This window comes from Actinoplanes couchii (assembly GCF_016862075.1).
GTDB classification, from domain to species: Bacteria; Actinomycetota; Actinomycetes; order Mycobacteriales; family Micromonosporaceae; genus Actinoplanes; species Actinoplanes couchii.
The window spans coordinates 1-55,573 of the sequence record NZ_BOMG01000076.1; the positions used below are offsets into that span (position 1 = coordinate 1).

The window sequence follows — 55,573 nt, forward strand, 5'->3', positions numbered from 1 at the left end:
TCGCGGTTGCCGCGTTGCGGTCCCCCGCGCGGGCGCTGCGCCGTTGCGGATACCTCGAGGGCACCACGAGGTTTTTTCTTCTTTGCGGCCTTCGTCTTGCGGCTCGGCCTGCGCTGGTGATTGGTGAGAATTTCCGGCCGTGCGGTCTGGTTGATACCCGGGCCTGTAAGGCTGGCGACTTCAGGCTTCGCGGCGACGAAGACGGCACGGTGGGCATGGGTGTACTGGGGACGCGTTCCTGAGAGGGGCTCTCGAAAGGCCCTCCCGCGCGGTGCTCCTGGAGTGTGCCTCCAACATCTTCCTGGGACGTCTTCCCGGGACGCCTTCCTGGGGCGCTCTCTTCAGGCCGCTTCCAGGCGTGTTCTCGGAACGTGTATCTGTGGCGTGTCGGCGTGTCGGCGGATCCGTCCGGTAGGTGGTGGCCTGCGGGTGGGCGTGTTCCGGCGCCGTCGGATGGCAGGACACTGGGGACGTAGCCCCCCGGGTTGTCGAAAGTTTGTGATTCTGGATTTACATTGAGGGCTTGCACGGCCACCGATACTTCTCCACCGAGGTAGGAGGAACGTACCGTGATCGATGTTCTCTCTTCTGGGCAGACGCAGACTCTGCGGCTGCTCTGCGACACCCTGGTGCCCTCGATCGAACGGGCCGACGACGCCGACGGATTCTGGCACCGGACCGCCACCGATGTCGGGGCTGACCTCGGCGTATCGGGGATGCTCGCGGGACTGCCCGCCGACCAGCGCCAGGCGATCGGCGGACTGCTCGACGTGCTCGCCGCGCAGGGGTTCACACCACAGGCCCCGCAGGCGGTCCGCGAGCAGATCCTCACCGGACTGTCCCAGGCCTCGCCCGAGGCGGCGGCCGGGATCGGGTCGCTGACCAGCCTGATCCTGTTGATCACCTACGGGATCACCGACCCGAACGGGCGCAACCCGAACTGGACCACCCTCGGCTATCCGGGGCCGGTCGACATGCCCGCTGACGGGCGTACCGTCAATCCTTTGAAGATCGACGGCGACCTGGACCTGGACGCCGACGTCGTGGTGGTCGGATCCGGCGCCGGAGGCGGGTTGATCGCCGGCCGGCTGGCCGCCGCCGGAGCGCGCGTGGTGGTCCTGGAAGCCGGCCGCTACCGTGCCGACAGCGACTTCCACCAGCGGGAACTCGACGCCTACCGGGACTTCTACTGGCGTGGCGGCCCGACCCCGACCGCCGACGCCAACGTGACTCTGATGGCCGGCGCGGGACTCGGCGGCGGCACCGTGATCAACTGGACCAACTGCCTGAGGACCAAGGATCGGGTACGCCGGGAGTGGGCCACCGAGCACGGCCTCACCGATCTGGCCGCCGACACGTTCGACAGGCACCTGGACACGGTGTGGCGGGAACTCTCCGTCACCGACAAGTGTTCCGAGCTGAACCGGGTCCACGAGGCGATGCAACGCGGCGCCACGTCGCTGGGCTGGTCGTTCGCGACGATCTTCCGGAACTGGGACGCGAAACGGCACGACCCGGCGGTCGCGGGATACCTCGGTTTCGGTGACCGGTCCGGGGCGAAACAGTCGACGCTCAAGGTCTACCTGGAACCGGCGATCCGCGAGCACGGCGCCCGTTTCGTCGACGGCTGCCGGGTCGATCGGGTGCTCGTCGAGAACGGCCGGGCCGCCGGCGTGACAGGCACCGTGACCGGCGAGAACGGAACCGTAACGGTGACCGTGCGCGCCCCGGTCGTGGTGGTCGCGGCCGGTGCCCTGGAGTCACCGGGTGTGCTGCTGCGCTCCGGTATCGGCGGCCCGGCGACCGGCGACTACCTGCGCCTGCACCCGTGCACGGTGACCATGGGTGACTACGGGACGGATCTGCAGGCCTGGTGGGGCGCACCCCAGTCCGGTCTGGTCGACGAGTTCGCCGAGGACGGTTTCCTGATCGAGAGCGTGCAGTACGCAACAGGTCTGGGCGCGTCGGCGCTGCCGTTCATCACCCCGGCCGGGCACAAGGAGGCGATGGCCGGTTACCGCAACAACGGCTCGTTCATCGGCCTGATCCGGGACCGGGGCCACGGCCGGGTGACTCTCGACAGCCGGGGCGAGACCGTCCACCACTACGCGCTCACCGACGAGCATGACATCCGCACCATGCAGCGGGCGATCGAGTCGCAGATCCGGTTGCACCACGCGGCCGGCGCCCGGGCGATCCAGCTGTTCGCCCGGGGGATTCCGGCGTGGACCCGGGGCGACGACCTGGAGGCGTACATCGGCCGGGCCCGTCAGGTGCCGCTGGGGGCCGGTGGCGCGACGCTCTTCTCGGCACATCAGATGGGCAGTTGCCGGATGGGCGCCGACCCGGCCACCAGCGTCGCCGACCCGCGCGGCGAACTGCACGACACGCCCGGGGTGTGGATCGGCGACGCCTCGGCCTTCCCGACACCGTCCGGGACCAACCCCATGATCACCATCATGGCGCTGGCGTCCCGGACGGCGGAGAACATCAGTCAGCTGTAGACGGAAAGTTCCACCCGGCGGTTCTCGGCCCGGTGCCCGGCGGTGTCGTTGGGCACCGCCGGCTGGGCTTCGCCGTACCCCTTGGCGGTCAGCCGGTCGGCGGCCACCCCGTACTCGACCAGGGCGTCCTTCACGGCATCGGCCCGTTCCCGGCTCAGCGCCAGGTTCGTCGCCGCCGGCCCCCGCGAGTCGGTGTGCCCGCCGACCCGCAGCCCCATCTCCGGGTTGGCCGCCAGCAGCGCCGCGACCTCCCGCAATCCCGCACGGGACGCCGAGGTCAGGCGGGCCCCATCGGTCTCAAAGGTCAAAGCCTCAAGATCATTCAATTGCTGCTGTACGGCCAACGCCTTCTGCCGCACCGCAAGCCGAGCCCGGGCCGCCTCAGCAGCCGCAGCCAACCGCTCCCGCCGCTCAGCGTCAGCAGCCTGATCCGCCGACCCGCTCTGCCCCGGCACGCTGCCCGCGGGAATCTGCCCCGGCGCGGTGCCGGCGGCGGTCTGCCCTGGCAGGGTGCCCGAGGGGACCTGCTCTGGCGCGGTGCCTGCGGCGGTCTGCCCTGGTGTGGTGCCTGCCGGGGTCTGCCCTGGTTCGGTTCCCGTAGCGGTCTGTCCGGGGGCGGCGACCGAAGTGCCCTGTTCCGGTGCGGTGGCCGGCGTGGCCCGGCCCGGGGTGATGACGCGAGTCTCGACGGTCCGGACGCCGGGCACCGCGGCGACCACGGCCCGGGCCCGGTCGGCGTCGGCCTGTGAACCGGCGGTGACAAGACCGTCCTGCCCGGCGAACGACACACTCGCCTGTGGCTGACCGGCCTGCGCCAGGGCGGTGGTGGCCCGTTGAGCGAGATCGTCCTCGAGCCGGTACCGGTTGGGCCCGAGCTGACCGGCGATGATCGCGGCCAGCCCGAGAACGGCTGCCAGCACGGCGATCCACCGCCGCGACAACGGTGTCGTGATCGGACGCCGGGAAACAGTGGTGGTCATCGCGCCGAAGCCTCGGAACCGCGCCCGGACTTCTTACGATCGCCCTTCTTACCGTCGTTCTTCCTGCTGTCGCTCTTCTTCTGCGCCGACTTCTTGGAACCCGCGACGGTTTCCGGTTCGCTCTTCTTGACGTCGCTTTCCTTGACGTCACTTTCCGGAGCGATTTCGGCCCGGACGATGTCGGCCGTGACCGTGGCGGCCTCGGGCCGGTCAAGAACGGCGACGGTCCTCGTCTCGACAACGGACTCCGGAGCCGAGACGACGCTGAAGGAGTCGGGGCCGGCGCTGAGGGCGTCGGGTCCGGCCATGGTGCGCGGTCCGGCAGCGTGAGCTTCCGGATCGGTGGACCGGGCCGACGACGACGTGTCCGGCCGGCTCGGCTCCGGAGGAGAAGGGATGGCAGACCAGGAGGACGGATCGGCCGGGGCGGGGACCGGCGACGGGGTGGAGGGCGCAGCCCCAGAGGTAGCCGCGGTGGAGGACGTGGTTCCGGAGGTGGGCGCGGTGGAGGGCGTGGTCTCGGAGGTGGGCGCGGTGGAGGGCGCCGCCCCGGAGGTGGGCGCGGTGGGTGACGTACCGGTGGGGCGGCCGGCGGCGCGCGCAGCGGGTTTCGGGGCCGGGCGGGTGGTGGGCTGGTCGGTGTCGCGGCCGGCGATCAGGCGGGCGGTCAGGATGGCGAAGGCCGCCTCGTCGCCGTCGGCCAGCAGGCGGGCCTGGCGGCTCCAGGTGACCATGCTCGGGGCGAAGGACAGGCCGGCCGCCTTGATGGCGTTGCGCTTGGTGTCGTCGTCGCTTTCCGCGAGCTGGGTGAAGGTGCGGATTCCGGCGGCCCGCAGCGCATTGGCCATGGCCGGGCCGACACCTTCGATCCGTTCCAATGGGTCGTCGGCCACCGGTGGTTCCGTGGGCTTCTCGGGCGCCTTTTTCCACAGTCTTCCGACAATCACCCCCAGAATGAACGCGAGGATGATGAACAGCAGTGATTGACTGATGAAATAACCCACGGTGACCTCCGGAAACGCCAGGACGAAACCGCGCTGCAACACTCGCATGCAGAGCCGGCGCGGCAACGGTTCTCCCGCGTCCGGGGCCCGCAACTTCAAGATCAGAATATATATGTTGGACGGAGCTTCTCAAACCTGACGTTCGGTGCCTATTCGGTGACGCATTCCGTCCTCTCCGAATCAAAAAGAGTAAGGCGATTTGTCCCCTCAGGCGCCGATCAGGTAGAGGTTGGCGGCGGCTTCCCGGGCCAGCAGGAATCCGGCGATGCCGACCACCCACGCCACCGTGTCGCTGGTGGTCATCCAGTCGCTGATCCGGGTCAGCGCCGGCACCAGACGGCGCCCGCCGGCCAGCCGCAACAGCATCAGCACCAGCGCCGGGACGATCATGACGAGGCAGTATCCGGCCATCACCAGCACGATCTGCGGCACCGGCAGTTCAGCGGTGGTGACCAGGCCGATCGCCCCGAGGTAGGGCAGCATCGTGGACACCTCGATCAGCGCCGCCACCAGGGCCAGCCCGGCCAGCGCGCCCGTCCCGCCGTCCTCGGCCAGCACCCGCTGCCGCCAGCGGGACAGACGGCCCCCGGCACCAGCCTGTCCCTTACCGGAGTGGGAACCGAGCCGGAAGCTCCAGAAGAACAGGGCCACCCCGATGACCAGCAGCGTCCACTGTGCGGGCCGGGTGTCCAGGACGCGGGTGATCGCCGGGAGCAGCGCCCCGGCGCCGAGTGCCACGGCCACCCCGACCGCGAAGTAGAAGGCGGCCACCGTACCCAGGAAGATCATGATTTTGCCGGGCCGGACCGCGCCGGGGTGGATCATCAGCCAGATCGGGATGAGCAGGGTTCCGAAGCTTGTCGAGTCGATCAGGGCGAGCACGGCCAGTGAGGCGAGTAGGGCGACATCCATACCCGTCACGATGGGCCGCGGCCGGGCGGGCGCGCGTCGGCCGAAGGATGTGCCCGCGACCGGGACGTACATCTTTCGGCGGACGAGCCCGGCCCCGCGCGCGTGATGGGATGACCGGGTGGATCTGCGGGAACGATGGCGGGACAGCGCGCTGGTGCGGGACGCCGCCAACGCCGCCGGCATCCTCGTGGGCGGCGCGGTTCTGAACGCGGTCGGCCTGACCGACGTCTGGTCGGCACTGCCGGTGCTCCCGCCGTTCGACCGTCTGGCCGACGGCTGGCACACCGCCCTGCTGGCCGTGGGCTGCCTGCTCACCCTGGTGAAGCGCCGGTTCCCGACGGCCGCGCTCGGCGCCGGTACCGTGGTGTTCGCGGCGGATCTGCTGCTCGGTGGCAGCATCGCGATGATCCTGGTGATGTTCGACGTGATCTTCGCGGTCGGGCTGTACGGGTCGGCCCGTGCCCGCAACGCCGTCACCACCGTGGTCTTCGTGCTGATCGGCACGGCCGGTGTGGTCGGCGGGCTGGCGGCCGGCGAGATCCGGATGGCCGTCTTCATCGCCTTCCAGCTGACCGCGCTGCTGTTCGTGCCGCTGTGGTGGGCCGCGAACATCCGCAGGCAGCAGCAGCTCGGCCTGCTCGACGCCGAGCGCTCGGCCCGTGAGGCGGTTCTCGCCGAACGTGCCACGATGGCCCGCGACCTGCACGACGTGATCGCCGCCCACCTGGCCACCACCGCCATGCACTCCGGCGCCGCCCTGGCCGCGCCGCCGGACACCCACCGTGACCGGGCCGCCCTGCGGGCGGTCCGGACCAGCAGCCTCGCCGCCCTGGAGGAGATGCGTTCGATGATCCTGCTGCTGCGGGCCGCCGAGGACCCCTCCCTGCCCGGTGGCCTGGACCGGTTGCCCGATCTGGTCGCGGCCGCGACCGCGGCCGGACTTCAGGTGGACGTACGCGTCCGCGAGGTCCCGGGCGCCCCCGCGGTCGTCGAGCACACCGTCTACGGCATCGTGCGCGAGGCGCTGACCAACGCGGGCAAACACGCGCCCGGTTCGCACGTGACCCTGGACGTGCGGGCCACCGGCGACCGGGTGCTGGTGACCGTCACCAATACGCTGACCGCCGCGACCGCCCTGGACCACGAGGTGCTGAGCGCCGGCACCGGCCTCTGGTCGATCCGCGAACGCGCGACCCTGCTGGGCGGGGAACTGACCGCCGGGCCGGGTGCCGGCCTGTGGAAGGTCGAGGCGAGCCTGCCGCTGGTGCCGCGATGATCCGGGTCCTGCTCGCCGACGACCATGCCGCGATCCGGGCCGGGATGCGGCTGATGCTGGAGCAGGCCACCGACGTCGTGGTGGTCGGTGAGGCCGCCGACGGCGCGATCGCGGTCCGCCAGGCCGCGGCGCTGCGCCCGGACGTGGTGCTGATGGACATCCGGATGCCCGGCACCGACGGGATCACCGCCACCCGGGAGATCACCACGGCCGGGTACGCCGACGTGCTGATCCTGACCACGTTCGACCTGGACGAGTACCTGTTCGGGGCGTTACGGGCCGGTGCCGCCGGTTTCCTGCTCAAGTCGGTGGAGCCGGCCGCCCTGGTGGACGCGGTCCGCCGGGTCGCCGCCGGGGACGGTTTCCTGGCCCCCGAGGTGACCCGGCGTCTGCTGACCGCGTTCGTGGCGATCCCGGCCGTCCCGCCGGCGCCACCCGCCCTGACCGGCCTCACCCAGCGGGAACGCGACGTGCTCGCCGCCCTCGGGCGCGGGCTCTCCAACGCCGCGCTGGCCGCCGAGCTGACCATCACCGAGGCGACCGCGAAGACCCACGTCTCCCGGGTCCTGTCGAAACTGGGCTGCTCGTCCCGGGTCCAGGCCGCCATCCTGGCCCGGGAAGCAGGACTGGCCTAGCTTTTCACCACGATGCCGAGGGCTCCGGCCAGCGCGTACGACAGGCCGAGAAGGTCGTCGGGGTGCACGATCGCACCCTCCCAGCTGGTGATGCCGCCGATGCCGGACAGCTCGCAGCGCTGGAACCGGGCCCCGCGCATGGTCGCGTTGTTGAACTGGGCGCCGGTCAGGTCGCAGTCGACGAACGAGGCCCCGCGCAGATCGGTGTTGGTGAAGTCGGCGCCGGTCAGGTTGCAGCCGGTCAGCACGACCGTGTCGAATCGCCCGAACCGCCAGTTGGTCAGGTCGACCTTGCAATCCGTGAACGTCACGCTCCGCAGGAGGCCACCGTTGAAGGCCAGCCCCGTCATCTTGCAGCCGGTGAACGCGAGCCGTTCCATCGTGCCGTTCTCGGCCCGGGTGTTGGACCAGTCGGAGCCGTCGACCAGGCAGTCGGTGAGCCGCACCTTCGGCAGCACCGCCCCGGCCAGCCGGGACGCCCGGAACCGGCACTGCGCGAACTCGGTGTCCTGGGCGAACGCCCCGATCAGGTCGGCGGAGTCGAACAGCCGTTTCTCGTAGAACTCCTCGGAGTCGATCCCGGCCTCGGCCGCCTGCAGGTCGTCCGGCACGATCGGTGCCGTCGGGGTGGTTGTTCGCCGCACCCGGACACCCTACGAGATTGGTTTCGCACGTATGGACGACAAGGTCTGGGAAGCAGCCGCCCGTTGGCGCGAGTTCCTCGACGAGCGGAACGGCAGCGACCCGCTCGAACTCACCTGCCGGATCATGAAGATCAGCGAGGAGGCGGGGGAGGCGGCACAGGCCTGGATCGGCGTGCTCGGCCAGAACCCCCGTAAGGGTGTGACCCACACCACCGACGATGTGGTGAAGGAGTTGGCCGACGTGGCCTTCGCCGCGCTCGTCGCCATCGCCAGCCTGGGCGCCGACCCGCGCGCCGCGGTCGACGACGTGGTCACCAAGGCCGAGGGTTATCTCACGAGGTGATCCACCCGGTCCCGGGATCTGGTTGGCTTTCTAGACTCAGTGGTTTCTCGAGGCTTCGGAAGGACGCACCGCCGTGACTTTGACCCAGAACGCCCCCGACCAGCATTCGGTGCAGCCCGCCGCCGACCAGGCGGTGCTCATCGTGCACGGACGGGACCGGACCGGGATCGTCGCGGCCATCAGCGCGGTGCTCGGGCGGCACGGGGCCAACATCGTCTCGCTGGACCAGTACTCGGACAACCCGCACGGCGGCGCCTTCTTCCAGCGCACCGTCTTCGGCCGGGCCGGCCTGCGGGCGGCGCTCCCGGCGATCGAGGCCGACCTGCGGACCGAGCTGTCCGGCGACTTCGAGCTGGAGTGGCAGATCCGGGACCTGTCGGTCCCGAAGCGGGTGGCGATCTTCGCCTCCAAGGCCGACCACTGCCTGCTCGACCTGCTGTGGCGGCACCGGCGCGGCGAGCTGCCGATCAACATCTCGATGGTGATCTCCAACCACGCGACCACCGCGGACGAGGTGCGCTCGTTCGGCATCCCGTTCTTCCACGTGCCGTCACAGGGTAAGGACAAGTCCGCCGCCGAGGCCCAGCACCTGCAGCTGCTCACCGGCAACGTCGACTTCGTCGTGCTGGCCCGCTACATGCAGATCCTGTCCGGTGAGTTCATCGAGCGGGTCGGTGTGCCGATCATCAACATCCACCACAGTTTCCTGCCCGCGTTCATCGGCGCCGACCCGTACGCCAAAGCCGCGCAGCGAGGGGTGAAGCTCGTCGGGGCGACCGCCCACTACGTGACCGAGGACCTGGACGAGGGCCCGATCATCGAGCAGGACGTGGTCCGGGTGAACCACGCCCACTCCGTCGTCGAGCTGCGCCGTCAGGGCGCCGACGTGGAGCGGGCGGTGCTGTCCCGGGCGGTGCTGTGGCACGCCGAGGACCGGGTCATCCGGCACGGCAACCACACCATCGTCTTCCAGTAGGGGGTCACAGCCGCCGCCGGTTCCAGAGCCGCCAGGACGGGCGGCCCGGCGATCGGGTGCCGGCCGCGCTGCGCAGCAGGGCGTGCGAGTCGCGCACCGTGACGGCCGGGGTCAGCGCGGCCTCGGTCAGCGCCGTGCCGACCTGGCCGGCGTCCTCACCGACCAGCACCACCGCGCCGACCTGCGCCGGATCGGTGCCGGTGTCGGCGAGCAGCTGCTTGGCCGCGTCGGCGAGGCACGTCAGGTGCACGGCCGTCGCCGCGGCCAGATCGGCCCGGTTCAACTCGACCGCCCCGTGCGGCTCGGGCAGCAGCATCGACGCCCGGGGCTGCACCGCGAGGAACGCCCGGGCCTGTTCGACCTCCCGGCTGACCTGCCAGTTGTCCGGGTCGGCATCGGTGCCGGCCCGGGTCGCGGCGACCCGGAGCAGGGCCTCGTCGACGGCCGGCACCCCCGGTGCCCGGACCGCGGTGGTGCCCAGATGGCGGTAGCCGTCCCGGGCGTCGACCAGGGTCAGTTCCGGCCAGGCGGTGCCGGAGACGCACACCATGGTCAGGTCGGCACCGGTCAGCGCGGCGGCCGCGGCGGCGGTGCTGACCACCCGGGGGCGGGGCAGCCGGGCCAGGGCGGCGGCGTTCTCCAGCCGGTGCCGGGCCGGTGGCTCCCAGGCGTGCGCGGTGATCACGGTCAGCGCACCCACCCGGCCGTCGGCTGTCGCGGCGACGTGGGCCAGGATCGCGGCGACCGCCTCGACCGGCCCGCCGTGGCGGAGCAGGGTCATCGGGTCGGGGCGGTACGACTCCGGATGTCGCAGGCCGTCGGTCAGGGCGTCACGCCCGGCGGTCCAGGTGCCGGAGTCGTCGAAGACCCCGCTGGGTAGTCGTGCCCGTCCGTCGAAGAGCACGGGCCGCAGCACATCCCCGGACTCGTACACCGCGGTGATCCACCATGCGGCGATGTCGACGACCAGATGAAGATCCGTCGTTGGCATGCCCGGCAGTGTCTCAAAAGGACGAATCCAATGGCACGTCTTGTCCGGAATTTTCCACGCATAGTGATAGATCAGCAACCGTATGCTAAGTGTTGCCTACAGTCGCGTCGCGGTCCGCACGAGACTAGCCAACGCCCGGGACCGGCTGTGCGGGGGCCAGGCGACCACCGTGGTGACCCGCGGGGCGTCCGGCACCGGCACCGCGGCCAGCCCGGTGACCAGGGACCGGACCGACTCCGGCAGGATCACCGCGGTCCGGCCCAGCGCCACCAGTTGCAGCAGCTGGGCGTGGTCGTGGATCTCCGGGCCCGGCCCGTCCGGATAGCTGCCGTCGCCGAGCGGCCAGCGGGCCGGCGGCAGCCCCGGGATGCTCAGCGCCTCGGCGACCGTCATCGACTCCCGGACACTGAGCGGATGCCCGGCCGGCAGTATCACCGCCTGCCGTTCGGTGGCGATCTCCTCGGTGTCGAAACCGGCCACCGAGTCGAACGGCAGGTGCAGCAGCGCCACGTCGGCCCGCCCGTCACGCAGGGCCGGCTCCTGCTCGCGGATCCCGCACAGCATCACCTCGACCGGCACCGCGTCCGGCTCGGCGGCGTAGGCGTCCAGCAGTTTCGCCAGCACCTCACCGGCCGCGCCCGCCTTCGACACCAGGACCAGGCCCGGTGCCCCGGGACTCGACGCCCGCCGGGTACGCCGTTCGGCGGCCGCCATCGCGTCCAGCGCCGCCCGGCCCTCGTCCAGCAGCACGGCGCCGGCCTCGGTCAGCGCCACCGCCCGGCTGGTGCGCTCCAGCAGGGTCACGCCGAGCCGGTGCTCCAGCTGCCGGATCGCCCGGGACAGCGGCGGCTGGGCGATCCCCAGGCGCAGGGCGGCCCGGCCGAAGTGCAGTTCCTCGGCGACCGCCACGAAGTAGCGCAACTCCCGCGTCTCCACACCGGCAACGGTAACGCCGCTTCGATACCCGTACGGTATGGGTCCGTACCCAAGTGGTGTTGGTCTTCGCTCTTGACCCGGCCAGGATCGACGGCATGACCGACAACAACACCATTGCGCTGGTCACCGGCGCTAACAAGGGCATCGGACACGCCATCGCCACCGCACTCGGCGGGCTCGGCTGGACGGTCGGGATCGGCGCCCGCGACGACACCCGCCGGGCGGCCGCGGTGCGGGACCTGCGGGCGGCCGGTGTCGACGCGTTCGAGGTCCCGCTCGACGTCACCGACGACGCCAGTGTCACCGCCGCGGCCGCCCTGATCGGCGAGCGGGCCGGCCGCCTCGACGTGCTGATCAACAACGCCGCGATCACCGGTGGCTGGGCGCAGGCGCCCACCGAGACCGACCTGGACGTCGTCCGGACCGTGATGGAGACCAACGTGCTCGGCGTCATCCGGGTCACCGACACGATGCTGCCGCTGCTGCGCCGTTCGGCCTCCCCGCGGATCGTCAACATGTCCAGTTCGGTGGGTTCGCTGACCCGGCAGAACGAGCCGGGTGACACGACCGGGCCGCTGTCGATGGCCTACGCCCCGTCCAAGACCTTCCTGAACGCGGTCACCGTGCAGTACGCGAAGGCCCTGCGGGACACCGGCATCCTGATCAACATGGCCTGCCCGGGGTTCGTCAAGACCGACCTGAACGGGCACCGCGGCCACCGCACCCCGGCCGAGGGCGCCGTCGCCGCGGTGCGCCTGGCGACCCTGCCGGACGGCGGCCCGACCGGCGCGTTCTTCGACGAGGATGGTCCTATCGCCTGGTGAGCCGCCGCAGGATCTCGTCCAGGACCGGGCGGGAGGTGGCGAAGTTGAGCCGGGCGAATCCGTCGCCGCCCGGTCCGAACGACGGCCCCGGGCTCAGTTTCACGCCGGCGCCGTCCGGGGCGTCGATCCGCAGCCAGGCCAGGTAGGTCGCCTCCGGCACGTGCTGGCCGGGGAAGGCGGCGGCCACCAGGTCACGGTTGCGGGCCAGCAGGGCGCGGACCTCGGCCAGCCACGGCTCGCCGTGTTCCCAGGCGGCCAGGGTGCCCAGCACACCCGTGGTGCCGGGCTGACCTAGCAGCCGTTCGGGCAGGGCGTCGAGCGCCGCCCGGACCCGGGGGACCGCCACGTCGGCGACCGCGCACCGCAGCCCGGCCAGGTTGAACGCCTTGCTCGCCGACGCCAGGGTGATCGTCCGGTCCGGCGCGAACGGGGCGAACGCCAGGTGCCGGTGCGGTTCGTAGGTCAGTTCCGAGTGGATCTCGTCGGCGATCACCAGCAGGTCGTGGGTGTCGGCGACCGCGGCCAGCGCGGACAGCTCGTCCCGGCTGAACACCCGCCCGGTCGGGTTCTGCGGGTTCACCAGGATCAGCGCCCGGCACCCGGCGAGCGCCCGCCGGTCGATGTCGAACGTCCAGCGGGAACCGCCGTCGACCATCGGGATCGGGACCAGGCGGCGGCCCATCCGCTCGACCGCGGCCAGGAACGGTGGATATCCGGGGGTGTGCACGGCGATCGCGTCACCCGGCTCGGTCGCCACCCACAGGATCGCCTCCAGCGCGTGGATCATGTCGGTGAAGAGCCGGATCGCGCCCGGATCCGGCCGGTGCCCCCATTTCCCGGCGGTCCGCCGGACGTACGCGCCGATCAACGGGTTCTCCTGTGGGTCGTCCTCCCACGGCGGATAGCAGAGGTCGGCGCCGGCGATCGCGTCCCGCACCGGCGTGGGCACCGGGAAGTCCATGTCGGCGATCCATGCCGGGATCGCGCCGCCGGCCCGCGCCCACTTGATCCCGGGCGACCTGATCAATTCGGAGACTTCGATGTCATCGAGCATGGGGCCACGCTAACGGCACGCCTGCTGGAACGGCGACCGCGGCAGATGGACCCGCCATTCGGTCTCGGTCAGGCCGCCCTGCCGCAGACACGCCTCGGCCAGCGGATCCCGCAGCGTCATCTGGATCGCGCTGACGTCCCAGACCGTGGTGCCGAGCGGATCGCCGACGGTCAGCAGCGGCGCGTCCGGGCTGAACCCGCCGGAGATCGCCCGGCCCGGCAGCACCGCGGCCCGCAGCGGCGCCGCGTCGGGGGAGAGGTGCCAGAGCACGGTGCCGGAGTCGCCGGTGACCGCGACCAGGCTGCGATCCGCGGCGATACTCACGGTGACCGGGCCGCCGTCACCGCGCGGGAGGGTGTGGACGGTGCCGCCGGACCAGACGACCACCTCCCGCTGCCCGGCGACGATCGTGCCGCCCCGCGCTTCCAGGCTCTGGAAACCGCCCCGGGTGGGGAGCGTGCCGGCCCGGTGCGGCGCGGCCGGGTCGATCATGGACCAGACGGTCAGCGACGACTCCGATCCGCCGTTGTCCCCGGCCACCACCAGATCGCCGGTGACCTCGTCGAACGTCGCCGCCGCCACCCACGACGCCGGGAGCTCGGCCACCGGTTCCGCCGCGGCGCCGGCGGCCAGCCGGTAGACCCGGATCCGGGACTGGTCGGAGAAGACGGTGGCCAGCCCGTGCACCGGATCGGCGGCGATCACCCGCTCCAGCAGTTTGCGGGGCGCCGGCCCGGACAGGTCGTAGACGGCGCCGGTCGCGTACAGCAGGTCACCGGCGAGCCGGGCCTGGACCATGCCGCTGACCGACAGTGCCGGCCGGGCCTCGTCCAGCCGGGCCAGGTCCCAGAACTCGATCCGCCTGGTGCCCGGCGAGGTCACCGCCAGCACCCCACCGTGCACGCCGACCGTGCGCTCCGGGTCCGGTACGCCGTCGATCCGGGCCTTGAGCAGCGGCGCGAACGGTTCCACCCGCCACAGCGCCGCCGACCGGGCCGCGCCCTGCCAGCCCGCGGTGAGCAGTCGTTCCCCGTCCGGCGTGAAGTCGATCGAGGAGATCCAGCCGGTGTCCCGGCGCAGCGTGCGCACCGCGAGCGGGGCGGCCGGGTCGGCGAGGCTCCACAGTCCCACGGTCCGCTGGTCGCCGCCGACCGCGAGGATCTCACCGTCCGGATCGAACGCCATCGCGGTGACCGCCCCACCGTCGCCGGCGAACCGGGACAGCAGCCGCGGTTTCGCCGGATCCCGCAGATCGTAGAGCCGCACCCCGTCGGTGACGGTGGCCGCGGCGAGCAGCGTGCCGTCCGGACTGAACGCCAGGTTCAGCACCGCGTCCGCATCGGTGATCACCGAGAGCCGCGCCGGCTGCCCGGACGCCGACCACACGGTCAGCAGCTCACCCTCGGCCACCCCGGCGAGCAGCCGCCCGTCCGGGCTGAGCCGGGCCCCGCCCCGGGTCGCCGTCCCGGCCGCCGCGGACCACACCGACCGCGGTCGTTTTCGGTCACCGACGTCCCACAACTCGATCCGGTCGGACACCGTCAGCAGCCGCTGCCCGCCGGCGCCGAACTGCACCCCGTCCCACGCCTGCCCGGTCAGCTCGGCCAGCGGGTACGCCCCGTAGGTGTCCCACAGCTGCAACCGGGCGCCGGCCGTCGCGATCGTCCGGCCGTCCGGGCTGAACGACAGGTCGGCCGTCTCACCGTCCACGGCCAGCGCGCCCACCCGCTCGAACCGGCCGCCCCCGGCCGACCACAGTGCCACGTCACCGGCCCCGGCCGTCGCCACCATCGCGCCGTCCGGGCGGAACTCGGCCGCGTACACCGCCTCGTCCGGGCTCAGCTCCCCGTCGTACCCGGTGGCCAGGGCCGCGTCGATCGCCGCCCGGCTGCGCGCCGACGGGCTGATCCGCTCGGCGCTCACCGCCAGCCGCAGCGCCAGCCCCGGATCGCCGCTCAGGACCTGCGCCGACCGGTCCAGCAGATCCCGCTGCGCCAGCGCCCGGTCCTGCCGGGCCACCGTGTCACCGGCCCGGTCCAGATAGGCGAACGCCGCCCCGGCCAGCAGGACCGGCACCAGCGCCGCGGCGATCCACTTCCGTCTCGGCCGGCGGACGGCTCGCGCGGCCAGGGCCGCCCTACGCAGTTCGGGGGCCGGGCGACCGGCCGACAACAGCGCGTCCAGCAACTCGGGCGCGGCCGGACGGCGGGCCGGATCCTTCTGCAGCGCGGCCGCGGCCAGTGCCCGCAACGGCTCCGGGACACCGTCCAGATCGGGCTCACGGGTCAGGATCCGGCCGATCGTCGCGAGCGGGGAGTCGCCGCCGAACGGGGTCCGCCCGGTCGCCGCGAACCCGACCAGGACACCCCACGCGAACACGTCGGCGGGCGGTCCGACCCGGCCCCGGGCGGCGGTGTCCAGACACTCCGGCGCCAGGTAGCCGACGGTGCCGATCACCTGATCAGGACCGGTCAGCCCGGCTGTCAGATCGACACCCCGGGCGATCCCGAAGTCGATCACCTTGGGCAGGCCGACGGCCAGCAGCACGTTCGCCGGTTTGAGGTCCCGGTGCACCACCCCCGCCCCGTGGATGGCGACCAGGGCGGTGGCCACGCCGACCGCCACCGCGTACAACTCGGAAGGGGGTAGAGGTCCTCGCTCGTGCACGACCTCGGCGAGACTCGGGCCGTCGACGAACTCGACGATCAGATAGGGCGGATCGTGCTCCAGATCGTCGTGCAGCACCGCGGCCGTGCAGAACGGCGGTACCTGCCGCGCCCTTCGCACCTCACTGCGGAACCGGGCCAGGAACGTCGGGTCGGCCGCCTGCTCCGGCCGCACCACCTTGATCGCGACCCGCCGCCCGTCCGGATCCTCGGCCAGGTAGACCGTGCCCATGCCGCCGCTTCCGAGCCGCCCGACCACGACATGCTCACCGAGCCGCTCCGGATCGCCGGCCAGCAACGGGGTGACGGGCACCCTCCCAGTCTCGTCAGGACGCGCCGGCTTTTCCTTTACACACACCATTTTTTCGTACGGGTGGGTAAAGTCCCGTGGCAGTCACGCGAGGCCCGGCGGCATCCCGGACCGCCCGGGTTCACTCGGGCTGACCCACACACTCCACGTGCAGGTCGGGGCCGGGGCGTGCCGGGTGTACCGGGATCGTTCCGAGGTCGTGGTCGTAGGCCTCGCGGGCGATCCGCACGTGCAGCCACGTCTCGACGTGCAGGACCGACGGCAGGGCACGCAACCGGTCGACCAGGGCGTTGTAGCGGCGCAGTGATCCGAAACCGACAGTGGCGATCATGTCGAAACGGCCCAGGCACCGTGCCAGGAACTCCAGCCCCGGGTCGCCCCGCAGTTCGTTCTGCGCCTCCCGGCACTCGTAGCGGGCGTTCACCCCGATGCCGAACAGGAACTCGCTGGTCATGTCGGCCCGTTGGTGGACCGCGCCGATCTTGAGGACGCCGGAGTCGAGCAGCCGCACGGTCCGGGTCCGGCAGGCGCTGATCGACAGCCCGGCCGCGGCGGCGATCTCGGCGTAGGTGGCCCGGCCGTCCCGCTGCAACGCGGTCATGATCGCCAGGTCGATACCGTCCAGGGCCGGCCGGTCGTCGGCCAGGGCCCGCCCGCCGAAGAAGCTCTCGATGATCTGCTCGTACAGGTGCACCTCCACGTCGAGGACCTCGGGGATCGCCCGCAACGCCATCAGCTGGGACTGCAGCGCGCCGGCGCCGGGCAGCCGGGTCTCGGCGCCGATCTGGTGGGTTCCGGTGGTCTCGGCGATGAACCGGAGCGAATCCATTCCGGTCAGCGCCTCGATCACCGGGGCGGTGCTGCCGGAGACCCGCAGCGACAGGTGGGCGGTGACCGGCAGACCGGCCGCGTACGGATGGATGCCCGCGACGATCCGCAGCCGCCCGTCGGCGATCAGGGTGTTCACCCGGCCGGCGACGATCTCCCGGTTGGTGCCCAGGTCCCGGGCCATCGCGGAGAACGACGCCCGTCCGTCCCGGCGCAGGGTGGCGATGATGCCCTCGGTCAGCGCGTCCATCTTTCCGAAGTTCCTCCAAACGTCTTCCGGCGTACGCGAATTTGCGGCCCTATCATGGCTTCCGGACTCCTTATCGACAATCTACTCTCGTGCGACGGCGATTTTGCGGAGCGAGGCGGCTCCGGCAGCATATCCGCGCCTTGACCCGTCTGTCGGCGGTGGCGACGATACAGGCATGACGAACGAGCTGCTGAACAGTAGGTACGGCACGCAGGACCAGCCGGCGAACCTGATCTGGAACGACCACACCAGGCAGCTCCTGGGGCACCGGTCGGTGCGCGCCTATCTGCCCGATCCCCTGCCCGACGGCGCGCTGGAGACGATGGTCGCGGCGGCCCAGTCGGCGTCCAGCTCGTCGAACCTGCACCACTGGAGTGTCATCGCGGTGACCGACCCGGCCGTGAAACGGGAGCTGACCCGGCTGTCGAGCAGCGACTACTTCGGTTCCAGCATGCCGTTCGTGCAGGAGGCCCCGGCGATCCTGCTGTGGGTGGCCGACAACTCCCGCAACCACGCCGTCGCCACCGCGCTGGGGGTGGAGCCGGTGTCCCTCGACTACCTCGACGCGCTGGTGATGGCGACGGCCGACACCGCCATCGCCGCACAGAACGCCGTCGTGGCCGCCGAGGCGATGGGCCTCGGGGTCTGCTACCTCGGCGCGATGCGCAACCGGGCGCGGGAGCTGGCCGACCTCGTGCGGCTGCCGCCCTACAGCTTCGTGGTCTTCGGCCTCGCCGTCGGCCGGCCGGATCCGGCCCGGAGCGCGGACATCCGCCCCCGCCCGGCGCAGAGCGTCGTGCTGCACCACGACCGCTACGACGCCACGCGCGGCGACGGATGGCTCGGGGAGTACGAGACGGCGACCAGGCGGTTCCGGGCCGAGTCGGGGATGCGCGAGCGCTCCTGGGCCGAGTCGGTGGTCGTCGGAACCGGCCGCCCATATCTGGACGGCCGGGAGAATCTGCGGCGTATGGTGGAGAAACAGGGCTATCGGCTCGGCTGACGCGTTGCCGACGTGGCGGCATTCATCGCCGGGCCAGATCGGTGCCCGATCGATGGGTCAGCACCGCCACCGCGGCCAGCATCAGCAGCAGCACCGCGGCGAACCAGGTCATCACCGTGATCACGCCGGTGACGAGGGCGGCCACCCCGATCGCCAGGGCCGAAACGGCGAGCGCCACGTAAGCGATCAGGAAGATCCCGGCCAGAGCCGCGCCACGCTCGGCGGGGGCGGCCAGTGCGGCGACCGTGCCGACGGAGGCCTTGAAGAGCACCCCGGCGCCGATGCCGGCCAGCAGACCGCCGGCCAGGAAGAGCGGAAGGCTGGTCAGGTGCATGCCGACGACCAGGGTCAGCACGCCGACGGCCTGGAGGGCCAGCCCGAGGACGGTCCGGGTGCGGGCCGGCAGCCGGGTGGTCAGGGTCTGCGCCGCGGCCGACCCACCGAAGACCGCGAAGACGATCACACCGGCCAGCAGACGGGACGGGTGGTGCAGGGTGCCGGCGACAAAACCGGGCGCGACCGACGTGAAGAAGCCGAACACCGAGAACGCGGCGAACGCCCCGGTCGCCGCGGCCAGGTAAGCCGGCCCGGACCCGGTGGTGACCCGCTGCGGGCGGTAACGGTAGTCACGGTCCGGGCGGACCGTCTCCGGCGCGGCGGCCACCGCACCGATGGCGACGAGCAGAAGGACGAGGAAGATGAGGTACGGCGTACGCAAGGGGGCCGGGAAGAACTCCGCCAGGAAACCCGCGACCAGCGTGCCGAGGCCGAGTCCACCGATGTTGGCGGCCGTGGACACCACCTCGAACCGGGTGCCGGATGCGCCCGGACGGCCGGCGGTGTGCAGCTCGTGCAGGTGCGCGGTGGCGGTGGCGGTGATCATGCCGACGCCGAGGCCGGTGATCACCCGGGCGGCGATCAGCACCGGCAGCGACGTGCCGGTCAGGAACAGCACCGCGGCGACCGCTTCCAGCGCGAGCGCCGGGATCATCACGCGGCGGCGACCGAGCCGGTCCGAGACGTGCCCGGCCAGGACCAGACTGATCACCACCCCGACGGCGTACGCGGCGAAGACGATCGTGACGGTGAACGTGGGGAGGCCGTAGAGCGGATAGAGCGGCGCGGGGACGGTCGAGAACGCCATCGCGATCAGGAAAGCCCCGGCCACGGACCAGAAACCGGTGTGGGCCCGCACTGCCGGGCGCTCCATGACAAGTGACATGAGCCGACTCTGCGCCTCCCTGAGTATCAAATCCAACGAAAGTTCCAGCTGGAAAGGATCGCCATCGTTGATACTTCGATGTATGGAACTGCGCCAGCTCGAATACTTCGTCGCCGTCGCCGAGGAACTGCACTTCAGCCGGGCGGCCACCCGCCTGCACGTGGTCCAGTCCGCGGTCTCCGCCGCGATCCGCACCCTGGAACGCGACCTCGGTGCCGCGCTGCTCGACCGCAACGCCAAGCGGGTGCGGCTCACCGACGCCGGCGAGGCCCTGCTGCCACGCGCCCGGATCGCCCTGGACGCGGCCCGCGACGCCCGGGACGCGGTCGCCGAGGTCAGCGGGGGACTGCGCGGCACACTGCGGATCGGGACGCTCACCTCGATCCGGATCATCGACCTGCCGGCGCTGCTCGGCGAGTTCCACCGCCGTCACCCCGGGGTGGTCCTGCAGACCGTGGTCTCCCCGGCCGGTTCCGGCGGGCTCGTCGACATGCTCGTCGAACACCGGCTCGACCTGGCGTTCGTCTCGGTTCCGGGGCCCCGGCCGGCCGGGCTGCGGCTCACCGAGCTGGCCTCGTCGGTGATGGACCTGACGGTCCCGATCGGGCATCCACTGGCCGGGTTGCCGTCGATTCCGATCGGGGAACTGGGCGGGCTGGACTTCATCGACCTGCCGGTCGGCTACGACAACCGGGACGTGGCGGACCGCGCGTTCTCCGAGGCGAGTGTGCGGCGGCACGTGACCATCGAGTTGACCGACATCGGGACGAGCGTGGATTACGTACGCAACGGTCTCGGGGTGGCGCTTCTGCCCCGGTTCCTGCTCGCTGACGATGCGGGGCTCTCCTCGATTCCGGTCACCGGCGCCGACCTGCGGTGGCCGCTGTCGCTCGCGGTGCCCGACGACCGGGCGCCGAGCGCCGCCGCCCGCGCGCTGATCACCCTGACCGGCGATTTCCTGGCCCGGTCCGCTGTTCCCGCTGCTCTCGCCCCTGCCGATCCGACGCTCAGGGCCTAGAGTGGGCGCTCATGAAGTCCTTACGGGTGGCGGTTCTGGCCGGGACGGTAGCGGTCAGCCTGGGCGGCGGGGGTCTGATCCTGGCCCGGGTGAACGGAAATGATCAGGCGCCGAGGTTCGTGATGCGGCCGGTGTCCTCAGCGAGCAACACCTTGTCGGCCTCCGTTTTCTCGTCGGCATCCGCGGCCTCCTCAGCTGCTTCGGCGTCCTCGGCGGCCTCCGCGGCTGCTTCGGCTTCCGCGAAAGCCGCCGCAGACCGCGCCGCTCAGGTGAAAGCACTGAACGCGGCATTGAAAAAACTCGCGGGAAAGACGCCCGATTTCTCGGTCGCGGTCTTCGATCGCAAGACCGGCCAGCGGTACGCCTACCGCGGCGCCGTCAAATTCGACACCGCCAGCATCGTCAAGACCCAGATCCTGGCCTGCATGCTGCTGAAAGCCCAGGACGCCGGCCGGACCCCGACCAGCGCCGAGATGAAGCTGGCCCGCCCGATGATCCGGCTCAGCGACAACAACGCCACCACGACGCTGTACCAGAAGATCGGTGGCAAGACCGCCGTCACCAAGTGCAACAAGCGGCTCGGCCTGACCCAGACCGTGGTCAACACCAGGTGGGGTCTCACACGGACCACCGCGTCCGACCAGATCCGGCTCCTGGAAGAACTCGTCGACACCAAGGGCCCGCTCAAGGCGTCGTCCCGCAAGACCGCCTTCACCCTGATGAACACGGTCTCCAAGGCCCAGGACTGGGGTGTGCCGGCGGTCGTCAGGAAGGGCGAGATCTTCACGGTCAAGAACGGCTGGGACACCCGCAGCGCCGACGGCGGCCTGTGGGCGGTCAACTCCATCGGCCGGGTCACCACCAAGAGCGGCACGGTCGACGTGTCGGTGGCGGTGCTGTCCCACAACAACAAGTCGATGAAAGCCGGCGTCACCCTGGTGGAGAAGGTCGCCAAGCTGACCCGTCAGCACCTCAGGTACTGACTCAGCCGTTGCGGTGGTGCCGTTTCACGAACGTGTAACCCGGCTCCAGCGTGAAACCGTCTATCTGTTCCTTCTCCATCGCCTGCTGATGGAGGGTCTGCTGCTTCTTCGAGGCGCTCTTGCCCGCGGGCAGGCGGCGGACAAAACCGTTCACCCAGTGATCACGGCGGTCGGCCCCGTCGCCGTCGCCGTGCTCACCGGCCTCGCCCGGTAGCGGGGCCTCCTCCAGCAGCGGCGCGTAGAACAGCAGCTCGACCGGCTCCTGGTCGTCGACCGCGGGATAGTTCAGCTCGCCGTCCGGGCCGGTGCTGCCGGTCACCCGGGTCACATAGCCCTCGCGCAGCAGCTGCTCCACCGCGTTGTGCAGCAGGAACGTGCCTTTCTTGCCGCGGCCCAGCCCGCAGTTCGCCGGAAGCTCGGCCTCGGGGAACACCGCGCTGCCGTCGTCGAACACCCGGCCCAGCCGGCGGACCGCCTTGAGTACCTGCCCGCGGTTGGACAGGCCCGGATCGAACTCGCGAGTGATCACCCGGGGGTCGTAGTCGTGGTAGTAGTCGACCCCGTCGACCCGGATCGGCTCGTCGAGAACCGTGGTGCGCACGTGCACGTAGTCCTCGGCCGACTTCCACGTCACGGTGACCAGCACCCCCGGCCGCACATCCGCGGCCCAGGGCACGTCGACCAGGTGCCAGCCCGGATCCTGCACGGCCGCCGACTCGAACGACTCGTGCGCCGGCGTGACCCCGAAAGCCTTGTGATCGAGCACGACCGTGACCGACTCACGCTGCCGCAGCGTCTCGACGAGATCCTCGGGCAGCGGGCACACAGCGCTCTCGAGGTCCGCCCGGACCAGCGCGAACCGACGACTTCTCACGCCCGGAAGATTACCTCGCCGCCCCGGCCCGATCCGGGCAGGCGCTGATTCATCGGGACGGGAGATGACTACAGGATGTCGGCCCAATCGGCTAGTTTCTGCAGGATCGGGGCCCGGCCGGCGAAGCGTTCGGCCTGATCGCGGCTGTCGTAGGTGTAACCGTTGTTGTTCACCGCCTGCGCCACCGACGCGACCATCCGCGGGGCCAGCCAGAAGAACCGGGCCGCGCCGGTCACCCGGATCGCCCGGCGCACCACGTCGCCGGGCACGACTCCGCGCAGACCTCGAACGTACGACTCGGTGACCGTCTCCAGGACCTCATCCAGCAGATCCAGCTCGATCAGCCCGTCCAGGAAACCGTCCAGAGCCAGGTTCGCGGCGTCCCCGCCGATCGCGCCGGGGCCCACGAACGTCCAGTACAGCAGCACCGGGCCGCGCTCGGCGCCGATCAGGTTCATCGCCCACACGTCGTGATGGCACATCGTCTGCGGCAGCGCCCGCGCCGCCGCCAGCACCGCCAGACGCCGGTCCCACAGCCGGCGCAGACCCAAGATCAGTTGCGGCGACCAGGCCTCCCGCACGATCGGATGCTCCCAGTCCAGCACCTCGGGAACCGGCTGCGCCAGGGTCGCGTCGGCCAGGAAGTCCCGGGGCAGCCACGGCACATCCGGCGGCGGCCGATCGGTCCACGCGGCCTGCGCGACACCGAGACGAGCGGCGACATCACCCAGATCAGCGACGGTCCAGGCCGAACCGGGCGTACCCGCGACGTCCTCCAGCCACATCGCCACCGAGCCGTCCGCCCGCTCCCGCACCGACAGGCATGCCGGCGCCGACAGGCCGCCTTCGGCGAAGAGCGACTGCGGAAGGCCTGCCTCGTACGCGCACGGCTCACGCCGCCAGTAGTTGAAATGCCCCGGATCCGGGCTGGCCGCCATGTGTGCGACAGCCCCGTCCCGCCGCGGCGTCGCCACCTTCAGCACCGCCGGGCCGTCCGCGCGGCGAACCCGCCACACCCCGCCGGTCGTCTCGTTCGCCGAGCCGTGCTCCAGCTCCTCGGCATCCCACCCGGCTTCGACAAGATCGATCGGCAGCGTCACCGATCGAACTTACCGAGTCGTCGCAGGAGGGCGGAATACCAGGCGACACCTTTCTCGTACGCGGCAATCGTGATGTTCTCGTCGTTGGCGTGAATGGACTCGCGCTGCTTCTTCGTCATCTCGAACGGCGTGAACCGGTAGACCCGATCACAGATGCGGGTGAAATAGCGGGCGTCGGTGGCGGCCATCATCACGTACGGTGACGTCACCGCCTCCGGGAACCGCTCCTCGGTGACCGCGGTCAACAGGGCGAAAGCGTCGTCGAGCGGGGCGGACGGGGACGGCTCGCCCGCGCTGAGCACCCGGATTTGCACCTGGGGATCCTTGATCACCCGCCGGACGTGCCGGATCACCCCGTCGACGGTGTCACCGACCAGGATGCGGATGTTGACGCCCGCGGTGGCGGTCCCGGCGATCACGTTCAGTGCCGGAGAACCGCTGAGGGTGGTGACCGCGAACGTCGTGCGCACCATCGCCGCCGCCTCCGGGCCGGCCGCCAGCAGCAGCCGGGTGAGCAGGGCGCGGTTGCGGACTCCGGCGGTCAACGCGTACCGGATGGGTGGTCTGGCGTGGGGTGCCGCCCGTTTGAGCAGCTCAACCGTCGCGTCCGGTGCGGCGGCCCGCATCGGCGCACGGTCGAGGCGGGTGATGGCCCGGGCCAGTCGCACCGTCGGCCCGAACTTCGCGGGGGTGGAAGCGTGACCGCCGTTGCCGTCGACACGCAGTTCGAGCGAGGTGACGCCCTTCTCGGTGACGCCGATGACGGCCATCGGTTTCGGCACGCCGGGGAACGCGTCGTAGGCGACCGCGCCGCCCTCATCGAGCACGAACCAGGGCCGGACACCCCGCCGGTGCAGTTCCTCGACGGCGAGCCGCGCCGCGTCACCGGAGACTTCCTCATCACACCCGAACGACAGCCACACGTCCCGAGCCGGAACGAACCCGTCCGCAAGCAGATCCTCGACAGCCTGACAGATGGCGGCGAGGCTGCCCTTGCAGTCGAGCGTGCCCCGCCCCCAGACGACACCGTCCGCAACGACGCCCTCGAACGGCGGATGCACCCACTCACCCACAGCCGGAACAACATCGATATGAGCCATCAACACAACCGGCCCCGCCAGTTCCCGGCCCACCTCACCCGCCGTCCCCGGCGCCCGTCCCGCACTCGCCGCCACTCCTGTGACCAGACCCGCGTCGCCCGCCGTGCCCGAGGCTCGTCCCGTTCCCGCCGCGACTTCCGTGGCCACGCCTGCCTCGGCCGCCTTCTCAGAGGCCCGGCCCGCTCCTGCCGTCTTTTCCAGGGCCTGGCCCGCTTTCTCCGAAGCCCGATCTGGTGTCTCGGAGGCCTTGCCTGGCCAGTGGAACAGCAGGCCGTGGCTGCCGACCTGGATCATGGAAAGCTTGTGCAGCAACGGAAAATGCCGCCTCAACGCCTCGTGAAAGGCGTCGAAGGCGGCATGATCCCAAGAGTCCGCGTCCCGCGTGGAAACCGTCGGAATGCGAACCAACTCGCGGAACGCTTCGATCACTCGTCGGCCGGCAGCGTGTCCATGAAAGAACTGACCGAGAACACCGCGTTACCGGCACCGGGCGGTCCGTAACCGGGCGGCGTCGACAGTCCGTTGGACTCCATCGTCGCGCGATACGCCTCGAGCAACCGGATGTGGTACTCCAGCGGAGCGCCGTTCGGATTGGTCTTGCCCAGCGGCGTGGTCGGCTCCGGGCACCAGGTGGTGAAGCGCGGCAGAATGCCCCGGGACATGAAGTAGTCCAGGCCCTCGGTGGTCGAATCGATCGCCTCGTCGACGGTCCGGAACCCGAACGGCTCGGCCATCTCGATGCCGGCCACGAAGTTCGGGATCACATTCCGCGGCCCGAACACCTCAGCCGATTCGAGAATACGACGGTGCCATTCGGCGCGGCCGACATAACGCTCCTTGCCGGGGCAGTGGAGCTCGAACAGCCGCTTGTCCCACACCTCGAAGTTCGGGTGGTAGATCCGAATCCCGTAGTCGTAGAACCGCTGCACGTCCTCACGCGGAAGTGCCTGCGCGACGACCTTGCCGATCCACCGGCCGGGGAACCGCTCCTCGATCGCCTGCGCGTACCGCCCGTAGAAGTCGGCCTCGGCCAGCCCGTCGACCTTGCTGGTGATGCTGCCACCGGTCAGCGTGTAGGCGTGCGACGTCTTCGCCGTGTCGTACTTGTCGATGATCGCGAGCGCTTCGAGCACCTCGTCGACCGGCTTGACACCCGTGTAGGGCCGCCCGGCCGCCTTGTGCTGACGCCAGTTGTGGTTGATGTCGCAGTACTGGCACTCCTCTTTGGCGCCGAAATACTGACAGACCCGGAAAACGGTGAGATAGACGAGATAGCCCCACTGAATGGTGGGCGCGACCTCCATCACCGACTTGCCGTTGTCGAGTGTGTGCCGGTAGTAATCCGGCATCGGCGGCAGCCCCACATCCGCGATCGGCCGACCGTCGAGGTGAAGCATCAGCTTCCCGTCCTCGGTCGGTTTCACCACGTAAGGTGACGACGGGTTGATCCGCACGGACACCACGGTCCGCCGCAGATCGTAAGGCCCGCCGGTGAGCACGATCTCTTCCGGCGGACGCCGGAGAGCCGCTTCACCCAGCTCCGGAAGCGTGCGGTGGTCGAACGAGAAGATGAAGTAAGACTTCGGCTTCACGTCACCGTTCTCGTTGTCGGTGAGCGCCGAGTCATCGAACGCCAGCCCGCCCCGCAGCAGGTCTTCCTTGATCACCGCCTCACGCGGGATGTGCGGGAACCGTCCCATCAGATCTTCGATGAGATCCGTGCGCCTTTGCATGCGTCCTCCCACACGGAACGTAGCACGCCAGAGTCTTGCGCCCCGGACCGAGGCTCCCGTGTCGAGCATCACCAAACCCCAGGTCAACCCCAAAGTTTGGTACGCCCCCACCCCCACAACCGCAGGCCACCCCACCCGAATCCACCCCGGAACCACCCCAGCCCGCCTCAGCCCTGGGCCCTGCGGCCTGTCAGCCGTAATCCCCGGCCCCGCCGCCCGTCGTTCCCGGCCCCGCCGCCCGTCGTTCCCGGCCCCGCCGCCGGTCGTTCCCGGCCCTGCCGCCCGTTGTTCCCGGCCCTGCTGCTCGTAGTCCCCGGCGCCTACCGCGACCCGCTGTTGTTCCCGGCTTTCCTGGCCGCCCGCCGTTGTCCCCAGCACTCACCGCGACCGTTGCCGTCTCCGGTACCAGGAGCGCCCGCCGGACGCAAACGTCGAGCCGGTCGGGCCCGGCCCAGTCCGAATGTGACTCGACCGTGAACAGGTGAGGCCCGGTGACGGTCCAGGCCGGGATCCGCTCGGCCGCGAACGCCCGCCGCACCGCGGAACCGATACCCGGCGGCACCTCGCCGAGAAGCCGGTAGGTCAGCCGAAACGCCATCGACGGCGCGTCAACCGGCAGCCGGATCACCACAAAGCTCCCGGTGCCGTCAGTCTCCTCCGTGGCCCCGGACAATGCGTTGCCGGTCCACGAGATCTCCTCGGCGATCACCGGAAAACCGCCGGCCTCGAACGCCCAGGCCTTCCCCACCCGGATCGTCCCGTTCCGCCGCAGTCCGGTCCGAGGCCACTCCCGGTCACCCGGGTCGACGGCCCGCCAGCCCGCGACCACGACCCGCCGTCCCGTCTCCCGGGCCGCCACCTGCCAGCCCACCGCCGTGACGAAGAGCGGAACCAGAAAGAGAAGAACAAGTCCGCCGAAAAAGGAGTTTCCTCCAAAACTCACCAGGTCGAAAGCCGAGACGCTGAGCCCGGTAATCAAATTGAAAATCTCCAGCACGAAAACGGCAGCAAATAGAAACCCGAAAACGACGAGAACGCCACCCAGGACGCTGCTCCACAACCGGAGCATCAGCAACCCTACGAATCAGGAGGTCGATCGCGGTCACGATAGCCATCGATGTCAACCGCGCCCGACGGCAGGAAGCGAACCCCGGAGCCCGGACCGGAACACGACTACGGACCCTCGGGGCCAATGGGAAGCGCCCTCTGAAACCCCGCCAGAAGCAGACCCCGAACACGTGGGAAGCAGACCCCGAACACATGGGAAGCGGACCCAGATGGCTCACAGGATCTTCGGGCACCCTTGGCGGATGAAAGCCCTTGCCGGCCTCGGTGTCGCTTGCGTGATCGGTTCGCTCGCCCTGTACCTGGCGCTGCACGTGGTGCCGCCCTCAGCCGATCTGGACTGGTCACGCCGCACCATCAGCCAGTACGCGCTGATGCCCAACGGCTGGATGTTCGACGCGGCAACCCTGCTGCTGGCCGCCGGTTCCGCAGCGATCCTGGCCGCCCTGTTCCAGGCTGGTGTCCTGTCCCGGGCCGCCCTGGTGACACTCGGCCTCTGGGTCGTAGGCCTACTGGGTGTCGTCTGGTTCGAAAAGCACAACTGGCAGGCCGGCCCGTCCATCAGCGGCGACGTCCACCGTGTAGCCAGCGTCGTGGCATTCCTGAGCCTGCCGATCGGCGCCTTGCTGGCAGCCCGCCGCCCGGCCGGCCCCGCTCGTGGGCTCGACGGGCCCGCTCAACGGCTCGGCGGGCCGGCTCGCGGGCTCGACGGGTCGGCTCGCGGGCTCGACGGAGCGGCCCGCTGGGTGATGATCGGCGGAATCGTGTCCCTGCTCTGCTTCATGCCCATCCTGTGGGCTGTGGCGTCCGAACCGTGGACCGGGGAACGTTGGTGGCGCGCAATCCCTCTAGGAACCGTAGAACGCCTTCTGGGCTTGGCCGAGGTGATCACCGTCCTGTTGCTGGCGCGCTGGGCCCTGCTGACCAAGGGCCCCGGCCGCAAACTGACCCCAGCCGCAAACTGACATCTGGCCGGAGCAGGTGACATCTCCTGACGGTGTCTGGGCGGGCCTGCTCCCGGGCCGCTCGGTCCGGGGTGAGGTGGTCAGGCGGGCCGTCGGCCTGACCACAGGCAGGTGCGCCGTCGCAGGAGGCCGTCGCCGATGGACATGCCGAGCATCCGCTGCTCGAACTCGGCTCGGTGCGCCCCGGGCAGCGCCTCGACGAAGCCCCGGTAACCCGAGGTCATCGACCACCGCCACAGAGCCTGAGTGTGCGGAACGGTGATCTCGACGGTGGCGTGGTCCTCGCGAAGGTCCACAAATCCGGCCGCTTCCAGAAGACCGGCCGCATCGATCGGCCGACCGATCCCGCCACCTGGTGGCAGAAGGGGCGCGAATTCCAGGAACAACATGTCGACCCGGTCGGTGAGCGGCGACGACCACACCACCGGCGCCTCGTCGTGGTGCCGGGCACTGCCACCGGTCAGAACGCACCGCCCACCCGGCCTCAGAACCCGGAACGCCTCGGTGACACCGGCTCCGGGATCGTCCAGCAGATGGATCACAAATGATGCCATCACCAGGTCGAACTCGCCTGACTTGAAGCCCATGGCTCCGGCGTCCATCACGCAGACGGCAGCACCCGGATGGTCATGGACGAGCCGCCTGGCCATCTCCGGCGCGGCATCGACCGCCGTGACCGCACAGCCCCGGTGTAGCGCGGCCGAGGTCAGGGCACCCCGGCCCGCACCCAGGTCGAGGAAGCGGCAGCCCGCCGGGGGATCGACGGCGGCCACGATCGCTTTGCCGAACTCGTGGAAGATCGGCATGACCTGGTCGTAGTCCCCGGCCATCCGATCGAAGAGCCGCCATGCCTGCCGCACGGAGTCATTCGATCCCACTACGGTCATCGTGGGCAATCGTTCAGGCAGGCCACGCACTCTTCATCTCCCACGGCCCCATCGTTCGGCACCGAGAGTGTCGATATCCGCCGCGCTCTGTCAGCCGGCTGGATTAGAGGCTTTACCGAGCCTCTCTACCGCGGCCACCACCTCGGGGAACGCGGCGATCGATGCGGTGACCCAGCGCTCGTCGAACTCGTCGAGGCGCCGGACCCCGCTCTGCAGGCACGCGATGAACGCCAGGCCCGCCCCGCCCGCCGCGCTCGCGTCACCGGGGGAGTCCCCGACGTAGACGCACTGATCGGGTGACAGTCCGGTGTGCGTCAGTAGTTCGTCGAATGCCCGTGGATCGGGTTTGCCGTGACGGGTGTTGCCCCGGTGGTAGATCCCGCTGATCCGGCTGGTGAGCACATGGTCGGGCGCGAGCATGTGCCGGATCTCCGGTTCGGTGCGGGACGTCAGCAGCATCACGGTGCGCCCGGACAGCACCAGCTCGTCCAGCGCGGCAAGGTTCTCCGGCGGAATCACATCGATCCGCCCTTCGGTGATGTGTCGCCCCATGAATTCGTGGAACAGCGGCCCGAACTGCTCCAGATCGATCCCTGGTGATCGTTTCGGCATGGCCTCCAGCAGAGGCTCGCCCCAGTTCGCGAGGTGCAGGCTTCGCGGCATCGGTGGCCGGCCCATCGCGGCCAGCACTTCGTTCTCCAGCTCGAATGATGTCGCCTCGGTGAGGCACAGCGTGTCATCCACGTCGACAACGACAGCCTTGATCATGTTTGCGAGGTTATCCGGCTGCGGACCCTGAATCCCTGTGGAGTTGTGCCTCCATCCTGCCCGTGCCGGCGGCCCGGCACAGTCGTGCTGGCCGCACACTTTTCTTCGTGCTGGCCGTACCTTCGCGAGCGTGCTGGCCCCACTGCGCCGGACCGCCCGGTCCGGGAGGCTGAACTGGCCCGGATCAACCGGGTGCCGACGACCGGCCAACGGCGTCGTGCCGAGACAGATCAGAGTTCGGGGAGGGCGAGTGTTGACCTCAAGTGAGCTCGAAGTCCTACGGTCCGGGGCCATGGGCGTTGACGAGATGACCGACGAGGAACTGGCGGGGCAGCCGGCCGCCTACTGGACCGGGGTGGCCTACGAAGCGTTGATCGGTTTCACCCGGGCTAAACAGGCCGAGCAGGGCTTCACTCAGCCGCAGTTCTGGTTGTTGCGGAACCTTTCTGCGAACGACCTCTTGCTCGGCGGGCGCGGGCGGACGCTTCCCGAGTTGGCCGAAGCGATGAGCAGTTATCTGCGGGCCGAGGACGATCTGGAGCAGACCGCTGAGGACCTACTGGCCAAGGGGTGGATAACCCACGAAGCGGAAGGTCGCCTGAAGATCACCGCGGCGGGTGAGGAAGCCCGGCTCGACATGAAGGCTGCCGCTCCGGGGATCCGGGCTCGGATTCACGACGGGATCGACGACGCGGACTACGTGACGACTTTGAAGGTGCTGCTACGGATGGTCGCCAACACCGAGCGTTGACATTATGCAGGCAGATGCCTGCATAATGCTGGTCGTGGACGGTGACATGGACAAGGTGTTCAAGGCGCTCGCCGATCCGACCCGACGACGGTTGCTCGACGACCTGCGGGCGGAGAACGGGCAGACGTTGAACGAGCTTTGCGCCCGGCTGGCCATGACCAGACAGTCCGTCACCCAGCATCTCGGCGTGCTGGAGGAGGCGAATCTGGTCAGCACGGTGCGGCGTGGCCGGGAAAAATTGCACTACCTCAACCCGATCCCGATCCATGACGTACGGCAGCGATGGATCGAGTCCTTCGAAGAACCCCGGTTGGGGGTTCTCGACATGATCCGCAGCGAAGCGGAGCGGCCGAGGCAGCAAGGTGTGGAGCAGACCCAGGGCCCAGCGACAGCGCGGGGCCGAAGACCGGTGGAGGAGCTAGCGGTGAGACCTGATTACGTATACGTGACCTATGTTCATGCCACTCCGGATCGGGTCTGGGAGGCGCTGACCTCAGCCGACCTGACCGGAAAGTTCTGGGGCCACCGGAATGTCTCCGACTGGCGGCCCGGATCGCCCTGGGAGCATGAGCGCGCCGACGGCTCCGGGATTTCGGACGGTAGCGGGGTCGTCCTGGAGGCCGAACCACCTACCCGCCTGGTCATGACCTTCGGGGAGCCGGATGCCGCGGCCGGCCCGGAGGCCTCGGTGGTGACGTTTCTGATCGAGCGGTACCACGACATCGTCCGGCTCACCGTCACCCACGCCAACCTGCCGAGCGACGAGGACCTGGCAGCGATCTCGCTCGGTTGGCCGGCGGTCATGGCCAACCTGAAGTCGCTGCTGGAGACCGGACAGGTGCTGCCACAAGCGCCCTGGGAGATGCATGCCGACCTTCGCGGGTGACGGGACGACCGGAGATGGGGAGCTGGGTCGGAGCAGGGCTGCCCGGATGTCGGCCCAGGTCGGAGCAGAGCTACCCGAAAGCCGGCCCGGGTCGAAGCAGGATCGCCCGAAAGCCGGTCCAGGCCAAAGCCGCCCCAGGTCGAAGCAGGTGCCGGCCCCGGGCGGGGTGAGGATCAGGCTCGCTGGCGGGAGATCTCGTAGAGGGTGATCGACGCGGCCACCGTGGCGTTGAAGGAACTCGCCGACCCGACCATGGGGATGCGGATGGTGGCGTCGCAGGCCTCGGACCAGAAGGTGCTCATGCCGTTGGTTTCGTTACCGACCACGACCGCGGTCGGTCCGGTGAAGTCGTGGGACCAGATGTCGGTCACGGCGTCCTCGCTGGTGCCGACCAGGGTCATCGCTCGGGCCGAGCGCACCCAGCTCAGCACGGCTGACGGGGTTTCGGCCCGGACCGTGGGGACGGCGAACAGGGAGCCGCGGCTCGCCCGGATGGTCTTCGGGTCGTACAGGTCGGCGGCCCGGCCGGCGAGCACCACACCGTCCACCCCCAGCGCGTCGGCCGAGCGCAGTAGCGAACCGACGTTGCCGGGGCTGATCGGGCGGTCGAGGACCACGACCACTCCGTTGGTGCGTAGCGGGATCCGGGACAGGTCGTCCGGGGGAATCGCTACGACGGCGGTCAGTTCGGCGGTGTCGTCGTCCTTGTCGGAGAGCTCGCGCAGGAGTTCGGGGGAGACCCGGATCACCTCGTCGGCCACCCGGCCTTCGACGAGGTCGCGGGCCCACTGCGACTTCAGGTTCCCGGCGTGCAGCAGGGCTCGGATCCGCCAGCGGTGGGCGATGGCCTCGTTGATCGGGCGCACGCCCTGGACCAGGAACTCGCCCAGTCGGTGCCTGGTGTTCCGGTTGGTCAGCAGGGCCTCCCACTGCTGGAAGCGGGCATTGCGCCGTTCCACCCGGGTTTCGTTTCTGATTTTGGACATGGGGTGAGGCCTCTTTCACGAACCCGGCTGGCGTGCGCAGCAGCGTAACAACCCGGCCCGGCCCAACCGGGTGACGACCCGGTAGGACGCCCGAACGAGGGCGTCGCACGGCACCAAGCCGGCACGGTGCCTGAAGGAGGACCACCTCTCGGAGGCAGGTCAGCGCGGTGCCTGATGGAGGTACGCCTCTTGGAGGCAGGTCAGCGTAGGGCCTGGAGAAGGAGCGCCTCCTGGAGGCGAGTTTTGCGTGGTGTTCGGAGGAGGACGCCTCGTGATGGTGAGCCGGCAGGGGACTGGAAGAGGCACCTGGTAGCGCGGGCGGTGGGCGGGGATGAGAGATCGATGGAGAGGCGTGGGTGCGGAAGGATGGGACGGTGCTGCTTGATGATGTGAGACTGCATGCCTCGTCTGTTGTCGCGAACAACGCCATGAATCGGGAGCGACAGCTCACCGGGGTCAACAGTTATGCCAAGGAGTTCGGGTTCGATCCGCTGAGCCGGATTCCGGAGAGCGGTGGCGCGTGGCTGGATCTCTGCTGCGGCAGCGGCCGGGCGCTGGCTCAAGCGGCGCAGCGGGTGAGCGATTCCCGGCGCGAGGGCGAGACACAACGAGACGGTGACGTCCAGCATCAGAGCCTGGCGACGGGCGGGAGCCCCAGCCAGCCGGCGAGTCCCGCGGGGCGGGAGGGTGGGGCTCGGCGGTTTGTGGGGGACGTTGTCCTGGTCGGGGTGGATCTGGTGGATGTGCCGGTCGCGGTGGAGGGGGTGACGTTTGTTGCGGTCGCGGTGGAGCACTGGGAACCGGGGCGTTCGTTCGACCTGATCACCTGTGTGCATGGGCTGCATTACGTGGGGGACAAGTTGGGCGTACTCGCGCGGGTCCTGAAATGGCTGACGCCGACCGGGACCTTTGTCGCCGACCTGGATCTCGCATCGGTGAAAGTGGACGGTGATGTGCGGGGTGCGCTGCGAGCGGCCGGCGTCAAGTACGACGCCCGTCGTCGGCGGATCAGCTGTGTCGGGCCGCGGGATCTCGACCTGTCCTACCGCTACCTGGGGGCCGACGACAAGGCGGGGCCGAACTACACCGGACAGCCCGCTGTGAATTCCTACTACGAAAAGGGGTTGACGCTACCGATAATCTGATCCTCCGTGCCAGAGGGCAGTTCGGCGGCCTGAGGAAGCGAGGGGGGCATTGCCCTTCTCGACCACAGGAGTCCTAGATGCACCGGGCACCCGCCCTCAACTTCCTGCTCGTCACCGTCTTCATCGACATGCTCGGCCTGGGTCTGATCGTTCCGATCCTGCCCGCCCTGCTGACGTCGGTGACCGATGATCCGGCGACCGCTGTTCTCTGGTCCGGGATCCTCGGATCTACCTACGGCGTATTGCAGTTCGCGCTGTCACCGCTGCTCGGACGGCTCTCCGATCGGTACGGCCGGCGGCCTGTGCTGCTGGTCTCCCTCATCTGTCTGGGGGTCGACTGGCTGGCACATGCGTCATCCGGTGGCATGTGGGTGCTGTTGGCCTTCCACGCCCTGGCCGGGGCATGTGCCGGTACGGACACCGTGGTCAACGCCTATGTTGCCGATGTCGTGGAGCCGGAGGGGCGGGCCCGGGCGTACGGCCGGATCGGTGCTGCCTTCGGTCTTGGTTTTGTGGCCGGGCCGGTGCTCGGCGGGCTGCTCGGCGCGGTCGACGTCCGGCTGCCGTTCCTGGTGACGGCTGTGCTCTGTTTTGCCAACGCCGCCTACGGCTGGTTGGTGCTGCCGGAGTCCCGCCCCGGCGACCGGGTCACTCCGCTGTCGTTGCGGATGGCGAACCCGGTCACGGCGATCACCGTGGTGCTACGCCGCCCGGTGCTCGGCCGGCTCACCTGGGCCAAGCTGTGCGCCGACGTGGGGCGGATGATCCACCAGTCGATGTGGGCGTTCTTCCTGACCGTCCACCTCCTCTGGAGCACCGCACACGTCGGTGTCGTGATGGCGGCCGGCGCGCTGAGCGGTGCGATGCTGCAGGCGTGGGTGACCGGCCCGATCGTGCGGCTGCTCGGTGACAAGCGGGCGACGGTCGCCGGTGGAGTGATCGGCGCCGTGTCGTACCTGGGGATGGCGGCCGCGTCCAGCCCGTGGATGGTCTACACGGCGATGGCGGTGGGGACGCTCGGCGTCTTCGGCGGCGCGGCGGCGCAATCGTGGATCACCAGCGCCACCGGCCCCGACGAGCAGGGCACGGTGCAGGGCGCGCTGACCGGCGTCGGTGCGATGGCCGAGGCGGTCGTCCCGGTCACGGCGGGCGTCGCCTTCGGCGGATTGCTGTCGTACGGCGAACCGGGCCTGCTGTTCGCCGTCGCCGCCGTGCTGACGGCGTCGTCGGCGCTGTTGCACGCCACCACCCCGGCGACAAGACTGCCGGAGCCACGGCTCCAACAGCGGTGACAGCCAGCCGGCGCTGACGAAAACTCGCTGACACCCGGCTGGCGCTGACGGAAGTACGTCGGCACCCGGCTGGCGCTGATGAAAGCGCGGCGACAGCCGGTTGTCGTGACGAAGGCACAGTGACATCCGGCTGGTGCTGACGAAAGCACGTCGGCACCTCGCTGGTGCTGACGAAAGTGTGGGGACGGCCGGCTGGTGGTGACGAAAGTACGGTTGGGCCTGGCTCCGCTGGTGACTCAGTGGAGCCAGGACGCCAGTAGTGGCAGTACCGCGCGCAGGTCGTCGCCTTCGGTGGTCACGTGTGCGGCCTCCGCGGCCGCCGGTGACGCGTTGAAGGCGACGGCCAGCCCCACCTCGGCGAAGAGTGGCAGATCCGACCGGCTGTCCCCGACGGCCGCACAGTTCCGCAGCTCGACGCCGTGGCCGGCGGCCACCGAGCGGGCCCAGTCCCGTTTCCCGTACTCGTCGAAGTGCCCGGCGACCGCCCCCGTGTAACGCCCGCCGGCGACGTCGAGCCGGGGCCCGGAAGCCTGCCCGAACCCGAACCGCTCACACAGGTATCCACCGACGACGTCCCAGGCCAGGGTCGCCAGGACCGGCTCCAGGTCATGGTCCCGGCACCAGGTGACGGTGTCGGCGATCCCGTCCACCAGCGGCATGGAGTCCAGAAACCCGAGCACGTCGCCCGGAGCCCACCCCGCCCACCCGCGCGCGTCGACGACCGAGACGTCCCGGTTGCTCATGGTCCCGGCGGCGTAGGCGGCTTCGGCGTCCCGCAGCACCGCGGCATGCCCGAGCCGATCCGCGAGATGCTGCCCGCTGGACGTGCGCGGAACCAGGGTTCCGTCCACATCGAAGAAGACCACCGCCATCAGCCGACGCCCCGCATCAGGGGGCGCCAGGCGGCGAGTTCCGGGTCCACGGGTGGGGCCGGCACGTCGAGGGCCGCGTTGCGCAGCAGGGCCAGGGTCATCCGGGAGTTGCGGATCTCCGATGGGGTGCGGCCCCGCCAGTCCCGGGGCAGTTCCGCGGCCTCGGCCCGGGTCAGGGGCAGCGCCGCCAGGCAGACCGGCGCCACCGTGCCGGCCGGAACGGTGCCGGGCCGGTCCAGGACGAACCGCGACCACCGCCACGCCCACTCGTCGGCCGGCCACACCGCACGCGCCCGGTCCAGCAGCCACAGTCCGAACGCCGTCCACGTCTCGCGCTGCGCCGGATGGTCCCGGTGCAGGTTGGACAGCAGCCCCGGATAGCTCGGCCAGTCGGTGACCGGCCGCCGGTCCAGCCAGCGGTCCCACGCCGAGCGCGGGCCGGTGGCGACCGCGCGGATGTCCCGGGGCAGGTTCCGGGGGAGCGGGGCGCCGGTCCGGGGCAGCGGCGGGGTGGCCGGGACGGTTATCTTCATGACGCGGCCGGTCGTGCTGTCCACGCAGACCTCGCTGTCCGAGGCGACCACCCGGTGATATTCGTGATCGGGGGCGGTGAAGGCGCCGGGCGCCAGACCGTACTGCTCGAGGTGTGGCAGCAGCCGTTTCCACTTCGGCGGCTTCTTCATCCGGTGTGCCTGCACCATGAAGAATTCGCAGCGGCGGTCGACGAAGTGCGCTTCGAACAGGCCCCAGTCCCGGACCATGGCGTGCGGGCCGAGGCCGTTCTGGGCGAACGTCGAGTTCCAGGCCAGCAGGTCCGGGTCGTGGTTGGGGGAGACCCCGTGCACGCGCCCGGTGGCCAGGGCTTCCAGGCACACGTCGATCGCCTCCGGCCGGGTCCACCGGTGCGGGATCATCATGCGGTAGATCATGCACGGAGGTAGCGAATGAGATCCACACTCGTGATCGGCGGCACCGGGATGATCGGCGGCGCCGTGGCCCGGCACCTGCTGCGCGACGGCTGGCGGGTGACGGTGACCGGCCGTACCCCGCGACCGGTTCCGGACGGCGCGCGACTGGTCCTGGCCGACCACGGCACCCTGCCCGGCGGCGAGTTCGACCTGGTCGTCGATGCGGCCTGTTACACCGCCGTACACGCGCGGCAGGTGTTGCCGTTGATGTCTGCCGCCGGATCAGCGGTGATGATCTCCAGCAAGGCGGTCTACGCCGACGCCGACGGCAATCACGTCAACTCGCCGCGGCCACCACGTTTCACCGGGCCGATCACCGAGGACCAGCCGACGATGGCGCCGGGGGACATGCCCTACGACTCACCCTTGGGGTACGGATCCAACAAGGTCGCCGCCGAGCGGGTGCTGCTGGACAGTGACGCCCCGGTGACGGTGCTCCGCCCGTCGAAGGTGCACGGCATCGGCGCGAAACCGCCCCGGGAGTGGTGGTTCCTGAAACGGGCCCTGGACCGCCGCCCGTTCGTGCTGCTGGCCGGAAACGGTCGCGGCGTCGACCACCCGTCGGCCGCCGCCAACATCGCCGCCCTGGTCGCGTGTGTCGCCGACAACCCGGGCCGGCGGATCCTGAACGCCGCCGACCCGGACGCGCCCGACGGCCGGACCATCTCCCGGGTGATAGCCGGGCTGGCCGGTCACACGTGGGACGAGATCGAGGCGGACGATGACGACCCGGACGGCTGGCACCCGTGGCACCGGATCCCGCCGATCGTCCTGGACACCTCCGCCGGGGAGAGGCTCGGGTACCGCCCGGCCGGCGACTACGCCACCACCGTCCGGGAGGAGATCTCCTGGCTGCTCGACCGGGCTGCCGCCGACCCGGACTGGTACCCGGAGGGCACCGGCCCGGACTGGTTCGACTACCGGGCCGAGAACGCCCGGGTCCGCTACTGAGGTTCTGCCGGTAGTCCTGCCTGGTCCGGTTCCGGCCGGACCGGTTGCATCGACGGCATGAGCTTCGTGACCACCGCCGACGGCACCCGCATCCACTACAAGGACTGGGGTGCCGGCCGTCCCGTCGTCCTCAGCCACGGCTGGCCGCTGAACGCCGACAGCTGGGAGGCCCAGCAGCTGTTCCTGGCGTCACACGGCTACCGGGCGATCGCCCACGACCGCCGCGGCCACGGCCGGTCCACCCAGACGTGGAACGGCAACGAGATGGACACCTACGCCGACGACCTGGCCGCCCTGATCGACCACCTGGACCTGCGGGAGGTGACGCTCGTCGGCTTCTCCACCGGCGGCGGCGAGATCACCCGCTACCTGGGCCGGCACGGCAGCGCCCGGGTGGCCCAGGCGGTCCTGGTGTCGGCGGTCCCGCCGCTGATGCTGCAGGGCCCCGACAACCCGGGCGGCGTGCCGCTGGAGGTCTTCGACGGGATCCGGGCCGGTTCGCTGGCCGACCGTTCCCAGCTGTACCGGGATCTCGCCGACGGCCCGTTCTTCGGCAACAACCGCCCCGGCACCGAGATCTCCGAGGGCATCCGCCAGGCGTTCTGGCTGCAGTCGATGGCCGCCGGGCACCGCAACGCCTACGAGTCGATCGCCGCCTTCTCGGCCACCGACTTCCGCGACGACCTGGCCCGGTTCGACGTGCCCACCCTGGTGATCCACGGCGACGACGACCAGGTGGTGCCGTTCGAGGTGGGCGGCAGGGCCTCGGCCGAGCTGGTCAAGGACGCCCGCCTGCTGGTCTACCCGAACGCCCCGCACGGCATCACCGACACCCACAAGGACCAGCTGGGCGCCGACCTACTGGCGTTCCTCCAGGAGTACGACGCCTGAGTCCGGCCGGTCGAGGGCTGGCGGATGCCCGCCCTCGGCCAGCGGTTTCGTGCTGAAGCTGGCGGGATTCGGACGCCGCGTCCGGGTCAGGCCACTCTGCGGCCGGCCAGGAAGTTCTGGGCCTGTTCGGTCAGGCGGGGCAGGCCCAGCGCCCCGGCCCAGCGGGCGATCTCGGTCGCCAGACGGTCGGCGCCGGCCAGGTCGCCGCGGTCCCGGGTCAGCACCGCCAGCAGCATCTGCTGGGCCAGGGTGCCGCAGACCAGGCCGGCCCGGGCGCCCACCTCGGTGGCCCGCTCCCAGCGCTGTTGTGCCGAGTCCAGGTCGCCGCGGTCGCGGTCGTGGTCGCCGAGATGCCGGAGGGCCTCCCGCTCCAGCAACGGATCGCCCGATTCGCCGGCGGCCAGCGCGATTGCGTAATGCTCCGGCGCCACGTCACGTTCCGCGAAATGGTTGTCGGCGATCAAGCCCAGATACATGTGGGCCCAGCCCCGCCGTACCGGCGAATCGGCAGTCGACGCCAGACGATCGCAACGGGCGCGCATCTCGGTGAGCACCTGCGGGTCCTTGCCGGCCGGGCCGAAAAGGTAACCGCCGGGACCGCGCAAAGCCGTCATGTAGTCGTGTTTGAGCTGCAGGAACGCCAGATCCCAGGTCGGCCCGCAGATCTTCTCGGCGATCTCCCGACGGGCCGGGCCGAGGTCGGAACCGGTGTGCCAGTCGCATTCCGCCGCCACTTCGGCCGCGGTCCGGGCGGTCGCCTCGTCGAGCGGAACGGAATCCAGCAGACGGAGAGCCAGATCCCAGCGGGCGGCATGGGAGAGGGCCAGCGCCGAATCGATGTACGTCATGGCGCCGACGCTAGTTATCCGAAAAACTATCCACCAGAAAACTAGTTGGGGGATGGCGATGCGCGACAAGGCGGACGATCACGTCGATGTGTGGGTGGGCGAGCTGGACTGGCTGGACCCGGTCCAGGAGGCGATCATCGTGCGGTTGTCGGTGCTCGGCCGGTACCTGACCCAGGCCCGCAGGAACGCGCTGGCCGCCGGTGATCTGGCGTACTGGCAGTTCAAGGTCCTGCTGATGCTGCGCCGGGGCGGCCCGCCGTACCAGGCGAGCCCGTCCGAACTCGCCGACCGGCTGGGACTGACCCGGGGCGCCCTGTCCGCACGGCTGCAACCGATCGAGACCGCCGGCCTGATCGAACGGACCGGCGCCGACCCCACCGATCGCCGCCGGGTCCGGGTGACCCTGACCGAATCCGGTCACCGCGCGTTCGAGCAGCACATCGGCGCCGAGTACCGGGCCGAGACCGCTCTGCTGGCCGCCCTCGACCCGGACGAGCGCCGCACCCTGGCCGACCTGCTGCGCCGGCTGGTGCTGGCCGCTCAGGAATGATCGACGGCCTGCATGTAGGCGCAGGTCAGAGCGGCCTGGGCGGGTTTGGTGTCGGCGAGGGCACGCAGATCCGGGTCGGCGTCGGCAGGCAGCACACACGACCGGGCCGCGTCGATCCGCTGCATCGCCGCGGTGATGTCCTTCTCCCGTTGCGGACAACGGTGCGTGATGTCGATGTACACCTTGTTCAGCGTGTCGTCGTCGGTGTTGGCCGCCACCCAGTCCACGAACTGGTCGTCGTCCCACCCGCAGGCCAGCGCCGCGATCTCCTCGAGCTTCGCGAAGTTCAGATCGGTCAGCTTGTGCCCGGCCTCCTGCTCGACGGCCTTGCGATAGCCGACCGCGTCATAGGTCTCCGGAACAGCGACCGCAGCCGGCACATCAGCCCGTTCCGTCCCGTCCGCCCCACCCGGGAACAGCGCCCACCCGACCACCACCCCACCGGCGGCCAGCAGCCCCAGAGCCCCCGCGGCCAGCAGCTCCCGCGGATCAGCCCGCCGCACATGCCGCCCCCGCCGCCGCGCGTGCACCCCCTCCGCATGCCGCCCTCGATACCGCCCCGCCATGCCCGTTTCTCCCGCCCTGTGACACACGTCCCTTCATCAGTTCGGCCACCCCGACAATCTCTAAAGCAACAACCCTTTTTCTCGTACGCCCGTCAAAAGTCCCGCCCCCACCCCGCAAGGTGGGCGGCCCGCCCGGACCGCCCAGCGCCCGCCGGGCCGCATGCGTCCGTCCCGGACACCCGGCCCCGTGACGCCCTCCCATCCTGACAACCCACCGGTCGCAGCCCGGTCGCAGCAACGGGGACGGGCAGACGGAAATCCGAAGGGCTGTCGAGACGTGAGGGGTTCGCATTCCTGGCCGGCGGTGGCGCGCGGCGGGTCTGCGGGTCAGTCGCCCTTGACGTTCACCAGCTGGCGCAAGGTGTGGCGGATCGTGACCAAGGAGTCGGCGTCCTGCATCACCACGTCGATGGGCTTGTAGGCCTGGGGGATCCCGTCCAGGAAAGCGCCCGTGTCCCGGTACTCGATGCCCTTCATCGCGGTTCGCAGCTGGTCGCGGGTGAAGGTCTTGCGAGGTCGCCACATCACGGAGCTCGGCGATACGGGGCTCGGCGGTGGCCGTCAGCCTGCCGTGGTAGGCGCCGGCGGAGGTGGGGACGGCCGCCGCCGGGATCAGCGGGCCGCGGGTCGGGATGACCGAGCCGACCGTGGCGCCCTTGCCGAGGTGCGCGTCCGGCCCCAGCGCGATGTGCGGATGGATGAACGGGTCGTCCAGCGGCTCCGGTGCCGGAGCCGCTGGACCGGGATGTCACGACGCGGTGCGGCTCCACTGCTGGTCGTTTCCGGTGCCGCAGGTGTACTGGGTGATGTCGGCGCCGTCGGCGGTGTTGGCCGAGACGACGTCCAGGCACTTGCCGCTGTGCCGGGCCTTCAGCTGGTAGTAGCTGCCGGTCGCGACCCACTGCCACTGCTGGTTGGTGCCGGTGCCGCAGGTGTACTGGACGACGTTGGCGCTGTCCGCGGTGGACGCCGACGCCACGTCCAGGCACTTGCCGCTGTGCTGGGCGACGATCTGGAAATAGCCGCTGCCGGCGTCGCGGAACTCCCACTTCTGGTTGCCGCCGCCGTTCCAGGTGTACTGCTTGACCTCGGCGCTGTTGGCCTGCGAGCTGCTGACCACGTCGGCCACCTTGCCGCTGTTGCGGTTGATCAGCCGGTAATAGGTGGCCGGGTTGCCGGTGACGGTGCCGGCCGCCGCGTCGACGGTGATCGTCGGGTACCAGGACAGCGACATCGACGTGGACGACGGGAAGCTGATCGGCAGCCACACGTACCGGGAGTCGTTGACCGGCCCGGACCAGGCGCCGGCCCAGCGGTCACCCATGTAGAGGTAACTGGTGCCGGACGTGCCCTGCACCGGCAGGACGTAGGCGGGCTGGGAACCGTACGACGTGCCGTCGCCGACGTTGGTCCAGCCGGACCAGGGGCCGCTGATGCTGGTGGCGGTGGCGTACTTCGACTGGTTCGGGTTCCATCCGGACGTGCCGGAGGTGAGCAGGAAGTAGACCCCGTTGCGCTGGAACATCGCCGGCGCCTCCCGGGTGGCGTTGTCCCAGAAGTTCCCGACGACCGTCGACACGTTGAGGAAGTCGCTGGTCAACCGGTAGATCATCAGGTCCTTGTTCTCGTCCGCGGCGGAGATCATGTACCCGGTGCCGTTGTCGTTGTAGAGAGTGATGTCCCGGGACATGTAGGTGCCGAACGGCCGGAAGCTGCCGTGGTACGTGTAACTGCCGTCCACCGTGTCCGACGACGCCACGGCCGCGCGCGCTTCGCCGTAGTCCGAGGCGTTCTCCTTGTGCATCCACATCACATACTTCCCGGTGGACGCGTTGTAGATCACCTTGGGCCGCTCGATCTTGGCGCTGCCCAGTTCGGACGCCGACGACGAGGTCAGCACGTTGTTGCGGAACTCCCAGTTGCGCAGGTCCGCCGAGCGGTAGACGGAGACGGCCCGGAACGTGTCGTCGGCGTTGCGGTTCTCGCCGAACCAGTACCAGTACGACCCGACTTTCAGCACGCCGCCGCCGTGGGCGTGCAACCCGGCGCCGGACGTGTCGGTGAACTGCACCCCGTTGCTGATGGTGAGCGGCGCCGCCTGTGCGGGTGCGGGCAGCACCAGCAGCAGGAGGAACACCGCGACGGCGGAAAGAAGTCTCATCCTCAAGCCCCGATCGATGCGTAAGAATGTGTATTAACGTCTTCGTAAACGGTCGGAAACGGTGAGGCCATGGTGCGATCGCGGTCGGTCGGAAACGCAACCAATCGAACAGCGATGTTCCAGGTCCAGCGGCACGAACGCCTGCTCTCCGAACTGCGCCGCAGCGGCGCGGTCCGGGTCAGCGACCTCGCCCGCGACCTGGGTGTCAGCGAGCTGACCATCCGCCGTGACATCGCCGCCCTGGCCGCCCGCAACCTCTGCCACCGGGTGCACGGCGGCGCCACCCTGCCCGCACCGGCCCGCCCGGCCCCGGCCGCCCGCCGCACCGGCTTCACCATCGGCATGGTGGTGCCGTCGCTGGACTTCTACTGGCCGCCGATCGTCGCCGGCGCCCGCGCCGCCGGGGCCGCCCTCGGCGTGAACGTGCAGCTCCGCGGCTCCAGTTACGACCCGGAGGAGGACCGGCGGCAGATCGCCCGGCTGGTCGACGCCGGCCAGGTGCAGGGCCTGCTGCTGGCGCCCAGCCTGGACGGCGACGACGCGGACCGGATGATCGACTGGATCACCCGGCTGCCGGTGCCGACGATCCTGGTGGAACGCCAGCCGCGCCGCTGGACCAGCACCCCGCGGCAGATCGAGTGGGTCCGCAGCGACCACGAGCTGGGCATGGAGATCGCCGTGCACCACCTGTACGAGCAGGGCCACCGGCGGATCGGGCTGCGGCTGTCGGACGGCAGCCCCACCTCGGCGTACCTGCTGCGGGGCTGGCGCCGGGCCTGCGCCGACCTGGGCATCGACGCCGACTCCGGGGACGCGCCGACCGCCCTGATCGTGCACAGCGACCCGGAGGCGATCGCCCTGGCCCAGAACTGCGCCGACCGCGGCATCCGGATCCCCGACGACCTGGCCATCGTGTCGTACGACGACGAGGTCGCCCACCTGGCGTCGCTGACCGCGATCCGCCCACCGAAGAACCACGTCGGCCGGCTGGCCGTGGAGATGATGGTGTCCCGGCTGCTCGACGGCGATCGCCGCCCCACCCAGGGCGTGCTGGTGGCCCCGGAACTGGTGGTCCGGCAGTCGTCGCTGTCGAGTCAGCGGGGCTGCCGGGTCCGCCCCTGACCGCGGGGTCAGCCGGGGAAGAACAGGCCGTTGCGGTCGGCCGCTGTCAGCCAGCCGTTCTCCACCATGGTGTCGAGCACCTGCTCCCAGCCGGCGCGCTCGGACGGGCGGTCGGGGTGCAGCGCGACCGCGAGCACCGCCGCCTCGGCGACCGTCAGCTGCCCGGCCGGCTTCTGGAACCTTGCCTGCGCGGCGGCTTCCAGGCCTGCCGTGCCGTCGCCGAAGTCGGCCCGGCCGAGGTAGCGGGCCAGGATCTCCGCCTTCGAGTACTCGGACTCGGCCTTGCGCGCCATCACCCGGGTCCGCAGGCCGGACGGCTCGCCGGAGAGGATCTCCACGTACCGGCGGGTGATCAACGAGTCGCTGCTCTCGTAGAAGTCCGGGTCGACCGCGGCGACGAACACGGTCGCCACCGGGTCCGGCACCGCCGGATATGCCACGGTGTCCTCGGCCAGGGGCACGCTGTCGAAGTAGGTGGTGGCGCCGACGACACCTCCGGCGGCGAGCAGGAGAGCCGCGGAGACACCGACCAGGAGCCGGCGGCGGCGGGCCGGGGGCGCGACAGGGGCGTTGATCATCGGAACACCCTAGCGGGGTGCGGCGACCGAGAAGCGCACCCTAGCGGGGTGCGGCGACCGAGGCCCGGATGCGCAGGGACGGGCTGATCACCATGCGGTGGGTGGGGCGGCCCGGGTCGGCCAGGCGGTCGGCGGCCAGACGGACCGCGGCCCGGCCGATGGAGCGCCGGGGTGGGCGGACCGCGGTCAGGGCCGGACTGAACAGTCCGGCCACCTCGTCGTCGTAGGCGATCACCGACAGGTCGCCGGGGATCGACAGCCGGCGTTCCTCGCAGCGCTGGACCAGCGCTATCGCCTCGGCGTCCGCGTGCACCAGCAGCGCCGTCGTTCCGGTGGCCAGGGCACGGTCCAGGGCGGCGTCCAGCGCCGCCTCCGACTCGGGGGAGCGGGCGTCGGGCACCCGCACGTCCACCGTGCCGGTCACGTCCAGGCCCAGTTCCAGGGCGGTCTCCCGCCAGCCCCGGTGGATGTGCGGGCTGGTCGGGCTGAGTGCCGCCAGGACAACGCCGACCCTGCGGTGCCCGAGACCGGCCATGTGCCGGACGGCCATCCCGGCGCCCTGGGCGTGATCGGACACCACCGATTCGAGGTGGGCGTGGTGCTGCCCGGCGGTGGCGGTGCGTTCCAGCAGGACGACCGGGATGCCGATGCCGGCCAGCCACTCGATGGTGTCCTGGGCGGTCGGCGTGTCCAGCCGGGGCGCCACGATCAGCGCGCCCACCCCCTGGTCGACGAGCCGGTTCAACTGCGGACGATCATCTTCGGTCTGGTACGACGACCCGCGCAGCACGATCCGCAGGTCGAGTTCCCGGGCGGCCTCCTCGGCGCCCCGGGCCACGTGCGGGTAGTAGTAGTCGAGGGACGGGACGAGCATGCCGATGCTGCCGGTGAACTGATCGTCCTGCTCAGAGGGAGACGACGACTCGGAAGGAGACGAGGACGGGAGCGCCACCCCGCCGTGCACCCGCCGGACCAGGCCCTCGGACGCGAGCTGGGCGATGTCCCGCCGGATCGTCACGGTGGAGGCGCCGAGCGCGTCGGTGAGGTCGGAGACCCGCAGCACGCCGTCGCGCTGCAACTGCTCCAGCAGACGGGCCCGGCGGGCCACCTGCAACGGCCCGCGCTTGTCGGATGTGCTCACCGGTTCTCCTCAACAGACAGTTCAAAAGTGCCGACCGGCCCGAGCGACGTGACGTCGATGTCGATCCGGGTCAGCTTCGCGCCCCACACCGCGGACAGCATCGGGTCGTCGAGATCCTTCACCACCAGCGAGTACGGCAGCGTGGCCGGCAGGAGATCCGGGTCGGGATCCCCGGCGACGATGAAGTGGATCACGGTTCGGGCGGAGCCGGCCGTCGGCAGGAGTTCCCAGCTGTCACGGATGGTGACGGTACCCGTGGAGCGGTCCAGCCGTGCCGTCCGGATCCAGGAGCGGATGTCGTCGCGCGGATAGGCCCCGGCGATGTCCATGCTGACGGCGCCGTCGTCACGGGAAAGGACCCGGGCCGCGTACGACCGCCCGGCCGCCTGCTGGGTGCCCCGGATCGTCGGTGTGTTGTGCCAGGCGGACTGCATGGTCCAGATGTCGTAGCGGCCCGGGCCGAACGTCTGCGCGGTGTACGTGGGCCGCCCCGGGTCGACGAGCAGTGGCACCCCGTCCCGGGCGACGATGACACTGCCGACGTCGTTGTGGTTGTGGTTCTCCCCGTTGTGACCGCCTTTGACGACGAGGGTCAGCCCGTCGGCGGAGCCGGGAGCACGGCGGGCGAGCAGCACCTGCGTGGACGGGAACCACACCTCGCGGGGGAGTGGGGAGGAGACGGGCACCGCCGCGATCCAGTCGGCATCGGTCAGCGCGTGCAACAGATGGCCGAGCCGCTGCGATTCGTGTGCCACCGGGAAGCCGGGCCGGCGCTGGGCGGCCGCGTGTGCTGCGGCGTCCTCGCAGCCGGCCGCCCGGGCCAGCCGGTGCAGGACGTGCCACGGCTGGTCGGGTGACGGTCGCGCCGGGCCGTCCGCGTGGTTCAGGTACCACGGCCCGCCCAGGTGCACCTGATGCGGGAAGTTGATCAGCGAGGGGTCCAGCGGCCTGCCGAGCGACTCCATCGCCTCCAGGTAGCGCAGCGCCCCGTGCCACCAGTAGTGGTAACCCTCGTCGATCGCGCCGTCCGCCGGAAGGGCCGCCGCGTAGAGCGCGAGTCCCTCCTCGACCAGGGCCACCAGCGGCGCGGGATCGTCGGCGAGCAACCGGGCGGCGATCAGGATGTTGCCGTGGATCCACGGGTTCCAGTTGTGCACGTTGCCGTCGAGGCCCAGCCAGTGCCAGTCCCGCCGGGTGATGAACGGGTCGAAGACGCGGCGCTTCACCTCGTACCGGATCCGGGCTCGTAGGCCTGGGTATCGCTCGTCCAGGACCGCGCCGAGCACGTGATCGGTCCAGGCGAGTTCGGCGGCCACCTCACCGGCGCCCAGGTCGAGGCAGGGATCGGTCACCGTCGGCAGCACCGAGCCGTGCCGCCGGTACGTGTCGTCGTGCGCGGGCCAGCACCAGGTGCTCTGCTCGCAGAAGAGGATCACCCCGTCGGCGACCTCGTCGATCCACACCGGATCGACGGTGGCGGCGGCCAGGGCCACGGCCCGGTCCAGTCGCTCGTGCCGGCCCCAGATCGCCTGCTCGTAGGTGTCCCGGTCGCCGTCGCGGAAGACCCGGGCGAAGTCGTGCGCGAGCGGTGTGGGCCAGGGGGTGCCGAGGGTGGCGCGGGCGCGCTCCTCCAGTGCACGGAGGGTCGGCTGGTCGACGGTCTCCCAGGTGCCGGCGGGGCCCACGCGCATGTCTCTCCCTGTGATCGATCGCGATCGTATCAGATCACTTTAACCAGTTCGTGACATCGGAAGTCCTGGTTGGAGCGTCCGGCGGGAGAGAGTAAGTCCAGGTCAAGGCCGGGTGAGACGACTTTTGTCGCGTGGTGGGTGAACAACTCATTGACATGGTCGATTGTGAGCGTTTTACTTCCCGGAAACCGATCACGGTACCCGTCCGATCGCATTCGGAGCGTGATGTGCCCGCGTTGAACCCTGCCCTCGTGACCAGATCCGACTGGACCGGCTACGCCGACCGGCTGCTCGCCGCGGCCTTCCGGCACTCGTCCCCGAACCGCGCGCAGATCCTGCTGCCCGGCGCCGAGGGCGGGTACGGGCGTGCGGTCGACGGCCTGGAAGGTTTCGCCCGGACGTTCCTGACGGCCGGCTTCCGCCTGGCCGGCGAGCGCGGTCAAGGGCAGGACGAGCTGCTCGAACGCTGTGCGGCCGGGCTCGCGGCCGGCACCGATCCGGGTTCGGCCGACCGGTGGGTACGCCTGGAGGAGCATGCCCAGGCCAAAGTGGAGGCCGCCTCGATCGCGCTGATCCTGGACATGACCCGCCCGTGGCTGTGGGATCGGCTGGACAGCGGGGTGCGGGAGCGGATCGTCGACTACCTGTCCCCGGCGGTCGGCGACGACACGTACCCGCGGATCAACTGGGTCTGGTTCCGTCTGGTCGTGCAGACGTTCCTGAAGTCGGTCGGCGGCCCGTACTCGGACGCCGAGATGGCCGCCGACCTGGCCACCCACGACACGTTCCGCCGCGCCGACGGCTGGCTGGCCGACGGCGCGTCCCGGGCCTACGACCACTACACCGGCTGGGCGTTGCACCTGTATCCGGTGCTGTGGTCCCGGATGTCCGGAGCGCCGGCACTCGGGTCGCAGGACGTAAACGATCTCGACCGTTTCCTGGACGACGCCCTGGCCCTGGTCGGCGCGAACGGATCACCCCTGATCCAGGGGCGCAGCCTGATCTACCGGTTCGCCGCCGCCGCGCCGTTCTGGGCGGGCGTGCTGGCCGGCGTACCGTCGCACTCGCTCGGGCAGTTGAAACACGCCGCGGGCCGCATCGTCGGGCATTTCCAGCAGGAAGACCTGCTCACGCTCGGTTGGCACCACGAGTGGCCACGGCTGGCCCAGTCCTACTCCGGCCCCGGATCCCCGTACTGGGCAAGCAAGGGTCTGCTCGGCATCTCCCTCCCGGCGGACCATCCGGTGTGGGCGGCCGACCCCGAGCCGCTGCCGGTGGAGAAGGGCGACGTGCTGCGGGCTGTCCGGGCGCCCGGCTGGATCATCTCCGGCACACGGGCCGACGGCGTGGTCCGGGTGATCAACCACGGCACCGACCACGGGTTCGAGGGTGTGCCCGGCGGAGACTCGCCGCTGTACGCCCGGATCGGCTACTCGACGGCCACCGCCCCGATCCTGGACGACAGCGGCTGGACCGACCCGCTCGACCAGTCGGTGGTGCTCGTCGACACGCAAGGGCGGCGCTCGCACCGGACCGGGATGCGGTCGTTGGGCGTACACGCCAATGGGGTTGGTGGGTCTGTCGCCGAGGCGCACTGGCTGGAACCGGATCCGCCGGGCCGCAACCACGGCGAAGGCCTGCCCGGAAAGCTGCGCCGAGCCGGCCGGATCACCGTGTTCTCACTGGTCCGCGGCCCGTGGGAGGTCCGCCTGGCGCGCGTCGCGGACCCCGCGCCGGAAGCCGTCGCGCTCCGGATGGGCGGCTGGGCGGCGGAGGACGAGGGCCAGGTCGTGCCGCTTCTCGGTGACGGGAAGACCGGCAGCACCGATTTCGTCGATGCGTCGCCGCTGGCTGACCGGGTGCGGGTGCCCTGGGCCGAATTCCCGGTCACCGGGGACTGGGTCGCCGCGCTGATCGGGCCCGCTGCGCCACAGATCTGCCGCATCGAGCTGCACCAAGAGCATGTCCGGGTGGTCTGGCCGGACGCTGTCGCAACACTCATCCCCCTGGAAATAGAGGAGTAAGAATGAAACGCTCCCTTGCCGCTGTCACGGCGCTCATGTTGGCACTGACCGGTTGCAGCAGCGGTGGCGACGCCGACGAGTCCGGCCCGATCTCGCTGAGCCTGGCCGGGTGGAGCCTGGCGACCACGCCGGAGTTCCAGAAGCTCGCCGACGGGTTCAAGGCCGCGCACCCGGACATCGCCGTCGAACTCAAGGAGTACGACGCGAAGAACTACGACACCCAGATGATCGCGGACCTGGCCGCCGGCAAGGCCCCGGACATCTACGTGCAGAAGAACCTGAAGAACTTCTACACGTACCAGGACGGCAAGCAGCTGCTCGACGTGTCCGACGTGGCCGCCAAGCTGGGCTCCGAGGTGGGCGGGCTGAGCGGGTACCAGGTCGACGGCAAGACCTGGGCGATCCCGTACCGCGCCGACTCGTGGGTGCTCTACTACAACAAGGCGCTGTTCGACAAGGCCGGGGTGAAGCACCCGGACGGGTCGTGGACCTGGGCCGAGTACGCCGCCACCGCCAAGGAGCTGACCACCAAGCTGAAGGCGGCCGGCGACAAGGCGCTCGGCACGTACCAGCACAACTGGCAGTCCACCGTGCAGGGCCCGGCCCTCGCGCAGACCGCGGGCGCCAGCCTGGACAGCGGGAACTTCGCCTTCCTCAAGCCCTACTACGAGACCGCGCTCGACCTGCAGACCGCCGGCGCGCAGGTCGGCCTCGGTGACGTGACCACCAACAGCCTCACCTACCAGGCCCAGTTCGGCAAGCAGTCGGCCGGCATGATGATCATGGGTAGCTGGTACATCGCCACCCTGCTCAGCCAGCAGGAGAAGGGCGACGCCGACACCTTCGAGTGGGGCATCGCGCCGATGCCGCAGCTCACCAAGGACACCACCGGCACCTCGGCCGTGCCGGTCACCTTCGGCGACCCGACCGGTCTCGGCGTCAACCCGAAGATCAGCGAGCGGAAGATCCAGGCGGCCAAGGACTTCCTGGCGTACGCCGCCGGCCCGGACGCCGCCAAGGCTCTCGCCGGGATCGGATCCACCCCGGCCGACACCGCCGCCGCCGCGGACACCATCTTCGCGCTCAAGGGTGTGCCCACCGACGAGCTGTCCAAGTTCACCTTCACCAAGCACGACACCAAGCCGGAGAATCCGGTCTCCAAGCACACCGCCCCGCTGCAGAACATCCTCAACGACCTGCACACCGCGGTCCTGTCCGGCAGCAAGCCGATCGACGCGGCCATCACCGAGGCCCAGGACCGGGCCAAGAACGAGGTCCTGAAGTAAGTGACACCCCGCGGGCCCCGGTCAGGGGCCCGCGGACCTACCTCTGGAGCTCGTACATGACCACAACTGTCGCCGAGACCCGCCGCCGGCGCGGCCGGGTCGTCGCGCGCAACACCGCGCTGGGCTGGGCGTTCCTGCTGCCCAACTTCGCCGGGTTCACCCTTCTCACGCTGGTGCCGGTCGGTCTGCTGTTCTACTACGCCTTCACCGAGTGGAACGTCTTCGGCGGGGCGACCTGGACCGGGCTGGAGAACTTCCAGCAGCTGGTCCGGGACAACAGCTTCTGGACCGCGCTGGGGAACACCGTCTACTACGCGGCCTTCCACATCCCGCTCACCCTGGCCGTGTCGCTCGGGCTGGCGCTGCTGCTCAACCGCAAGCTGCGCGGGGTGGCGTTCTTCCGGACGGTGGCGTTCTTCCCGTACATCACCTCGATCGTGGCCATCGCGCAGATCTGGAACATGCTGCTCAGCCCCGGATTCGGGCCGGTCAACGAGGTGCTGCGGTTCATCGGGGTGGCGAACCCGCCCGGCTGGACCACCTCGGCCGACTGGTCGATGCCGGCCGTCATCGTGGTCAGCACCTGGCGGGACATGGGCTACTACATGCTGCTCTTCCTGGCCGGGCTGCAGACCATCCCGAAGCAGCTGCACGAGGCCGCGATGGTCGACGGGGCCGGCGCCTGGGACCGGTTCCGGGCGGTCACCCTGCCCGGGCTGCGGCCCACCACCTTCTTCGTCACCGTGCTGCTCACCATCAACAGTTTCAAGGTCTTCGACATCATCCTGGTGATGACCGACGGCGGACCGGGCCAGTCCACGCTGGTGCTGTCGCAGTACATCTTCCAGAAGGGCTTCGAGGAGAACCAGTTCGGCTACGCGTCGGCGGTCTCCATCGTGCTGTTCGCCCTCTGCTTCGTGGTGACGATCATCCAGTTCATGGTGAACAGGCGGGCGACCCGATGAGCATTCGACGCGTCCCGCGGATCGTCGCCTACGTGTGCCTCGCCGTGGCCGGGGTCCTGGTGCTGCTGCCGTTCTACTGGATGGTGATGTCGTCGCTGAAGACCAACAACGACGTCTTCACCATCCCGGTCCAGTGGATCACCACCGATCCGGTGTGGAACAACTACGCCGACATCTGGACCGAGTCCGACATGACGACGTGGCTCGGCAACACCGTCTTCCTGTCGGCTCTCGTCACGTTCCTGCAACTGCTGACGGGCAGCTTCGCGGCGTACGGGTTCAGCAAGATCACGTTCCCGGGCCGGGACGTGCTGTTCCTGGCCTACATCGGCACCCTCGCCGTGCCGTGGGCGTCGTACATGGTCCCGCAGTTCGTGCTGATGACGAAGTTCGAACTCACCGACACCATCTGGTCGATCGTGGCGTTGCAGGCGTTCGGCGCTCTCGGCGTGTTCATGATGAAACAGTTCTACGAGAGCATCCCGGACGAGTTGCTCGACGCGGCCCGCATCGACGGGATGAGCGAGTTCGGCATCTACCGCCGGATCATGCTGCCGCTGTCGGTGCCGGCCCTGGCCAGCCTCGCCCTGATCACCCTGGTCAACACCTGGAACGACTACCTCGGGCCGTTGCTCTACCTGCGCAGCCCCGACCTGTGGACGATCCAGCTGGGGCTCAAGTCGTTCATCGACCAGTACAACGCCGAGTACGCGCTGATCATGACCGGTTCGGTGCTGTCCATCCTGCCGGTCGTGGTGATCTTCCTGTTCGGCCAGCGCTACTTCGTCGAGGGCGTCGCGACCACCGGGCTCAAGGGATGAAGTACCAGCGGGTCTTCCAGGGCGTCTACGCGGCCCTGATGACGAACGTGCTGCTCGCGATCGCCTGCGCGCCGCTGGTGCTGATCGTGCTGACCACCGACCCGTCCCGGACCTGGCCGCTGCTGGTCCTGTTCGCGCCGCTGGCCGGCCCGGCGCTGGTCGCGTCGTTCACCGTGCTGCGAACTCTGGAGGCCGGTGGCTTCTGGAGAGCGTGGCGCGCCTCGGCCCGGCCGGCGCTGACCACCGGCGCCGTCGCCACCGTCGCACTGCTGGTCCTCGGCGTCGACGCGGCGTGGGCCTGGGGACAGCCGATCGGCGCGGCGCTGCTGCCGGTGATCGTGGTGGCGATGACATTGATCGCGGTCACCACGATTCTGGTATTGGTGGCACTCGCCGAGAAACCCGGGATCCGGCTGCGCGACGCCGTTCGAGCCGCCGTCTTCCTGGGTGTCCGGCGCTGGTACCTGAGCCTGTTCTCGCTGTTCGTGCTGGCCCTCTTCGAGGCCCTGCTGGCGGCGAAACCGGCCCTGGCGATCGGGATCGCGGCCAGCCCCCTGATCTACATCGTCGGGGCGAACAGCAGGTTCACGCTCAACCCGCTTATCGAAAGGAACCCATGACGGCGATCGCCGACCAGACCGGAACCGCGGTGAGCGCGGCGTTGCGCACCATCGACGCCAACATCGCCGCATTCGGTGAGCGCTATCCGGCCGACACCACCACCGACGACTGCTATCCGCCCCGGCCCGCGAACACCGGATGGACCACCAGTTTCTGGCCGGGCATCCTCTGGGCCGCGCACGATCTCAGCGGCGAGGAGCAATACCGGAAAGCGGCCCTTGCGCACGTACGATCATTCGTGGACCGCGTCGACGACGGCATCGACCTGGACACCCACGACCTCGGGTTCCTCTACACGCTCTCGTGTGTGACCGCCTGGCGCCGCACCCGGGACCAGGAGGCGAAACGGGCCGCGCTGGCCGCCGCCGACCACCTGCTCCGGCGGGTGCTGCCGTCCGCCGGGATCATCCAGGCGTGGGGCGATCTGAACGATCCGCGGCAGCAGGGCCGCACCATCGTGGACAGCCTGATGAACACGCCGCTGCTGTTCTGGGCCAGCCGGACCAGCGGGGATCCGAAATACGCGGCGGCGGCCCGGCGGCACCTCGCCCAGGTGCGCGATCACCTGCTGCGCGACGACGACACCACGTACCACACGTTCTACTGGGATCCGGTCACCGGCGAACCGCTGCGCGGTGAGACCGAGCAGGGCAGTGGCGACGAGTCGTGCTGGGCCCGCGGGCAGGCGTGGGGGATCTACGGGTTCACGCTCAACCACCAGTACACCGGGGATCCGACCCTGCTCACCGCCGCGATCCGGTGCGCCGACTACTTCCTCGCGCACCTTCCGGCGGACGGGGTGGCGCACTGGGATCTGGTCTTCTCGACCGTTGCGGACACCGTCGAGGAACGCGACAGTTCGGCGGCGGCGATCGCTGTCGACGGTCTGCTGGAACTCGCGCCGCTGGTGCCGCCCGCGCTGGGCGAACGTTATCGGGACGCCGCCCTGCGAATCCTGGCGTCATTGATCGACGGCTATTCGACGGCGTCGCGGCCCGATTCCAACGCCCTGCTGCTGCACGGCGTGTACGACAAACCCAAGAACGTCGGGGTGGACGAGGGGAATCTGTGGGGGGACTACTTCTACATGGAAGCCCTCGCCCGCGTCACCCGGCCCGGCTGGAAACACCCCTGGTAAGGAGCGTCATCCATGGTGGACTACAAGTTTCACACCAACATCCCGGCTTCTCCCGGATTGAACTCGCTGCCGTTCAATCCCTGTTCGCTGCTCGATTTCCAGCTTCTGACGCTCGCCGCGGGCCAGTCGTGGTCGGGTAATTCCGAGGACCGTGAGATTCTGGCCGTCATTCTGGGCGGAACCGCTGATTTCACCATCGGTGGGGTCAGTTTTGATGCTGTCGGTGGACGGGCTGACGTCTTTTCGGGGAAGCCTCACTCCGTTTACATCCCGATCAACTCGGAAATCTCCATCACCGCTGTTTCGGATGTGGAGATCGCGCTGCCCAGTGCGCCGAGCGATCTGGAAGTCGATCCCTATGTGATCGCCCCGGATCAGGTTGCCGGCGGGCGGTGGGGGGCGGCCAACTTCGGGCGTAACTTCCACCAGATTCTGACCGAGATCGCCCAGCCGGACCTGCCTGCTCGACGGTTGATCGTGGGGGAGACGTTCACCCCGTCCGGCAACTGGTCGACCTATCCTCCGCACCGGCACAAGACGGACGCTCTGCCGGCTGAGGCGGCGCACGAGGAGATGTACTACTTCCGGGTCGCGCCGAAGGGCGGCTTCGGGATCTGTCGCCTTTACACGGACGAGGGCTACGAGGAGAACTTCACCGTTCGTGACCACGGGATGCACATGATGCCCGAGGGTTACCACACCGTGGTCAGCGCGCCCGGTTACACCACGTACTACCTGTGGTTCCTGGCCGGCACCCAGCGTACCCAGGGTGCCCACGAGGACACCGACCTCAAGTGGGTCGGCCAGACCGTGCCCACGCTGCGCAACCTGGGACTCTGATGGTCGACTTCCGCCTGGACGGCAAGGTCGCGCTGGTCACCGGGGGTAATCGTGGTCTCGGCCGGGCGGCCGCCGAGGCGCTGGCCGAGGCGGGCGCCTCCGTCGTGGCGGTCGGCAGTAGGGAACTCGACCTGGCCACGGCGGACCTGAACGGTTACGTGGACGGGTTGGACCGGCTGGACGTCCTGGTCAACAACGCCGGGATCATCCGCCGGGCCGACGCCGTCGATGTGACCGATTCTGATTGGGACGACGTGCTGAGTGTCAACCTGGACGCGGCGTTCCGGCTGAGCCGGGCGGCCGGCCGGCGGATGCTGGCCCAGGGCTCCGGGAAGATCATCAACATCGCGTCGATGCTGTCGTTCCAGGGCGGGGTGCGGGTGCCCGCCTACACGGCGAGCAAACACGCGATCCTGGGGCTGACCAAGGCGCTGGCCAACGAGTGGGCCGGCCGGGGGGTCAACGTCAACGCGATCGCCCCCGGTTACATGGCGACCGACAACACGACCGCGCTGCGCGAGGACCCGGCCCGCAACGCGGCCATCCTGGACCGCATCCCGGCGGGCCGCTGGGGCGACCCGGACGACCTGAAGGGGGCGGTCGTCTTCCTGGCCTCGGACGCGTCCCG

General features: G+C 70.0%; 54 protein-coding genes (1 of these 54 cut by a window edge). 27 read left to right on the top strand and 27 right to left on the bottom strand.

Annotated elements, in window-relative coordinates; all coding sequences use genetic code 11:
• A partial coding sequence (locus Aco03nite_RS30335) for a hypothetical protein (protein WP_203800856.1) occupies positions 1 to 242 on the top strand: 242 nt, incomplete at its 5' end.
• Positions 243 to 569: 327 nt separating this feature from the next.
• Positions 570 to 2,504: a GMC family oxidoreductase N-terminal domain-containing protein gene (locus Aco03nite_RS30340; protein ID WP_203800858.1), complete on the top strand. Its 1,935-nt coding sequence runs from the start codon at positions 570 to 572 to the stop codon at positions 2,502 to 2,504.
• Here Aco03nite_RS30340 and Aco03nite_RS30345 read toward each other — a convergent pair.
• The 3 genes from Aco03nite_RS30345 to Aco03nite_RS30355 form a co-directional block, all read right to left on the bottom strand.
• Positions 2,495 to 3,484 carry an OmpA family protein gene (locus tag Aco03nite_RS30345; protein WP_203800860.1) on the bottom strand — a complete coding sequence of 330 codons (990 nt, stop codon included), beginning with the start codon at positions 3,482 to 3,484 and terminating at the stop codon, positions 2,495 to 2,497. The genes Aco03nite_RS30340 and Aco03nite_RS30345 overlap by 10 nt on opposite strands.
• Positions 3,481 to 4,587, bottom strand: coding sequence for a helix-hairpin-helix domain-containing protein (locus tag Aco03nite_RS30350; protein ID WP_203800862.1), 1,107 nt, complete (start codon positions 4,585 to 4,587; stop codon positions 3,481 to 3,483). The genes Aco03nite_RS30345 and Aco03nite_RS30350 overlap by 4 nt, the downstream gene beginning before the upstream one ends.
• A gap of 108 nt (positions 4,588 to 4,695) precedes the next feature.
• Positions 4,696 to 5,400, bottom strand: coding sequence for a GAP family protein (locus Aco03nite_RS30355; RefSeq protein ID WP_203800864.1), 705 nt, complete (start codon positions 5,398 to 5,400; stop codon positions 4,696 to 4,698).
• Positions 5,401 to 5,518: 118 nt separating this feature from the next.
• On the opposite strand from Aco03nite_RS30355, the gene Aco03nite_RS30360 reads away from it, so the two are divergent.
• Both Aco03nite_RS30360 and Aco03nite_RS30365 read left to right on the top strand, forming a co-directional pair.
• Positions 5,519 to 6,676 carry a sensor histidine kinase gene (locus tag Aco03nite_RS30360; protein WP_203800865.1) on the top strand — a complete coding sequence of 386 codons (1,158 nt, stop codon included), beginning with the start codon at positions 5,519 to 5,521 and terminating at the stop codon, positions 6,674 to 6,676.
• Complete coding sequence (locus tag Aco03nite_RS30365; RefSeq protein WP_203800866.1) at positions 6,673 to 7,311, top strand: response regulator; 639 nt, start codon at positions 6,673 to 6,675, stop codon at positions 7,309 to 7,311. The genes Aco03nite_RS30360 and Aco03nite_RS30365 overlap by 4 nt, the downstream gene beginning before the upstream one ends.
• Here the strand turns inward: Aco03nite_RS30365 and Aco03nite_RS30370 are convergent.
• A complete protein-coding gene (locus Aco03nite_RS30370) occupies positions 7,308 to 7,955 on the bottom strand; it encodes a pentapeptide repeat-containing protein (RefSeq protein ID WP_203800867.1) in 648 nt (215 codons plus the stop codon). The genes Aco03nite_RS30365 and Aco03nite_RS30370 overlap by 4 nt on opposite strands.
• 31 nt (positions 7,956 to 7,986) lie before the next feature.
• Between Aco03nite_RS30370 and Aco03nite_RS30375 the strand changes: the two genes are divergently transcribed.
• On the top strand, positions 7,987 to 8,298 hold the full coding sequence (locus tag Aco03nite_RS30375; protein ID WP_203800868.1) for a MazG-like family protein: 312 nt from the start codon (positions 7,987 to 7,989) through the stop codon (positions 8,296 to 8,298).
• 73 nt (positions 8,299 to 8,371) lie between these two features.
• Positions 8,372 to 9,274: a formyltetrahydrofolate deformylase gene (gene purU / locus Aco03nite_RS30380; RefSeq protein WP_203800869.1), complete on the top strand. Its 903-nt coding sequence runs from the start codon at positions 8,372 to 8,374 to the stop codon at positions 9,272 to 9,274.
• Between the two features lie 4 nt (positions 9,275 to 9,278).
• Here the strand turns inward: purU and Aco03nite_RS30385 are convergent, their stop codons facing one another.
• Together Aco03nite_RS30385 and Aco03nite_RS30390 are read right to left on the bottom strand one after the other, a co-directional pair.
• Entirely contained in the window at positions 9,279 to 10,265 is a 987-nt protein-coding gene (locus Aco03nite_RS30385) for an Hsp70 family protein (protein WP_203800871.1), read from the bottom strand.
• 96 nt (positions 10,266 to 10,361) lie between these two features.
• Positions 10,362 to 11,201, bottom strand: coding sequence for a LysR family transcriptional regulator (locus Aco03nite_RS30390; protein ID WP_203800875.1), 840 nt, complete (start codon positions 11,199 to 11,201; stop codon positions 10,362 to 10,364).
• 95 nt (positions 11,202 to 11,296) lie between these two features.
• Here Aco03nite_RS30390 and Aco03nite_RS30395 point away from each other — a divergent pair, with 95 nt between their 5' ends.
• Positions 11,297 to 12,025 (top strand): SDR family oxidoreductase, encoded by a 729-nt coding sequence (locus Aco03nite_RS30395; RefSeq protein WP_203800876.1) that lies wholly within the window; start codon positions 11,297 to 11,299, stop codon positions 12,023 to 12,025.
• Here Aco03nite_RS30395 and Aco03nite_RS30400 read toward each other — a convergent pair.
• From Aco03nite_RS30400 to Aco03nite_RS30410, 3 genes are all read right to left on the bottom strand, one after another.
• Complete coding sequence (locus Aco03nite_RS30400; RefSeq protein ID WP_203800877.1) at positions 12,012 to 13,079, bottom strand: MalY/PatB family protein; 1,068 nt, start codon at positions 13,077 to 13,079, stop codon at positions 12,012 to 12,014. The two genes, Aco03nite_RS30395 and Aco03nite_RS30400, sit on opposite strands and share 14 nt — an antisense overlap.
• Positions 13,080 to 13,088: 9 nt before the next feature.
• A complete protein-coding gene (locus tag Aco03nite_RS54235; protein ID WP_275415920.1) occupies positions 13,089 to 16,058 on the bottom strand; it encodes a WD40 repeat domain-containing serine/threonine-protein kinase in 2,970 nt (989 codons plus the stop codon).
• Between the two features lie 118 nt (positions 16,059 to 16,176).
• On the bottom strand, positions 16,177 to 17,133 hold the full coding sequence (locus tag Aco03nite_RS30410) for an Lrp/AsnC family transcriptional regulator (protein ID WP_203800885.1): 957 nt from the start codon (positions 17,131 to 17,133) through the stop codon (positions 16,177 to 16,179).
• A 175-nt stretch (positions 17,134 to 17,308) separates the two neighbouring features.
• Between Aco03nite_RS30410 and Aco03nite_RS30415 the strand changes: the two genes are divergently transcribed.
• Positions 17,309 to 18,136, top strand: coding sequence for a nitroreductase family protein (locus tag Aco03nite_RS30415; protein ID WP_203800890.1), 828 nt, complete (start codon positions 17,309 to 17,311; stop codon positions 18,134 to 18,136).
• A 22-nt stretch (positions 18,137 to 18,158) separates the two neighbouring features.
• Here the strand turns inward: Aco03nite_RS30415 and Aco03nite_RS30420 are convergent, their stop codons facing one another.
• Positions 18,159 to 19,358: an MFS transporter gene (locus Aco03nite_RS30420; protein WP_239145558.1), complete on the bottom strand. Its 1,200-nt coding sequence runs from the start codon at positions 19,356 to 19,358 to the stop codon at positions 18,159 to 18,161.
• Between the two features lie 82 nt (positions 19,359 to 19,440).
• On the opposite strand from Aco03nite_RS30420, the gene Aco03nite_RS30425 reads away from it, so the two are divergent.
• Together Aco03nite_RS30425 and Aco03nite_RS30430 are read left to right on the top strand one after the other, a co-directional pair.
• Entirely contained in the window at positions 19,441 to 20,376 is a 936-nt protein-coding gene (locus Aco03nite_RS30425; protein WP_203800892.1) for a LysR family transcriptional regulator, read from the top strand.
• Between the two features lie 11 nt (positions 20,377 to 20,387).
• Complete coding sequence (locus Aco03nite_RS30430; protein WP_239145559.1) at positions 20,388 to 21,359, top strand: serine hydrolase; 972 nt, start codon at positions 20,388 to 20,390, stop codon at positions 21,357 to 21,359.
• Between the two features lies 1 nt (position 21,360).
• On the opposite strand, the gene Aco03nite_RS30435 is transcribed toward Aco03nite_RS30430, so the two are convergent.
• The 5 genes from Aco03nite_RS30435 to Aco03nite_RS30455 all read right to left on the bottom strand — a co-directional run bounded on the left by Aco03nite_RS30435 (position 21,361) and on the right by Aco03nite_RS30455 (position 27,235).
• A complete protein-coding gene (locus Aco03nite_RS30435; RefSeq protein WP_203800894.1) occupies positions 21,361 to 22,233 on the bottom strand; it encodes a hypothetical protein in 873 nt (290 codons plus the stop codon).
• Between the two features lie 68 nt (positions 22,234 to 22,301).
• Positions 22,302 to 23,333, bottom strand: a complete 1,032-nt coding sequence (locus Aco03nite_RS30440) for an aminoglycoside phosphotransferase (protein WP_203800896.1) — start codon at positions 23,331 to 23,333, stop codon at positions 22,302 to 22,304.
• Positions 23,330 to 24,727, bottom strand: a complete 1,398-nt coding sequence (locus Aco03nite_RS30445) for a M20/M25/M40 family metallo-hydrolase (RefSeq protein ID WP_203800898.1) — start codon at positions 24,725 to 24,727, stop codon at positions 23,330 to 23,332. The genes Aco03nite_RS30440 and Aco03nite_RS30445 overlap by 4 nt, the downstream gene beginning before the upstream one ends.
• A 131-nt stretch (positions 24,728 to 24,858) precedes the next feature.
• Positions 24,859 to 26,166: a radical SAM protein gene (locus Aco03nite_RS30450; protein WP_203800900.1), complete on the bottom strand. Its 1,308-nt coding sequence runs from the start codon at positions 26,164 to 26,166 to the stop codon at positions 24,859 to 24,861.
• A gap of 190 nt (positions 26,167 to 26,356) precedes the next feature.
• Complete coding sequence (locus Aco03nite_RS30455; RefSeq protein WP_203800903.1) at positions 26,357 to 27,235, bottom strand: hypothetical protein; 879 nt, start codon at positions 27,233 to 27,235, stop codon at positions 26,357 to 26,359.
• A gap of 241 nt (positions 27,236 to 27,476) precedes the next feature.
• Between Aco03nite_RS30455 and Aco03nite_RS30460 the strand changes: the two genes are divergently transcribed.
• Positions 27,477 to 28,196, top strand: coding sequence for a DUF998 domain-containing protein (locus tag Aco03nite_RS30460; RefSeq protein WP_203800906.1), 720 nt, complete (start codon positions 27,477 to 27,479; stop codon positions 28,194 to 28,196).
• An 80-nt stretch (positions 28,197 to 28,276) separates the two neighbouring features.
• Here Aco03nite_RS30460 and Aco03nite_RS30465 read toward each other — a convergent pair whose 3' ends face one another.
• Together Aco03nite_RS30465 and Aco03nite_RS30470 are read right to left on the bottom strand one after the other, a co-directional pair.
• Entirely contained in the window at positions 28,277 to 29,056 is a 780-nt protein-coding gene (locus tag Aco03nite_RS30465; RefSeq protein ID WP_203800909.1) for a class I SAM-dependent methyltransferase, read from the bottom strand.
• A 117-nt stretch (positions 29,057 to 29,173) separates the two neighbouring features.
• A complete protein-coding gene (locus tag Aco03nite_RS30470; protein ID WP_203800911.1) occupies positions 29,174 to 29,851 on the bottom strand; it encodes an HAD family hydrolase in 678 nt (225 codons plus the stop codon).
• A 292-nt stretch (positions 29,852 to 30,143) separates the two neighbouring features.
• Between Aco03nite_RS30470 and Aco03nite_RS30475 the strand changes: the two genes are divergently transcribed.
• Together Aco03nite_RS30475 and Aco03nite_RS30480 are read left to right on the top strand one after the other, a co-directional pair.
• Positions 30,144 to 30,602: a winged helix DNA-binding protein gene (locus tag Aco03nite_RS30475; protein ID WP_203800913.1), complete on the top strand. Its 459-nt coding sequence runs from the start codon at positions 30,144 to 30,146 to the stop codon at positions 30,600 to 30,602.
• Between the two features lie 46 nt (positions 30,603 to 30,648).
• Positions 30,649 to 31,488 (top strand): ArsR/SmtB family transcription factor, encoded by an 840-nt coding sequence (locus tag Aco03nite_RS30480; protein WP_203801096.1) that lies wholly within the window; start codon positions 30,649 to 30,651, stop codon positions 31,486 to 31,488.
• Positions 31,489 to 31,661: 173 nt separating this feature from the next.
• Here the strand turns inward: Aco03nite_RS30480 and Aco03nite_RS30485 are convergent, their stop codons facing one another.
• Positions 31,662 to 32,465, bottom strand: coding sequence for a TrmH family RNA methyltransferase (locus Aco03nite_RS30485; RefSeq protein ID WP_373872644.1), 804 nt, complete (start codon positions 32,463 to 32,465; stop codon positions 31,662 to 31,664).
• 383 nt (positions 32,466 to 32,848) lie between these two features.
• Between Aco03nite_RS30485 and Aco03nite_RS30490 the strand changes: the two genes are divergently transcribed.
• Positions 32,849 to 33,619 carry a class I SAM-dependent methyltransferase gene (locus tag Aco03nite_RS30490; protein ID WP_203800916.1) on the top strand — a complete coding sequence of 257 codons (771 nt, stop codon included), beginning with the start codon at positions 32,849 to 32,851 and terminating at the stop codon, positions 33,617 to 33,619.
• 77 nt (positions 33,620 to 33,696) lie between these two features.
• The gene (locus Aco03nite_RS30495; protein ID WP_203800917.1) at positions 33,697 to 34,911 is read left to right on the top strand and encodes an MFS transporter; all 1,215 of its coding nucleotides are present in this window, start codon (positions 33,697 to 33,699) and stop codon (positions 34,909 to 34,911) included.
• A gap of 236 nt (positions 34,912 to 35,147) precedes the next feature.
• Here Aco03nite_RS30495 and Aco03nite_RS30500 read toward each other — a convergent pair whose 3' ends face one another.
• Both Aco03nite_RS30500 and Aco03nite_RS30505 read right to left on the bottom strand, forming a co-directional pair.
• The gene (locus Aco03nite_RS30500; RefSeq protein WP_203800918.1) at positions 35,148 to 35,783 is read right to left on the bottom strand and encodes an HAD family hydrolase; all 636 of its coding nucleotides are present in this window, start codon (positions 35,781 to 35,783) and stop codon (positions 35,148 to 35,150) included.
• A complete protein-coding gene (locus Aco03nite_RS30505; protein WP_203800920.1) occupies positions 35,783 to 36,700 on the bottom strand; it encodes a hypothetical protein in 918 nt (305 codons plus the stop codon). The genes Aco03nite_RS30500 and Aco03nite_RS30505 overlap by 1 nt, the downstream gene beginning before the upstream one ends.
• A gap of 27 nt (positions 36,701 to 36,727) precedes the next feature.
• On the opposite strand from Aco03nite_RS30505, the gene Aco03nite_RS30510 reads away from it, so the two are divergent.
• Together Aco03nite_RS30510 and Aco03nite_RS30515 are read left to right on the top strand one after the other, a co-directional pair.
• On the top strand, positions 36,728 to 37,702 hold the full coding sequence (locus tag Aco03nite_RS30510) for an NAD-dependent epimerase/dehydratase family protein (RefSeq protein WP_203800922.1): 975 nt from the start codon (positions 36,728 to 36,730) through the stop codon (positions 37,700 to 37,702).
• Between the two features lie 57 nt (positions 37,703 to 37,759).
• On the top strand, positions 37,760 to 38,593 hold the full coding sequence (locus Aco03nite_RS30515; RefSeq protein WP_203800924.1) for an alpha/beta fold hydrolase: 834 nt from the start codon (positions 37,760 to 37,762) through the stop codon (positions 38,591 to 38,593).
• An 86-nt stretch (positions 38,594 to 38,679) separates the two neighbouring features.
• On the opposite strand, the gene Aco03nite_RS30520 is transcribed toward Aco03nite_RS30515, so the two are convergent.
• Positions 38,680 to 39,441 carry a hypothetical protein gene (locus Aco03nite_RS30520; protein ID WP_239145562.1) on the bottom strand — a complete coding sequence of 254 codons (762 nt, stop codon included), beginning with the start codon at positions 39,439 to 39,441 and terminating at the stop codon, positions 38,680 to 38,682.
• Between the two features lie 58 nt (positions 39,442 to 39,499).
• Between Aco03nite_RS30520 and Aco03nite_RS30525 the strand changes: the two genes are divergently transcribed.
• Positions 39,500 to 39,991, top strand: coding sequence for a MarR family winged helix-turn-helix transcriptional regulator (locus Aco03nite_RS30525; protein ID WP_203800926.1), 492 nt, complete (start codon positions 39,500 to 39,502; stop codon positions 39,989 to 39,991).
• Here the strand turns inward: Aco03nite_RS30525 and Aco03nite_RS30530 are convergent.
• The 3 genes from Aco03nite_RS30530 to Aco03nite_RS30545 form a co-directional block, all read right to left on the bottom strand.
• Positions 39,982 to 40,494 carry a hypothetical protein gene (locus Aco03nite_RS30530; RefSeq protein ID WP_203800929.1) on the bottom strand — a complete coding sequence of 171 codons (513 nt, stop codon included), beginning with the start codon at positions 40,492 to 40,494 and terminating at the stop codon, positions 39,982 to 39,984. The two genes, Aco03nite_RS30525 and Aco03nite_RS30530, sit on opposite strands and share 10 nt — an antisense overlap.
• Before the next feature lie 390 nt (positions 40,495 to 40,884).
• Positions 40,885 to 41,082 (bottom strand): RtcB family protein, encoded by a 198-nt coding sequence (locus Aco03nite_RS30535; RefSeq protein WP_239145577.1) that lies wholly within the window; start codon positions 41,080 to 41,082, stop codon positions 40,885 to 40,887.
• Between the two features lie 223 nt (positions 41,083 to 41,305).
• Positions 41,306 to 42,718 carry an RICIN domain-containing protein gene (locus Aco03nite_RS30545; RefSeq protein WP_203800932.1) on the bottom strand — a complete coding sequence of 471 codons (1,413 nt, stop codon included), beginning with the start codon at positions 42,716 to 42,718 and terminating at the stop codon, positions 41,306 to 41,308.
• 114 nt (positions 42,719 to 42,832) lie between these two features.
• Between Aco03nite_RS30545 and Aco03nite_RS30550 the strand changes: the two genes are divergently transcribed.
• Positions 42,833 to 43,840, top strand: coding sequence for a substrate-binding domain-containing protein (locus tag Aco03nite_RS30550; protein WP_239145563.1), 1,008 nt, complete (start codon positions 42,833 to 42,835; stop codon positions 43,838 to 43,840).
• 8 nt (positions 43,841 to 43,848) lie between these two features.
• Here Aco03nite_RS30550 and Aco03nite_RS30555 read toward each other — a convergent pair whose 3' ends face one another.
• Genes Aco03nite_RS30555 through Aco03nite_RS30565 form a run of 3 tightly spaced genes read right to left on the bottom strand, consistent with a single transcriptional unit; the run spans position 43,849 to position 47,250 of the window.
• Entirely contained in the window at positions 43,849 to 44,418 is a 570-nt protein-coding gene (locus Aco03nite_RS30555; protein ID WP_203800938.1) for a transglycosylase domain-containing protein, read from the bottom strand.
• 40 nt (positions 44,419 to 44,458) lie between these two features.
• Positions 44,459 to 45,559, bottom strand: coding sequence for a LacI family DNA-binding transcriptional regulator (locus Aco03nite_RS30560; RefSeq protein WP_239145564.1), 1,101 nt, complete (start codon positions 45,557 to 45,559; stop codon positions 44,459 to 44,461).
• Positions 45,556 to 47,250, bottom strand: a complete 1,695-nt coding sequence (locus Aco03nite_RS30565; RefSeq protein WP_203800941.1) for a heparinase II/III domain-containing protein — start codon at positions 47,248 to 47,250, stop codon at positions 45,556 to 45,558. The genes Aco03nite_RS30560 and Aco03nite_RS30565 overlap by 4 nt, the downstream gene beginning before the upstream one ends.
• 251 nt (positions 47,251 to 47,501) lie before the next feature.
• On the opposite strand from Aco03nite_RS30565, the gene Aco03nite_RS30570 reads away from it, so the two are divergent.
• The 8 genes in view from Aco03nite_RS30570 to Aco03nite_RS30605 are tightly spaced (at most 56 nt apart) and all read left to right on the top strand, a layout consistent with a single transcriptional unit that may run on beyond the window.
• Positions 47,502 to 49,274, top strand: a complete 1,773-nt coding sequence (locus Aco03nite_RS30570; protein WP_239145565.1) for a DUF2264 domain-containing protein — start codon at positions 47,502 to 47,504, stop codon at positions 49,272 to 49,274.
• Positions 49,275 to 49,276: 2 nt separating this feature from the next.
• The gene (locus Aco03nite_RS30575; RefSeq protein WP_203800943.1) at positions 49,277 to 50,560 is read left to right on the top strand and encodes an ABC transporter substrate-binding protein; all 1,284 of its coding nucleotides are present in this window, start codon (positions 49,277 to 49,279) and stop codon (positions 50,558 to 50,560) included.
• Positions 50,561 to 50,616: 56 nt separating this feature from the next.
• On the top strand, positions 50,617 to 51,525 hold the full coding sequence (locus tag Aco03nite_RS30580) for a carbohydrate ABC transporter permease (protein ID WP_203800945.1): 909 nt from the start codon (positions 50,617 to 50,619) through the stop codon (positions 51,523 to 51,525).
• Positions 51,522 to 52,346 carry a carbohydrate ABC transporter permease gene (locus Aco03nite_RS30585; protein WP_203800948.1) on the top strand — a complete coding sequence of 275 codons (825 nt, stop codon included), beginning with the start codon at positions 51,522 to 51,524 and terminating at the stop codon, positions 52,344 to 52,346. Before Aco03nite_RS30580 ends, Aco03nite_RS30585 begins: the two co-directional genes overlap by 4 nt.
• Positions 52,343 to 52,966, top strand: coding sequence for a YesL family protein (locus Aco03nite_RS30590; protein ID WP_203800950.1), 624 nt, complete (start codon positions 52,343 to 52,345; stop codon positions 52,964 to 52,966). The genes Aco03nite_RS30585 and Aco03nite_RS30590 overlap by 4 nt, the downstream gene beginning before the upstream one ends.
• Entirely contained in the window at positions 52,963 to 54,105 is a 1,143-nt protein-coding gene (locus Aco03nite_RS30595; RefSeq protein WP_203800952.1) for a glycoside hydrolase family 88 protein, read from the top strand. Before Aco03nite_RS30590 ends, Aco03nite_RS30595 begins: the two co-directional genes overlap by 4 nt.
• A gap of 12 nt (positions 54,106 to 54,117) precedes the next feature.
• Entirely contained in the window at positions 54,118 to 54,945 is an 828-nt protein-coding gene (gene iolB, locus Aco03nite_RS30600) for a 5-deoxy-glucuronate isomerase (RefSeq protein WP_203800955.1), read from the top strand.
• Positions 54,945 to 55,573: the 5' portion of an SDR family oxidoreductase gene (locus tag Aco03nite_RS30605; protein WP_203800959.1), read on the top strand. It continues 52 nt past the right edge of the window; the window shows 629 of its 681 coding nt (coding positions 1–629); its start codon is at positions 54,945 to 54,947; the stop codon falls past the right edge of the window. The genes iolB and Aco03nite_RS30605 overlap by 1 nt, the downstream gene beginning before the upstream one ends.

What these genes read in the sequence shown, in the direction of transcription:
- Aco03nite_RS30475 (WP_203800913.1), top strand. Translation starts at nt 30,144, where the DNA reads ATGGGCGTTGACGAGATGACCGACGAGGAACTGGCGGGGCAGCCGGCC.
- Aco03nite_RS30585 (WP_203800948.1), top strand. Translation starts at nt 51,522, where the DNA reads ATGAGCATTCGACGCGTCCCGCGGATCGTCGCCTACGTGTGCCTCGCC.
- Aco03nite_RS30515 (WP_203800924.1), top strand. Translation starts at nt 37,760, where the DNA reads ATGAGCTTCGTGACCACCGCCGACGGCACCCGCATCCACTACAAGGAC.
- Aco03nite_RS30365 (WP_203800866.1), top strand. Translation starts at nt 6,673, where the DNA reads ATGATCCGGGTCCTGCTCGCCGACGACCATGCCGCGATCCGGGCCGGG.
- Aco03nite_RS30500 (WP_203800918.1), bottom strand. Translation starts at nt 35,783, where the DNA reads ATGGCGGTGGTCTTCTTCGATGTGGACGGAACCCTGGTTCCGCGCACG.
- Aco03nite_RS30455 (WP_203800903.1), bottom strand. Translation starts at nt 27,235, where the DNA reads ATGCTCCGGTTGTGGAGCAGCGTCCTGGGTGGCGTTCTCGTCGTTTTC.
- Aco03nite_RS30420 (WP_239145558.1), bottom strand. Translation starts at nt 19,358, where the DNA reads ATGTCACTTGTCATGGAGCGCCCGGCAGTGCGGGCCCACACCGGTTTC.
- Aco03nite_RS30510 (WP_203800922.1), top strand. Translation starts at nt 36,728, where the DNA reads ATGAGATCCACACTCGTGATCGGCGGCACCGGGATGATCGGCGGCGCC.
- Aco03nite_RS30400 (WP_203800877.1), bottom strand. Translation starts at nt 13,079, where the DNA reads ATGCTCGATGACATCGAAGTCTCCGAATTGATCAGGTCGCCCGGGATC.
- Aco03nite_RS30355 (WP_203800864.1), bottom strand. Translation starts at nt 5,400, where the DNA reads ATGGATGTCGCCCTACTCGCCTCACTGGCCGTGCTCGCCCTGATCGAC.
- iolB (WP_203800955.1), top strand. Translation starts at nt 54,118, where the DNA reads ATGGTGGACTACAAGTTTCACACCAACATCCCGGCTTCTCCCGGATTG.
- Aco03nite_RS30505 (WP_203800920.1), bottom strand. Translation starts at nt 36,700, where the DNA reads ATGATGATCCCGCACCGGTGGACCCGGCCGGAGGCGATCGACGTGTGC.
- Aco03nite_RS30545 (WP_203800932.1), bottom strand. Translation starts at nt 42,718, where the DNA reads ATGAGACTTCTTTCCGCCGTCGCGGTGTTCCTCCTGCTGCTGGTGCTG.
- Aco03nite_RS30395 (WP_203800876.1), top strand. Translation starts at nt 11,297, where the DNA reads ATGACCGACAACAACACCATTGCGCTGGTCACCGGCGCTAACAAGGGC.
- Aco03nite_RS30425 (WP_203800892.1), top strand. Translation starts at nt 19,441, where the DNA reads ATGGAACTGCGCCAGCTCGAATACTTCGTCGCCGTCGCCGAGGAACTG.
- Aco03nite_RS30430 (WP_239145559.1), top strand. Translation starts at nt 20,388, where the DNA reads ATGAAGTCCTTACGGGTGGCGGTTCTGGCCGGGACGGTAGCGGTCAGC.
- Aco03nite_RS30565 (WP_203800941.1), bottom strand. Translation starts at nt 47,250, where the DNA reads ATGCGCGTGGGCCCCGCCGGCACCTGGGAGACCGTCGACCAGCCGACC.
- Aco03nite_RS30590 (WP_203800950.1), top strand. Translation starts at nt 52,343, where the DNA reads ATGAAGTACCAGCGGGTCTTCCAGGGCGTCTACGCGGCCCTGATGACG.
- Aco03nite_RS30550 (WP_239145563.1), top strand. Translation starts at nt 42,833, where the DNA reads ATGTTCCAGGTCCAGCGGCACGAACGCCTGCTCTCCGAACTGCGCCGC.
- Aco03nite_RS30480 (WP_203801096.1), top strand. Translation starts at nt 30,649, where the DNA reads ATGGACAAGGTGTTCAAGGCGCTCGCCGATCCGACCCGACGACGGTTG.
- Aco03nite_RS30445 (WP_203800898.1), bottom strand. Translation starts at nt 24,727, where the DNA reads ATGATCCAGGTCGGCAGCCACGGCCTGCTGTTCCACTGGCCAGGCAAG.
- Aco03nite_RS30575 (WP_203800943.1), top strand. Translation starts at nt 49,277, where the DNA reads ATGAAACGCTCCCTTGCCGCTGTCACGGCGCTCATGTTGGCACTGACC.
- Aco03nite_RS30385 (WP_203800871.1), bottom strand. Translation starts at nt 10,265, where the DNA reads ATGCCAACGACGGATCTTCATCTGGTCGTCGACATCGCCGCATGGTGG.
- Aco03nite_RS30470 (WP_203800911.1), bottom strand. Translation starts at nt 29,851, where the DNA reads ATGATCAAGGCTGTCGTTGTCGACGTGGATGACACGCTGTGCCTCACC.
- Aco03nite_RS30410 (WP_203800885.1), bottom strand. Translation starts at nt 17,133, where the DNA reads ATGGACGCGCTGACCGAGGGCATCATCGCCACCCTGCGCCGGGACGGA.
- Aco03nite_RS30375 (WP_203800868.1), top strand. Translation starts at nt 7,987, where the DNA reads ATGGACGACAAGGTCTGGGAAGCAGCCGCCCGTTGGCGCGAGTTCCTC.
- Aco03nite_RS30495 (WP_203800917.1), top strand. Translation starts at nt 33,697, where the DNA reads ATGCACCGGGCACCCGCCCTCAACTTCCTGCTCGTCACCGTCTTCATC.
- Aco03nite_RS30535 (WP_239145577.1), bottom strand. Translation starts at nt 41,082, where the DNA reads ATGTGGCGACCTCGCAAGACCTTCACCCGCGACCAGCTGCGAACCGCG.
- Aco03nite_RS30520 (WP_239145562.1), bottom strand. Translation starts at nt 39,441, where the DNA reads ATGACGTACATCGATTCGGCGCTGGCCCTCTCCCATGCCGCCCGCTGG.
- Aco03nite_RS30345 (WP_203800860.1), bottom strand. Translation starts at nt 3,484, where the DNA reads ATGACCACCACTGTTTCCCGGCGTCCGATCACGACACCGTTGTCGCGG.
- Aco03nite_RS30415 (WP_203800890.1), top strand. Translation starts at nt 17,309, where the DNA reads ATGACGAACGAGCTGCTGAACAGTAGGTACGGCACGCAGGACCAGCCG.
- Aco03nite_RS30525 (WP_203800926.1), top strand. Translation starts at nt 39,500, where the DNA reads ATGCGCGACAAGGCGGACGATCACGTCGATGTGTGGGTGGGCGAGCTG.
- Aco03nite_RS30450 (WP_203800900.1), bottom strand. Translation starts at nt 26,166, where the DNA reads ATGCAAAGGCGCACGGATCTCATCGAAGATCTGATGGGACGGTTCCCG.
- Aco03nite_RS30595 (WP_203800952.1), top strand. Translation starts at nt 52,963, where the DNA reads ATGACGGCGATCGCCGACCAGACCGGAACCGCGGTGAGCGCGGCGTTG.
- Aco03nite_RS30460 (WP_203800906.1), top strand. Translation starts at nt 27,477, where the DNA reads ATGAAAGCCCTTGCCGGCCTCGGTGTCGCTTGCGTGATCGGTTCGCTC.
- Aco03nite_RS30555 (WP_203800938.1), bottom strand. Translation starts at nt 44,418, where the DNA reads ATGATCAACGCCCCTGTCGCGCCCCCGGCCCGCCGCCGCCGGCTCCTG.
- Aco03nite_RS30580 (WP_203800945.1), top strand. Translation starts at nt 50,617, where the DNA reads ATGACCACAACTGTCGCCGAGACCCGCCGCCGGCGCGGCCGGGTCGTC.